This is a genomic window from Pseudoalteromonas luteoviolacea S2607 (genome assembly GCF_001625575.1).
Lineage (GTDB): Bacteria > Pseudomonadota > Gammaproteobacteria > Enterobacterales > Alteromonadaceae > Pseudoalteromonas > Pseudoalteromonas luteoviolacea_E.
Genome location: NZ_AUXV01000007.1, coordinates 1 through 57671, shown reverse-complemented (window position 1 = coordinate 57671; position 57671 = coordinate 1). Strand labels below are relative to the sequence as shown.

Here is a 57671-nt window from a genome sequence, read left to right as displayed (position 1 = left end):
TGAAAATTTTGCCATGGTGTGCCAAAGTAATGGATATCAAATGGGAACCATTTGATATCCATATACGCATGCGGGATAGACCTGCTTAGCGTTCAATAAAAACAGCAAGGGGTTTGCTGCTATGACAATGTCGTACGATCAACAATACGATTTTCTCGTATTTATTGGCCGTTTTCAGCCTTTTCATCAGGGTCATTTAGCCGTGGTAAAAGAAGGTCTAAAACGCGCTCAACACCTTATTATCTTGTGTGGTTCAGCTCACCAACCTAGAACCGTTAGAAACCCATGGACAAGCGCCGAACGCGAGTTAATGATCCGCGGAACACTAAATCAAGACGAAAATACTCGGGTACATATCGCACCACTCATGGACACTGTATACAATGACGATGCTTGGGTACGTAATGTTCAAACGACAGTGAAAGGGCTGGTCACTGCACACCACCGAGTACCACATAAACCTGCGAACATTGGGTTGATTGGGCATAGTAAAGATCAATCTTCATATTACTTAAATATGTTTCCCCAGTGGGGCTCCGTGCCCGTTGATAACTTTCAGCAAATTTCTGCAACACCGCTGAGACAAGAAATATTTTCAACCACAGGACAGGTATTTTTAGACGGGGAACAGAGTCAGCAATTGCCTGCATTTGTCAAAGACATGCTGCGCCAGTTCGTAAACACCGAGGACTATCAGGCAATCCAAAGTGAACATAATTTCATCGAAAAATATCGTTTAGCATGGCAAAATGCGCCGTATCCGCCGACGTTCGTAACCGTAGATGCCGTGGTAGTACAAAGTGGCCATGTACTTTTAATCGAGCGCAAAGCACGCCCTGGTAAAGGCCTATGGGCGCTGCCGGGTGGATTTGTTAATGGCAATGAGAAGCTCTTAGAAGCCTGTTTACGTGAGCTAAAAGAAGAAACCAAACTCAAGGTGCCCGCACCGGTTTTAAAAGGCTCGATTAAGCAACAGCAAGTATTTGATGAACCGCATCGCTCAGCACGTGGCAGAACCATTACCCATGCTTTTTATTTTGATTTAGAGCCCAATAAAGCGCTGCCAAAAGTGAAAGGATCTGACGATGCGAAGCATGCCATGTGGGTGCCGTTAGCTGAGCTGGAACCTAATAAGTTATTTGAAGACCACTATTTCATTATTCAAGAATTAACTGGTATGTAATATACCAAATATGTAACGGGATAGACCCGTTGCACAATTACGATAGGAGGAACTCCATCATGAACCATATTATCCTAAACGCAGATAGCTACAAAGCATCTCACTTTAAACAGTACCCAGAGGGTACGAGCCAAGTATCTAGCTATATTGAACCTCGCGGGGGCCACTATCAAAAGGCTGTGTTTTTTGGCTTGCAAATGTTCATTAAAACCTACCTGACCACACCTTTGACTCACGCTAATGTGGATGAAGCCAAAGAGATTTTAGAGTTACATGGCGTACCGTTTTATGAAGCTGGCTGGAGACACATTGTAGACAAACACGGCGGCTTACTACCGATTAAAATTCAAGCGCTACCCGAAGGCTCAGTGGTTCCAATTAGCAATGCCCTAGTACAAGTCATTAATACTGATCCAAAATGTGCGTGGCTGACCAGCTACGTAGAAACCGCACTGCTGCGTGCAATTTGGTACCCAACGACCGTTGCAACTGTCTCTTATCACTGTAAGCAAGTGATTCGAAAATATATGCAAGAAACAGCCGACTCACTGGCGGGGTTAGAGTTCAAGCTACATGACTTTGGTGCAAGAGGTGCGACCACTGAAGAAGCAGCTTCGATTGGCGGTGCTGCACACTTACTTAATTTCATGGGCACAGATACGCTCAGCGCGATTGTCGCGGCTAGACGCTACTATGGTGCAAGCATGCCTGGTTTTTCAATTCCAGCAGCAGAGCACAGCACGATTACCGCTTGGGGCAAAGACGGAGAAAAACAGGCTTATGAAAACATGCTGAAGCAGTTTTCGGGGCCTGGTAAGCTGGTTGCGGTCGTCAGCGATTCGTATGACCTGTGGCATGCAATTGATACGCTGTGGGGCGAAGAGCTCAAAGCGCAAGTCGAAAACAGCGGTGGCACCTTGGTTATACGCCCCGATAGTGGCGAGCCTGTGAAAGTTGTCACTACGACTATAGAAAAGTTAATGGCTAAATTTGGCTACAGAGTTAACAGCAAGGGATATCGTGTTTTACCCGATTGCGTCAGGGTCATCCAAGGTGATGGAATTGATGAAGTATCAATTGGTGAAATATTAAAGGCAATGCAAGGTAATCAGCTCAGCGCAGAAAACATTGCTTTTGGGATGGGCGGAGCACTGCTACAAAAACTGGACAGAGACACCATGCAATTTGCAATGAAAGCAAGTGCAGTGAAGGTAAAAGGCCTGTGGCGTGATGTGTTTAAAGATCCAATCACCGATCACGGTAAGCGCAGTAAGAAAGGCCGTTTAGCGGTGGTTGCCGATAAGCAAAAAGGCATAAAAACTGTTCGTGAAAGCGATTTAGGCTATCGCGAAAATTTGCTCCAAACCGTATTTAAAAACGGCCACTTGCTGATTGACCAAAGTTTTGATGATATCAGAGCAAACCTTTCATAACCGACTCTAGTAGCGACCAATGGTGGATAACCTTTCACTCTTTGGTCGCTTGCCATCTGGTGTTATTTCATAAATACTGTCTCAACAGCCAGTTCCGAATCTGGCTAGTCGACCAATTATCATTCGATATAATTAGTCTATTCATGTAGTAGGATTGACTGAAATGTTAGATAACCAAGTTTGTCAAAAAGCACGCCTATCAAGGGATGCAAGATTCGATGGTAAGTTTTTTATTGCAGTTAAAACCACCGGTATATACTGCCGCACCGTGTGCCCAGCACACCCCCCAAAAGAAGAAAATGTAGAATATTTCACCAGTGCATTGCTGGCTGCTCAGTCTGGTTATCGACCATGCCTTAGATGCCGGCCAGACAGTGCCCCAAACTCCCCTGCCTGGAAGGGAGTCGGCGCAACTTTAGAGAGGGCCATCAAACTGATTGACCAAGGCGCATTGCAACAAAGCTCATTGCCTGAGCTCGCGAGCAGGCTTGGGGTAAGTGACCGTTATTTACGCAAGCTCTTTAATCAGTATTTAGGGGTGTCGCCGAAAACCTATGCGCTATACCAGCAATGTTTGTTTGCCAAAAAATTACTCCATCAAACTAGCTTGCCCATCACCGAGGTGGCACTGGCAAGTGGTTTTGATAGCATACGGCGCTTCAATGACTGCTTTAAAGAACAACTCAAACTCACCCCGACACAAATGAGAAAGCAAACAAAGGCAGTAAGCTCTAAAGTCGTATTACAACTGTTTTATCGCCCACCATTTAACTGGCAAAAAATGCAACAATTCTTGTCAGCGAGACTGATTGAGGGGTTAGAGTGGATCACCCCAAACAGCTATGGGCGGACTATCACTTTGCAAGGTAAAACAGGCCAGTTTACCGCAACGCACCTCGAAGATAAGCATTGCTTTGAGGTCGAAATTCAATTGGATGAGCTAAAGGTCCTTAAGCCAGTCGTCAATAACATTCGTCGAGTCTTAGATTTAGATGCTGACTTAGTTCAAATCGAGCATGATTTATCTCAAGTTCTACCAAATACATTTGAATTAACAACTGGACTACGTTTGCCCGGCATTTGGGGATTATTTGAAGCGGGAATAAGGGCTATCTTAGGCCAGCAAGTATCTGTTCAAGCGGCAAAAAATTTAGTCTCACAACTGGTACTTACGCTGGGTGAAAAAACATCCAACGGGCGGTATTTCCCCACGCCGGAAGCCATTGCAAGTAGTGAGCTCGCGTTTCTAAAGATGCCAAACGCTCGTCGACAAACCCTGATCCGGTTTGCACAGTATTTCTGTGAAACCTCTGAATCAGAACCCCCCGACGAGTGGTTAAAACTCAAAGGGATTGGCCCATGGACGGTCGCTTATGCCAAAATGCGTGGCCAGAGCGATCCAGACATCTTTTTAGGGTCAGATTTGGGGGTCATTAAAGCACTCAAAGCACAAAGCGCTGCTGGCGAAGCCTCATCTGAAACCTCATCACAACCAATACATACATTATCACCTGATTTAGCGTCTCCGTGGCGCAGCTACCTTACTTTTCAGCTATGGAGTCAATTATGAAGCTATACACAGATTACTTTCAAAGCCCGCTTGGACTAATAGAAATAAAAGCCTCAGAAGTTGGTATACGACAACTCATTTTTTGTGGCGAACAGGTTTCTCAAACACGTTCATGTGCACTACTCACAGAGTGTAACAAGCAGCTCGATGCGTACTTTTCAGGGAACCTTATGCAATTTGATTTGGATTTAGACTGGCAAGGAACTCCTTTTCAGCAAAAGGTATGGCAAGCGCTTACTGAGATTCCATTCGGTAAAAGTATGACTTATCTAGAGCTCGCCGAACAATTGAATAACCCCAAAGCTGTGCGTGCCGTGGGTGGGGCAAATGGCCGAAATCCGATTACTTTGATTGTGCCTTGCCACCGCGTAATTGGTGCCAATGGCAAGATGACGGGTTATGCTGGCGGTGTGATCAGAAAGCAGTGGTTACTTGCTCATGAAGGCATTGTAGATTCAAAACCTAGCGCGCAACAACTGGCTGAGTTAGTTAAAACACGTCAAGCAAAAACAGAGTTTTTACAGTAGCACTATTAATTATGCTGACAACGCAGAGTGAGCCCATCAAGGTCTTTTTTCGAAGCCATTAAGATCCAAGTCTGTTGATTGTCAGCGTGTATGCTGGTGAGAAGTTTCTGCGCCTTCGCCATTTCCCGTTTAGTTGTTCCAATCGCAATATCTACACCATACCATGGCTTAGGGCCAGTATTTGGGCCTTGCATTTGTACCACTCGAACTATCGGAGTTAAGCACTTTGTCACAGCCAATAACTTTTGCCCTTGCTCCGACGCAAGTGCACGTTTAGTCTCGTCGGCCCACAGCTGTGCCTTTTCTTTATCTCGAACCCCAGACAATTTGAGTATGTAAGTACGTGCTAACAACTTAGGCATCTCAAGTGCATTAGACTCAGGTAGCGTTATTTGTGTAAAAGCGACCGCTTTCGAGTAAATACTAAAAAAAAGTATCAGTGCGCTCACGCAAATTACTTTTTCTTTGTACTTCACCATATTCTCTCCAAGTCTTTCTTATCAAAATAATTAAATCACATCCAAACTAGACACAAGGCTGATTTTGCCACTACTCCCTCACCTTAGGAACAATGCGTTATCAAATAATTAACACAAAAAACCTTTAATATAGGAATAAATTATATATATTTATACAATGAAAGAGATATAGTTTATGAATTGGATAGTATTACGTGTCTTTTTATGATGGCCCAAACGACCCCATACGGTTAAGTACGTACTTTGGCAAAAAAGGAAAAGTATTCCCAGCTGTCACTCTAATCATACTTGCGGTGTTTTCTCCCCTCGCAATTAAAAACTTCATTATTGGTGAATACCCATTAGCCACCGCAATTAGTTTATTTGTTATTACATTTAGTATTGATTCCTACGCCTTACTGAGAGGGAGAAAACTGCCAATAAATGAGCATATTGTCGCGACATTAGCTGTGCTTGCCGTCACTCTATCACTTTTTACTTTAGGTGATGGGACCATTTTCTGGGTGTTTCCCGTCAGTATCATTATGAGTTTTTTATTTCCACTAAGAACTGCTATCGTTTTCAATCTGCCATTACTCATAAGCGCAACCATTTATGTTTTACTTAACTATCAAGTTGCCGATGCGATGCGGTTATTTTTCGCTCTGTTGATGACTATTACGGTTGTCAATTTGCTGCTTAGGCACATTGACTCTCTTCATGAATTACTCAAAGAAGAGTCTAGTAAAGATGCTTTAACAGGTGCCCTAAATCGCCGCCAGTTAAACTTATTTTTAAAAGATGCATTGGCAAACAAACTACACTATCACAGCGACTCCACACTCATTATGATTGATGTAGATCACTTTAAAAAAATTAACGATTTGTACGGTCATGCCAAGGGGGATGAGGTACTGATACGCCTAGCTTCTGGTATCACCACTCAGATCCGCGAAAGCGACTTGCTCTTTAGAGTAGGCGGAGAGGAGTTTGTGATCTTACTCCCCAATACCACGGTTGAAACCGCAGAAAAAGTCGCAGAAAAGTTGAGGGCAGCTATCAGAGCATCGTCTCTTATCGAAAATCACCCAGTAACCGTTAGTTTAGGTATTTGTGCAACAGACAATAATCTGACTCAAACCAAGTGGATGAGCTGTGCTGACAAAGCGCTATACGCGGCAAAAGAAAGAGGCAGAGACCGAGCATGCTGGTACAACCTAAACTGTGACCGAGTTGAGGATGTTGCAGCCTAATCACAAAATATCTATCCGCCTTCCTACCGACCTTCTCACATGTTGCAGTGACAGAGCGAATAACACAGTACCCAATTAAACTTTTGTAGCAATTTCAAAGTCGCCAAATTACAATGTTAAAAAACATGTTAACTCATCATTTATTGGAGATAATTGTTGTATAAATTTGAAGGGGTTAAAACCACGTTTAGCAGCCTTTTGGGGCTCATTTTTTGCTTGCTAAGCGCTGTGCATCTTGAACATTATTGGCAGTCATATGCAACCACGATAAGTCATTTAACCCTTCCCGTTTTGCTTTTCTCGGCACTGTTTTCAGCCCAGTTTAATCGCAGTCGATTAGCGCTTACCTGTTTACTTTGGGCATTGCTTTTTACTTCCCAGAGCTATTCTGTTCCTTGGTCTGAATGGTTAGATAATAAAACCTCCTGGTTACTGTTAAGCGGTGCGCTAATTTTATTGTTTACCTCGTTAACACAAGATCGCGCACTCCTTTCTCGCCATTCATTTTCCCGCTTGATAATACTCAGTATCATAGGGCTATGCGTGTATTATTGGCTTGCCTATCAAGGAGAGCTCGATGCGTTATTGTCAGAGCACACATATACCACTCTGCTGTCACCATACATCACATACCATGTTCCACTATTTTTAATTGGCTGCCTTTTGTTCTGGCGCAGTGTCACACGAAAATGCCTCACCTTAGCAACCCTATTTAGCAGCTTTGTACTATGGCTCGCAATTCATATGAATTGGCTGATACTACCGCTGAATATTGTGGTAGCGATTGTTGCCTTGGTCTACTTATTTACCGTATCTATTGATTGCTACTTTTTAGCATTTAGAGATGACTTAACAGCTCTCCCTACTCGGCGCGCACTCAATCAACTCTCTCTCTCGCTCGGTCGAAAATACACAGTGGCCATGCTTGATATCGACCACTTTAAAAAGTTTAACGACACCTACGGCCATGATATTGGCGATCAAGTACTGAAGCTGGTTGCCTCAAAACTAAATAAGGTGAAAGGTGGTGGTAAAGTATTTCGTTATGGCGGCGAAGAGTTTACAGTCGTCTTTTCAGGTCGCTCACCTGACATAGCATTTAATGCGCTTGAACAGCTGCGAGAAGACATTGCCAATTATGATATGGTTATTCGACAACAACAACGCCAATCTAAAAAGTCTAGGCAGAGCAGCCCGCCTTCTGATAGAAAGACCGTTAACGTCACGGTTTCAATTGGCGTTGCCACAAGACAGGCAAAACAGACCTTCGAACAGGTCATTAAAAGCGCTGATGAAGCACTGTATCGCGCCAAGAAAAAAGGCCGTAATAACGTCAGTAATTAACCCACTTTATGTACGCTATTTTCACAGCAATAGATAGCAGACTGACTGTCTATTGCTATACTCAGGCCATGCTTAGCCCAGCAAAGGATACTTTATGAAGCATTTTTATTGCATGTTAATTCTATTCACTTTTAGCTTTTTCTCTATTGCAGAAGAAAAGAAAGAACTTCCACCTCTTAACCCTGCCTACCAAGGTGAACATGGTATGGTACTCATGAATCGCGGTTCAAAGATATACGCAACAAACTTTCCCTCATACAAATTGCCTGGTGATATTCAGGTCGTATATAAAATCGATAACCCTGACGTGGCGTTTTTAAATTTAGTTCGTGATTCGGAGCTCATAACAATTAAACCTAAAGCGTTTAACTTACAGCGTTTAGAGCGAGGTGAAGAGATTACTGTTGTGGCTGATGTCTATGAAGGCCATTATAAAAAAGACGGATTTAAAGTGTACTCAGAGCGCAGTATCGTGTTCAGCGATAAGCTCTATTCAAGAAAAATGAAAGACTTAAAACCTTCAGGCCAATGGCAAGAATACGACAGCATAGAAATCAACAAAACTGAGCGTATTTATGTCCACAAAATTACCCAAACACCGAGCTTTAATCACTTAATCTTCGTGGATTTAACCAGTGCTTGTATGCAAAGGTTCAAGACCTCTAAGAGGGTACCAAAAGTATCTGAGCTGATATATAAATTTGTAAATTGTGGCACTTTGAAACAGCTCTATTTTGATGCAGATGCCTACCAGTAACAGGCGCTTTTATCGTTTGCCTTGGTGAGTGCACCTAGGCAAACGATAATTGCTATCAGATTGCTCCTATTTAATGAAAGTTACGCGATTTATGGTTAAACCCTTGTAGTAAATCGCTTTCATCAATCAGACGCCCCGCAATCACATGGATCACTTCGCCTTCTTTTTCGACAATACCTTTTACTCGCAGTAATTTAGAGCTTAAATAAGCTTGCTTTTGTGCTCTTGCTGTACCTGCCCACACCACCACATTAATGTTGCCAGTATCGTCTTCGAGGGTAAAAAATGTGACGCCCCCTGCTGTACCTGGCGCTTGCCGACCTGTGACTACTCCCACAACAGTGACTAAGCTCTTATGCGCTTTACCTGCCAATTCATTCATCCGTGTAAATGGCCTCAACAAACCAGCTTCTTCCAATAAGGTGATCGGGTGTTTATTCAGTGTGACTCCTGTTGCCGTATAGTCCTCAATTAGGTCAGCAAACACATCAGGCGCGTGTACATGGTGTACTTTGTCTAACTGCTCAGTTTTAAACAGAGGTAAGCTAGCTTCACTATTCATTATCTGCCAACGCGCCGCATACCTATCTCCACTAAAACTTTGCAGAGCATTGGCTGAAGCCAGCCGCTCCAAGGTGCCCTTATCAATGCCAATATCACTTAAGCATTGAACACGGCGATAACCTTGCTGTGGCCGCTGTGCTACGATCTGTGCAGCCATATGTTGATTGAGCCCCTTAATAATTCGAAAACCCAACCGAATGCCCCACTGACCTTGTGATTGGCAAACCACATGGTCATATTCTGACTGGTTAACACACACAGGTAACACGACAACTTGATGGCGTCTCACATCCTGCAATAACTGTGAGGCACTATAAAACCCCATGGGTAAGCTATTGAGCAGTGCGGTAAAAAACATCGCGGGGTAGTAATATTTCAGCCACGATGATGCATAAGCAAGCACAGCAAAAGAAGCTGAGTGACTTTCTGGAAAGCCATATTCACCAAAACCACAGATCTGCTCAAAAATACGCTCAGCAAAGGCATTATCATATCCCCGCTCAGTCATTCCTTTTAGTAGCTTATCCTTAAATTGCATCAGCTCACCGGTTTTTTTCCAAGAAGCCATCGCACGTCTTAACTGATCCGCTTCCCCTCCAGAAAAGCCAGCAGCAACCATAGCAAGTTTGATCACTTGTTCCTGAAAGATGGGGACTCCCAAAGTGCGCTCAAGTACCGACTTAACGGCTTCAGAGGGGTACTCTATTCTTTCTTCACCATTGCGGCGCTTTAAAAATGGATGCACCATATCCCCCTGAATTGGGCCCGGGCGTACTATCGCGATTTGAATGACCAAATCGTAGTAACAAGCAGGTTTTAAACGGGGCAACATGCTCATCTGCGCCCGAGATTCAATTTGAAAAACGCCCACAGTATCGGCTTTTTGGATCATGTTATACACCGCAGGGTCATCTTGCATGCGCGTGAGCTCAGCAATGCTTAAGTGTCTATCAGTATGTTGTTTTACCAAATCAAACGCTTTACGGATGGCGGTTAACATGCCGAGAGCCAGCACATCGACTTTGAGTAACTTTAGGCTTTCTAAATCATCTTTATCCCATTGAATAACCGTTCGGTCTGCCATGGCGGCATTTTCTACGGGTACTAAATCATGTAATGGCCCTGCCGAAATGACAAAACCACCCACATGCTGAGAAAGGTGGCGAGGAAAACCCATAATTTCATTCACTAGCTCAATAAACTGCTGGCCTTTCATAGAGTCTGGCTCTAAACCCAGTTCAACAATTTGTGCCTGCCAATTTAAGCTGCGATCTCGTCGATTAACATTTTTAATGAAATACTCCAGCTGAGATTGGGCAATTCCCAGCGCTTTTCCAACATCACGCACTGCGCTTTTAAAACGATAAGTGATCACCGTCGCAGCCAGGGCTGCACGTTTTCGGCCATACTTCTGGTAGATATATTGAATGACTTCTTCGCGTCTTTGGTGCTCGAAATCTACATCTATATCGGGGGGCTCATTACGCTCTTTACTAATAAAACGTTCAAATAAAACGGCAACCTGTCGAGGGTCTACCGCTGTAATCTCTAAGCAATAACACACCACAGAATTAGCCGCAGAGCCCCGACCTTGATACAAAATACCACGACTTTTAGCAAACATGACAATGTCATAAATCGTCAAAAAAAAGTATGGATAGTCCAATTCCTCAATTAAATTCAGTTCTTTGCTTATGGTCTCGTCAATTTCAGTTGGCACCCCGTTAGGAAATCGCTGACGCTTTCCTTGTTCAACCAAAGTGCGAAGGTATTGCATGGCGGTTTGCTCTGCTGGCACCAATTCGCTGGGATATTGATAACGTAGATCATCCAAATCAAATGAACAACGTTTAGCAATGCGCTGTGACTCTTCAAGCCAGCTAGGTTGAAACAACTTAGTGAGTTTAGTTTTAGAGCGCATGGCACGTTCACTATTTGCCAGCAGCTGCGCTTTAATCTGATCAACGGCTTGATTATGCGCAATAGCAGTTAATGCATGCTGCAAGCGCAACCGAGTTGGAGAGTGCATAAGCACTCCACCTACTGCACATATCGGTATTTGAAATTGCTTCGCTAATGCCTCACAGTGAGCAACATAGCGTTTATCCTGATTATCTAGACGTCGCTGCACACCTATCCAAGTTCGAGTATAATGGTAACGAGCTAACCACTCCCCCCAGCTCTCATCAACAACATTACCAGCTGGTAACCAAATCATAAAACAATGACGTAGCGACATTAGATCCCACTTTTCAAGCGCGTAACCTCCTTTACTACTTCGCCGCCGCGCATTACTAATCACTCGGCATAGTTCACTGTAAGCAGCTTTATCTGGGCAAATCAAAACCACTTCTAGATTTTCAAAGCGTAATAAGCTGCCAATGATGAGCTTGATACTCAGTCGTTCATTTTTAATCAATGAATGAGCTCGTACCACCCCAGCTAATGAGCATTCATCTGTAATAGCCATTGCAGAATACCCTAAGAACTCTGCCTGTCTAACAAGCTCTTCAGGTCGAGAGGCTCCTTGTAAAAAAGAAAAATTGCTCTGACAAAATAACTCTGCGTATTGCATTAACTAAACACTCCATGCAAATACCAACGCTGTTGCCGATCTCTAAAAACCCAGAGCCAGCGCTTAGACTCGTCTTGTGCAATAAAATAGTCTCGCTCTACTTCGTGACCATCCCACCAGCCTGTACAAATGCGCTCCGGCCCCTGTATCAAGGTAACAGACTGTTGCAATGGGAGGATTTGTGGGAGTAGCAAATTAGGTCGCAGCATAGGCTCGCATTCTATCTCATTCAATCTTTGTGCTTGTGAGGTCAAAGGTACGCAATGCGTCGTTGCAAATTCGGGGCGGGCATCAGCGCTTGGTTTAATACCTTGTACAGCATCTTCTCCCAACTTGGCCTGCAACACCGCGAGTAATCCGGCTGCTGTCATAGTGCCGCAGCGCTCACTGAACAAATCGCTGCTGAGTTCATCAGGCTCGCAAAAGCCTGTTACCGATAAAGCAACTCCCTGTAAAGGAGCAACTAATTGTGTTCTTTCCAGTACTAACTGGCATAACCCCTGCCATTTATCAGCACGATACTCCCCTTCGGCACTGCCAATTTCGAGCCTCAAAGGCTCGCAATCCCGTTGTAATAGTGTAAATTGAATTGACTTAGTAAGTTTATTTCGAAGCTTTAAAAATTGTTCTAACTGAGTGAGTAGTTTGAATAAAGGCTTGGCAACCCAATCTAAATTTTCTAATTCATAGAGTAAAGTTAACTGGCGCTCAAATACCTCAGGAGGCTGATAAAACGAAACCGGGTGATGTAACTTACCGCGTAAACGCCCCACATAATGAACTAGCTCGGTATTAAAGCGCTTACCTAGCTCTAACATTGGAATCTCAAAAAGCGCTTGTACCGACTGGATACCTACACGCAGTAAGCCTTGATGTTGCTTTTCAGGTAATGCTAATGCACTCACAGGTAAGCGACCTAGGCGATGTTCTAACTGCTTGCGATCTTCACTGAGGGTATCAAATTTTGCTTCAGCCAATAGCTGTGCAGCCAAAGGGGAATAGCCCAAACTGAAATGATACCGCACATTTTGTGCTTGAAGTCGTGTCTGTATGGTATGCCAGTACTCAGAAATATCACGATACATCGTCAACATACCAGAGACCTTAAGTAGCAACCCCGTTGTACCAGATAAATGGATCTCAGCCGTATTTAAATACAACCACTGGGCCAACTCAGTCAAACGCTGCCTTGTTTGTTCTTCATCATATTCATGTACACACAAAGACGAACACGTTGCCGCAGCAGCACCAAGTCCCATACCTTGTCGAATACCCGCGGCATGTGCTGCTGAGTTTAATTGCACCGCACTGTGCCCTCGGCCAGCAACAATAATCGTTGGCTGCTGTTGAGCTTTATCGTGATACAAGCTATCCAGTTGCAATTGTGGAAAGTGTAGGTAAAGCCAAAGTGCCATAACTCACCTATTTACCTGCTGTAAGGCACGCTCAAATGTTACGATATCAGCACCTTGAGGAGATTTAATCTGTGCTGTCAGCTCAGGCCAACTTGAAGACATATCGAGTACAAAGTCAGGTTTAGCCCACCCTCCACGACGCTTTGTCACTTGCACCTTAAGGCCCAACGGATGAGGTAATAACTTTAAACTTAAACAGACTGGCAATGATGTTGACTGCATAATACAGCTGCGCATTAAACAAATAAGCCCTTGCCCTGTTTGCGCTGCAAGTTGTAAACGTTTAACTTGATGCACTTCTAAATCCCCATGCCACATCAAAACACTGCTACAGGCTCCGCTTTTTAAGCACTGCTCAGCTGCCCAAAGTGCCTCTTGTGACGAGTTAGGCCGGATCACTAAAAACTGCCCAGTGTCTACACCTTGGTGAAAAAGAGCATGGGCGTTAATCAGCGCAGGCGGGTGTATTACCGCGCACATGCGAGTTTGTTTGCGTAAGTAAGGCAATAATAACCTCAGCTCCCCAATCCCTATTTGGCTCTGAATATCCACAACGCCTTGACTTGGCAACCCACCATGCAGCAGCTTATCAAGATCATCAAACCCTGTACTGACGGTCTCATATACCTGACGAGAGACAGGTGCATTTTCAGTCCCCTGCCAAACAAGGTTCTGATGCTGTAAAAAATCAATTAAATTGGCCATAACACACACTTTACTGTATACATATACAGTATTATAGATCGAAATCAAAAGTGCAAGTGAGATCTACAGGGCATATCGCAAAGTCGCTTTAACTGGCTACAATAAATGCAGTAGCAGTAAAAGCTTAGGCTAAATGGGAGGCAAATATGTGTGGCAGATTGAATATTACTGATGACCCTTTCGTGATCCAAATACTGCTAGACCTAGGTATTGAAAACCCACGAGAACAAATGCATTTTGGCCGCTTTAAACGCGCAACCGATACGATAAGCATCGTCCACCAGCATAACGGTCAGCGCCACCTTAGCAGTGCCACTTGGTGGCTACTGCTAACGCAAACGCAATCTGGGTTTAAGCCTTCTAAATACACCTCATTTAACAGCCGGTATGATAAGTTACATGTGAAAAATAGCGCCGCTTATCAACCTTTTAGATATAACCGCTGTATTATTGTCACCAAAGGGTTTGGCGAAACACAGTACCAAGATGGCAAGCCTAAAGATTATCATGATTTTATCGCAAAAAATGGAGCACTGTGCTTGGCTGGATTGTACAAGTATTGGTGTCACCCAACCACAGGAGAACAGCAACTTTCTTGCTCGATTATCACGCTCCCCCCTCACTCTAAGCTGCGCCCCTATCACGATAAGGCAAGTCCGATGATGCTCCCACAACGCGCGGACTTATTGGATAAATGGTTAGACGACAAGCAGCATGATGTCACGGGATTTAATCATTTATTGGTCCCTCATTTATACCAATCCCTCACAGTGCAAAAGATTGACAAGCCAAGCAGTTACAGACCGATAGCATCGGCGCGCTCATTACAGCATGACTAACTCTGTGAGGCCATTTGGCACACATTGGATTCGCCACCAGCGGTCAAAAGTCACACCCGATAGTGTGTTAAAATACCATTTAACTTCACTGCAAGTTGCTCTAACTGTGTCGCCCGCTCATCAATTTCGCGCCCTCGAGCCAAGTTGTCGCTGGCCTCCTGACTGATAGCAGAAATAGACTGGCTTATCTGCTGAACCGTATCTGACTGCTGCTTAGATGCCGTAGCAACTTGTGTGTTCATCGCCGCGATTTGTGCTATCGCAGAAGTAACATCTCCCAATGACGCTTTCGCTTGCTCCGAAGTTTCTGCATTATTCACGCTTTGAGATTGGCTCTGCTGTACACGCCCTTGGGCCTTTTCAACACCTGATTGTAAACGCTTAATCATATCCTCAATTTCACCTGTCGCTTGCTGAGTACGGATTGCCAGACCCCGTACTTCATCTGCAACAACGGCAAACCCCCGCCCAGCATCACCCGCTCGCGCAGCTTCAATTGCAGCATTCAGCGCTAATAAATTGGTTTGCTCCGCAACAGATTGGATCACATCTAATACACTGCCGATTTTAGCACTTTGAGAGGACAAGATATCCATCATCTCACCCACTGAAGCCATCTCTGTGGCTAGTTGCTGAGATATCAATGCACACTGAGCGACCAAGTCATTGGTATTATCTGTGAGGCTATTCACTTGCTGTGTGTGTTCGGAAGTTTTAAGTGCGCTATTAGCCACTTCTTGTACTGCTTGTTGCATCTGTGAGCCAGCTGCCGCCGATTGTTCACAGTCTAACGACTGCTGGTTTACCGCATTGATCAATGCGCCCATTCGTTCAGACAATACAATCGACATCTCTTTCAACGTGTGAGCACTGCTCAACATATCGCTGAAATTTCCTTGCAGGCGTCCAACTAAACGGTTGACAGATTCACTCAGCTCACAGATCTCAGCATCCCCTTCAGCCGGTGCACGCAAGCGAAAATCATTGTTATCAGCAATATCTCTAATGGCATGACTTGCCGCTAATATAGGTTGCGTAACTCGCGTTGCAATAAAAATCCCGATTAAGGTTGCCAGTACACCCGCAATCAAAACAAATACCAATGCAGATTTAAAAATAGAGATCTGCAACGATGAAATCATTGCGAACGCCTCTGAATAATCAACCTCACTAACAATGGCCCAATTCAAGCCTTCAATATTAAGGGGGGCATATGCTGATGCCACAGCGACAGAACGGTAATCATCAAATATCGCAACACCGGACTTTCCATTAAGTGCTGCACGCGTGCCGGGAGAGTCCACCTCTAATATGCCGACAGTTGTATCTTGCTGTTCAATTTTAGTAATGATGTCTTGGGCTACATTATGCGCTTCCAGCACGGTCAAAAACTGAGACTTATCTTCAACAAAAAAGCGACTGTTGGTCAGTAATTTTTTTGCTTGATTTACCACATATATTTCGCCAGAGTCGCCCAACCCCTGCGCTTTCCATTGACCAGAGAAGGTCAGCATATTATTAATTTCGTCCACAGGTAATTGAAAAACTAATACGCCTACAAATTCGCCATCATCTATAATTGCGGCGCTAATAAATCCTGCTGCGGCATTATATGAGGGGAGATAAGGCGCGAAGTCAATAAAGTTGCCTTGCCTTGTGGTTTGTCCTCTGGCAGCCTGAAATGCGCGCGCTAGACCTGAGTCACTAAATGGCCCTGTAGTAAGAGACGTCGCAAAATCGACCTCTTTAAATACCGAGTACACGACGTCACCTTCAGGGCTGACAAGAAAGATGTCATAAAAACCAAATTGAGACTGAAAATCACGCAGTGCCTGATGGTATTTACGATGCACGGCATCATAACCATTATTATTAGGCCCTATTAACAGCTGATCTTTACTGCCTAGGGGATGAGGGTTGTCTGCAATATACTGTGTTTGCAACGCTTTGGCTTGTATAGAAAGCTGAGTAAATAAACGCGTAGCTTCCCCTTCTTGAAGTGGGCTTTTATCTACCAAAACGGGTCTAAACTGACTCAAATAGTAGTTTTCCAGTGCTTGAAAGGTACTTTCGCTCTTTGGTTCAATATCATTGAATGCAGCCTTGAAAGCTTTGGCTGCATCTATCACCATGGTCGAATGCGCCAATGTAGTAGCCTGCGATTGCATAGTTGCAAAGTAGCGCTCTACTTGGTTTTGCATCGCGTTTCTTCTAGATATTAGGTTGTTCTCAACTTCTTTAGAGACTGCAGCCTTACCTTCTTGATAGGCAATAAAGCCAATTGCGAAGCACGCTATTAATAACGGTACGACAGCAAGTAAGACAGAAACAATACTTAAACGTGTTTTTAATCGCACCTTAATACCCCACTACCTGTTTATTTTTCACAGCGGCGAATGACTGAAACCGCCTAGTCATATCCTAAAAGCTTCTCGATGCACTTTTATGACTTTTAATTATTTATCCATAAGAGAACAAAAAACAACCTCAAAAACCCATACAAAACTATTAATTAATTAAATTCATAAAAATAAAGCTAAATATATTATTCAAACAACCGACAAACAGAGGGAAAACTACAACTAAATAAGGAAAGGAATATGAAAATTAAGTCTTTGGCATTAATATTGTCGAGTATTTTTACCACACAGGGACACGCGCAAGTTCTCGAAAAGCTAGACTTTGAACATTCAACTGAGCAGGTAGAGATCAATTACGGTGATGTCACAGCTATTGAGCAAACCAATGTACACCCTATCTCGGGTAGCTATAGCTTAAAAGTTAGTGCCCAAAGCCATTTTGAGATAATGCGTGTTTTTGAAATCAACCAAACCCTGACTAACCCTACACAGTTTCGAGTCAGCTTTGATGTCCAACTACCAGAAATCCAAAATTCAAAGTATCAAGGAAATACGACCCTTTATACCTCTTTAATCGTCGAATTCGATGACGGCAGTCAAATGCAAGTATATACCTCAGAAGCGGATAATATTAGCCAAGAACCTGATAGTATTCATTCATTTGACGTCGCTACAACATTACCTGACGGCAAACATATTAAACATGTCACAGCATACTGGAGCACGCATTTGTTAGATGAGATGCCTGTCGTTTTCGACAACATCAAAGCGCAACTTACTGACAACAGGGAACATAGTAATACAGTTATCCAGCACTTCTTAATGGATAACACCACGACAACAACTATCGAGCAATTACAAAGACATTTTAGCGGTAATATCGCGCTCACACACGTACACACAAACCCAAATGCCCCAAGCTTACAAATAAACGCAGACAATGAAGGCAGATATAGAACCAAGTTCGAGTTAAGCAATTTGTTTATTGTGCATTCAACGCCCAACTACCTTGCCACCACTCTCACACTCAACAACCCTAGCAGCGAAACGATTGAAGTAAAGCTTGCAGGCCAAGCTTTCTTTACTCGCGAACTTGCCGGAGCAGCGAATACTATTAGCCAATACGATAGATTAACGCTTGCACCTAATGAACGTAAAACAATCCCTTTAATACTTGATTTTAGTGATGATTACTATACTTCAAGTATTTCATCGATGAACTTTGAAATTGAAGCTGAGCGCTCAATATTCATTGACAGCGCACGTGTCCACACTGCAGAAGTTAGCTCCGATGGCGCTTTCTATCAGGTTTTTAATGACTATGAATCTGGCAATATTGACTTCACGACGCGATACCCAGAAGAGGTTGCAATAAGCCTTGAAGACAATAACCAATTCAACAACACCAAAAACCTGAGGCTCGCACTTTCTCCCTGGCGACAAGCAAGTTACTCTTACTTTTTCCCCTGGAGTGAAACACGCTTTGCCACACAAATACACACCCAATTAGACGTTAATATTACTGAGGCAACCTTAGGGCAACCCGTGCAAGTGTGTACTGATGTCTATTATAAAACAGGCAAAAAAGATTCTTTTTGTGAGGTGCGCACATTTGGTAAAGGTAGCTACCAAGTCAATGAGGTGTATACACTTGATCCGACTCAGTCGCTGCGTCGCTTCCTCATTCGCGTACGCTCGTTTAGTAATTCACCAGCTACAGTCAATATCGACAACTTCTCGTTGAAGTACTGGCAACCGGCTTTCAATTAAACCGAGGTGACTCGATAAAATTCGAGTGTAATAAAACAGACAGAAAAGCGGAGCTATCAAGCTCCGCTTTTTTCTTGCAAATTTCAAAGATGCAGCAAGTGATACGCAATCCTGTGTAACACGATGCCACGACTATCAAAACAAATATCACCTTCTCAGGACATACAATAAGTCACCAATACGAACTTAAGCCTAACCGCCAATATTTAAATAAATTTAACGATTGCTCGTATTAAGCTCTGCCAACCTCACATTGGTTAGATAGCCTGTAAATGTATGCGGAAAATACTTTTACGCACCAAAAATAGCCAACTTAAGGTACAAATTCAAGCAAACAAGATGTAATTCCACAAAAAATATGCAGATATAAATATAATAATAAAAATCAATCCTATCATAAGGTTAAGTTCATACACTTTTAAAGAACAGTGGCGTTTAAAAGACACTAGACATATTTATGCCATCGTTTTGACAACGGAGTTTCATTTTTGGGGAATACACTCCTCGCGTTCAATTCGGAAGAACACAAACAGTAGATGTAGGCTGTTCGTTTGCTCACAAGGAGGGAGAAAAGACAATAAACTCACAGGAATCACGATGACATATACTACAGTTGCGCTCACAACATTTGCCGTACTCAGCATAATACCCAATGTACACGCCGCTCCCGAAGTACATTACGACCAATGCCAGCCAGTATTTAACTATCAAACAGCCAGCTACCAAGGCACCACCGACAAAAACAACAGTGGCAATCAATGGTGTTATTTGAAACAAGCCATTAATGGTAGCTCTTGGGGTAATGTACGAACAGAAACCATTCCCGTATTTACAACCATTACAGGTAACCGATGTAACACCCCTTCCCAATATCAAGGTGAAGCTTTTTACGGGTGCTCAACGGCAAATCATACAGCACCTTGGTGTTACATTGACGAGCAAGGGAACTGGGAAGAGTGTGCGACGGTTGAGGAGGAGCCTCTACCAAAGCATACCCACCCACAGGCGAGTAAACGCTTAGACCGCATTGCACTTGGCTCCTGCTTTAAAACAAAAGGCGATATGCCACAAGCACTTGCCAAGCTCATTTCTCATCAACCAGACCTATTTTTATGGCTTGGTGATAATATCTATGCTGATACCACAGACATGGCGACCATGCGCCAAAAATATGATGACAAGAAGCGTAATATTGATTATCAAAAGTTTCTCGCTGCGAATATTCCAGTTATGGCCACTTGGGATGACCATGATTACGGGGCCAATAATGATGGCAAACACTACCCCCAGCGCGTCAATAGCCAAAAGGAATATTTGCGCCACTTTGATGCACCTGCGGATGATCCAAGGCTCAACGGCCAAGCGGGTATTTATGAAGCCAAATTACTAGGACCTGCCAATGAGCGCACTCATGTTATTACACTGGATGCACGTTACTTTCGCTCACCAACATTTAATAATTACGGCACGTGTGAAGGTGATAAAACTACAATTTTAGGTGCGCAGCAATGGCAGTGGCTTGAACAACAACTGAATACCCCTTCTGAAATAAAGCTAATCGCAAGCGGTATTCAAGTGCTTCCACCACTTTACCAAGGTCGAAGTAAAAGCAAGTACTGCGCATATGGAGATGGTAAGCAGTTTGAACAAGCCATTGCTGACATGGCAGAGTCTGACATGTCGGGCACGAGCTACGAGTCATGGGCAGAAGTCCCCTTAGAGCGAGCTAAGCTGCTGCGTTTAGTGCAAAAGTCAGTTAATAGTGGTAAAACCAAAGCGGTGATTTTCTTATCTGGTGATCAGCACTGGGGGGAGCTGCTGAAAAAAGAAATCCCAGCAAGTGCACAATATGGTAAGGCCGTGACCGTGTATGAAGTCACTGCATCTGGGTTTGGTCAAAATTGGCCGTATCATATCGAAAACCCTCTTCGACTGCCTGTCTATGCTGATACCAAAGGCGACGGTCAGTACAATCAACAATGTAAATTCCCTTTCACTTATGGTCTAACTACGTACCACGGCTGCACAACGAAAGACAATGATAAACCATGGTGCTATACCAAAGTTGACGACAAAGGAAAGGGCATCAGCGGAGAGTGGGGAAATTGTGCGCCTAGTGGTGCTATTACCCCTGATGGACAAGTGGGCACTGTTAGCAGCAATATTACAAATTTAACCACCAGCGATAGACACCTGATCAATAAGTCGGGGAGTAACTATGGCATGGTTGATATTGATTGGGCAAAACACACAATTAAACTTTCTATTCAAACAACCGAAGAAGAAGCCGTATCTACGGTCGTTAAATTTTAACTGATATAAAAAAGAGTAGCGCCCTAATCGAGGCGCTACTTTATCCCTATCCTTCATACACTTTAGCGTTTGCTTCTGACTTTTCAGATATGATGTACAGCCAGTTTGCAATCAAACAAGCGACCGTCATTGTGATAAATAACCATGTACCACTTGCTAAGTCGAGGAGCACGCCACCAACTAAAGGCGCGAAGGCAAAGCCAAGTGAGCAAAGTCCCGCGGCGCCAAAATAACTTGCTTTCAAATGTTGAGGAGCCATTCTGTCTATATGAATATTGATGTTTGAAAACAGAATTGCTTCGCTCAAGCTCAATACAGCGATACATACAATCCATGCCCAAAAACTATCAACATCTGCTAGCACCATCATTATTTGAGACACAGCTAACACCCCACCTCCAACTAGTAATCGAGATTGAATAGACCAATCCTTCATCATGTGTAAAAGCGGAAATTGAAACAGCACAATAATCAGAGAATTGGTTACAATCAGGCTAGAAATCAACAATGCCAGCTCTGGGACTTCCGCCCTTGTCAGGTATTGCACTAAGCTTGAATCACCCTGGCCAAAAACGAGATACACCAAGAAAGTGGCAACCAATACCCATAAAAACCGTTTATCATCACGTAATAACGTCAACCACTCTCGAAAACGTGGGACATTTGTCGGCAGGTTCGATGTGTTGCACACACGCGCTTGGTGTTGCTTTAGTAGCAAAGCACAAAACAAAGCCAAATAAGCAAAGGCGGTATAAATAAAACTAAATTGCTCACCATTGAGGCCTGCCCACAGCCCGAAAAGAGGCCCCAACGCGGCGCCTACATTGACTAAAAAATACAATAGATGGAGTGCTAATTCTCTATCAGAATCTTGAGCGAGCTCATCACTTAACAACGCTTTACTTGGTGCATCCCACAGTGTTCTTGGCATACATGCAAAAAATACAGCCAAGCAAAATGCCCAAAGTTCCTCAACTAAAGCAAGTGCGGTAAATGCTAACACGCCCACTATCACCGCAGCATAAAGTATCTTAAAGCGACCAAATCGATCTGCTAAGTTCCCTGTATAAAACCCGAGTAAAACAGCAAATGTCGCACTGCCAGTCAGTAAGACTCCCACCTCAGTCGCACTCAAAGAAAATTTGGTATACAGAATCACAGCAAGAAATGGCCACACCATATAATAACTTGCTCGAACAAAAAAATTGCCTATTAGCATGGTCCAAACCAGTGGTGTGAAGCGAGTGATCTGTGAAGAGAATTGTGTTAGTTCCATCTTAAAATCCTGTTTTTATTATCTTTGCACTAACAATAAAACCTCAACCTAACCTGAGGTAAAGTATTTTTTACGCCGTTCTAAAAAATCACCATGTGCGCTGTATTGTCTTATTACATACGGCTTTTCACTTTATTCGTCGCCTGTGCTGTTGCGGGGTCATCTGGCCAAAAATGTTTCGGATAACGACCTTTCATTTCTTTTTGCACTTCTCGGTAACTCGTTTGCCAAAAATGCGCTAAGTCTTGAGTCAATTGCAAAGGCCTTTGCGCCGGCGATAATAACTCCATCAAGATTGGTAAGCGACCTTCACATAATACGGGGCTTTGACTCATTCCGTATACTTCTTGCATCTTCACCGCCAGTCGAGCTGGGCCGTCCAATTGATAGTGAATGCGTAAATTTGAGCCGCTCGGCACAGCGATTCGCTCCGGTAATAATTCATTTAGGCGCTGTTGTTTTTGCCAATCTACTCGAGCTATCAGTGCCGCTTTAAGATCCAGCTTCTTAAGTTGGTTAAACTGTTTGATGTCATTTAAGTAGGGCGCTAGCCAAGCATTAACACTCGCCAGCAGGTCCGCTTCATTACAAAGTTCAAACTCTTCAGGGTAAAGCTGTCCTGCGAGCTGTAAGCGCACTAACAAAGGCGCACACTCTTGAAATTGGCTAAACAAGCTTAAGCCTTGTTGCTGAACTATATTAAGCCATGCTGCCGTTCGAGCCGCTTGGTCGAGCGGCATACTGCTGGGCTTTGCAGAGATAACACACTGACCTAAATACACCCGATCTTGATGGATAAACTGTGACGATTTTTGGTCAAACTCGCACACCATTCTTGTCGTGAATAAATGAGGCAATACGTCTTCTAGTTCACTAGGTGAAAAAGTTGTTGCGCTAAATATTGACTGTCCTTTGTGGCCGCCCAATTGTGCAATCGCCAAAAATGGCGCATCTAACCAATAGTCACCGTGTGCTTGTACGCCTGCACCATTCGCTAATACAAAGCCATTGCCTCTGCGCTTGGCCAATCGGTCTGGGTACGCTAACGCCACCACAACAGCGATGTGTTCTATGGCCAGTTCAGTAGCATTGCATTCAATTTGTGCACGCTTGCACCAGTATTGCAATTGCTTTGTAAACTGTAGCGGGGCTTTTTGTTGCAATTGTTGTAGCGCCAAGCTTAACTCTGGCGCACATTTCACCTTGCTGTCTTGTAAAGCCATAAAATAGCAAGCTAAACGGGTGATACCAGGGAGGCGCTCTTCCAATTGTTGCACTTTGAGTAGCATGTGCGCATACCTTGGTTCACCACCGAGGGAATGCATTTTTGAACCTAGCCCCTGTAACTTCCCCTGTTCATCTAGCGCTTCCAATTCAATGAGTAACTGTTCTGCCTGGCTGATTTGCGCGTCACTAGGCCTATCTAGCAAAGGCAATTCTGCAATGCTTGTTCCCCACACCTTAGCTTCCAAAATGAGCCCGCTTATATCCGAGCTTAGTATATCCGGCTTATCATGCGCATCACGTCTCTCAAACATCGCTTTACTACCGAGCCGGTATACAACCCCTGGCTCAATTCGCCCAGCCCGTCCCGCACGTTGTATCGCTGACGCCCTAGAAATAGACAGTGTGGTTAGTTCTGTCACGCCCGTGCGTAAATTAAATACACCTGCACGTCGTTTACCTGAATCTATTACGACTCGGATCCCTTCTATTGTCAGTGATGTTTCTGCTACATTTGTTGTTAACACAACCTTTCTTTGTCCTGACGGCGCAGGAGCTATCGCTGCCTGCTGGCTAGCTTTACTCTGGTCGCCGTATAATGTTGCCAGTTGCACCTGCGGGTTCTGCTCTAGTTCATCCAACAACGCGTTGGCAACAAAACGAATTTCTTTTTGACCCGGTAAAAACACCAAAATACTGCCACTTTGCTCGCTTAATGCTTGACGCACCATTGGCGCGATCTGCGCCAGCCATTGGCTTTCATCTTTGAGCGTGATGTAGCGCTCCTCAATGGGGTAACTACGACCCTCAGACTGAACGACTGGGCAGGCTAAAAATGACTGATAACGTTCGCTATCCAGAGTCGCTGACATGACCAAGATTTTTAAATCTTCACGCAATGCGGCTTGCGATTCTATGGCAAATGCCAGTGCGGTATCTGCCGCCAATGAGCGCTCGTGAAACTCGTCAAAAATTAGAAGGTCAATACCAGACAGCTCTGGATCTTGCTGGATCATGCGCGTAAGCATCCCTTCAGTGACAATCTCTAACCGCGTACGCGCTGAAATTTTCACTTCTTGACGTATTCTCAAGCCAACCTGTTCTCCCACTGGCTCATTCAATTGAGAAGCCAAAAACTGGGCAATATTTCTCGCAGCCAATCGTCTGGGCTCAAGCATAACAATGCGTTTGAAGTGTCTATCTTTCATCAATTGTAAAGGCAGCCAAGTCGATTTACCCGCCCCTGGAGGTGCCTGCAGGAGTACTGTTTGTTGGGAGGAAAGTTGTTCGACTAGTTGCGAGTATACTTCTTCAATAGGTAGCACAGTGACATGATTCTAGTTTGCGTAGACATGGCAATATTCTACCACTATTGAACCGAATGACAGTAACTTACTTTACGAATGGTAACTAGTAGAAGCCAATAAGTGACCACTGTTAATCAGATTTTTATAATTGCTAATAAGTTGCTCAGCCGGTGCATTAAATGGAGGACTCAATCCGCGCAGCCCAACCCATGCATTTCTACTTTCTTCTTTGGCCATGTACAGGCCATTATCCGCCAGCTCGAGTACCTGCTCCCAAGTCAATGATTTTCCACCTTGATTACTAAGCGGGTATGGTGCAAAACCAATAGAACAGGTTACTTGGATTGCTTGTTCATTAACCACAAACGGGAAACACTCAACCTGCCGCCTCACTCGTTCCACAGCTTCTGCAGCCTCGCCATGGGTCATATTTGGCATCACGATTAAAAACTCTTCTCCCCCCCAACGGATCACCAAATCACTGTCTCTAGTGCACTGCTTTAAAATGTCCGCCACTGACTGAAGCACGGTATCTCCAGCTGCATGACCATATGTATCATTCACCTTTTTAAAGTGATCTATATCTAACAAGCAAAAAATCATTTCATGCTTTTCACCTGTACTTGTTTGTGTCGTCGTATTTTTATTTACTTGTGCATCAATAATACTAAAAAAGTAATGTCGATTATTCAGGCCCGTCAAACTATCGGTAAAACTGAGCGCCTGCAAACGCTTATTCCGCTCTGCTAGCTCAGCTGTTCGCTCGGCCACTTGCCGCTTTAATACCGTCAAATAGCGCTTGTTTTGCCATCTCCAATAACCAAATCCAAACACCAAAACCACGAGTAACATGCCCAGCACACCCCGCTGTTGCGCCAAATGTGCATTATCAATTTTTTGTTGGTGTTGGATTAATTGCTGTGCCTGAAGGGCATTGTCTTTTTCTAAAACACTGAGTTGCTGCTTTTGTGCGGCTAATGTGTATTGCGCCTCTAGTTGCAAGAGCTTGTTATTTCGTTTTTGTAGATTTAATGCCTGCTCCGTCATTGCAAAGCGCTTCAAATACAAATGCGCTTGTTCAAAATCTCCCAATTGCGCATATGCACCCGCCAAGATCTTTTGCAGCATTGACTGTTCATTCAAAAACCTCGTGCCGAAGGTTTCACCCAACGCCTTGTTGGCTTGAGTTATTGCACTTGTAAACTGACCAGCTTGTAAATGTGCCATAGCACTCATTAATTTATAACGCACTCTCAGCCGTAAATTCTCTTTCAAAGCCGCTTGTTCCTGCGACACTAACTTAAGAAGAGCGCTTGCATTGAGATACTCCCCAATACTTAAGTAAGCCCAAGCTCGCGTTAGCGCTAACTGACTCGAAAGCTCCTGCTGTGCTTCTGAGTCAACACTTTCTAGAATCATCAGAGCTTGGCGATAACTGCCACGCATAATATGCAACGTGCCCTGCCAAAGGGCATACTCTGCTAGCAGACCGCTAACATGTTCATTAGAAACATTTTTTGTAATTAAAGAATAGGCACGTTCCAATAATTGCTGCGCAAAACGAAAACGCTCCAAGCTCATTTCGAGCTGAGCAAGGGCTAAATAAATTCCAGCCTCCAACTCTGGTAAATTCATACCAGTAACAATATCCAGCGCATCATTGTGTAAAACAAGGCTATTTTTATAGTCGCCGTAATGCTGCCGTATTAGTCCTTCAAGTAATAACGACTTCGCGTGTAAACGCTTCTCTCCAAGCTGCCTTGACTGCTCTCTTAAGACTCGTATCTGTGGTAGCAAATTAAGATCATAATCTTCTTTTAGCTGTGAAGTTAATTGACCCAGCATTTTATTAAGGTCTTCTTTTTGAGAAGAGCTATTGCTACTGCTCAAATTAGCCCACACCTCAAAGCTCAACAACCATATAAATGGCAAAGCACACCAATGTAACTTCATTGCACCACCCCTGTCGTTGCCATCATATCTTCATTGATAAATTGCCAATCACTCACCAAGTGGTTAATAAATCCAGATTGTATCAAAGCTCTGCGCAGTACCCCTTTCCTCTTGAGTATTTTCAGGCCACGATTAAGCGCAGCAAAGATCTGCTCCCCCTGCGGATGGCGCTTACTAACAATGAAATGACGTGAATCAGGGAGCATCATTTTGAGATTTTGAATCGGTACGTACTCTCTGCCTTCAAAGTTGAGAAGTAAGTCTTCACTCACACTAAAATTCACTAACATAGCATCAACAATACCTGTTTCCACCATATTAAGCATGGTTTCCCATGGTCCGATAAAACTAACAATATTAATTGGGGTGTTATTCAGTGCTCGCCAATCTACACGCCACCTAGGGTTTGCAACCACAGTCAGCTGCTCAAGCTGCTCTTTGGGTAAGTTTTGCAGTGCAATGTTGCGCTTTGTCACATACAACCCAGCTTCATAATCCCCAAATTCAACGACCGCATCACTCACATATAATGAACCACGGTAATTAAGAATATCTTCATGCCATACGGAGCGTGCTAAAATGAGGCTATCGCCAGAGATCATGTCTGAGAATTCGATGATATTGACGGAGGGCTTAGGGTTGAAGACAACTTCTCTTGTTTCCCCCCCTAAAAATAGAGCTTGCTGCAACAAGACCATTTCAATTATTTCAATATGAGAACCTTTAGTGGTTGGATGAAAGTCTTGTACATCCAAGGGAGAACGACCGTTAAGGAACTCATTGTAGCGCTGACTAAAATTTTCACTACTCATAATATCGACAACAAGTTGATTGTGTGCGAAAGCAGGGCTAATACAAGATACCAGCAAAACCAAAACCAACCACCTCATGACAGCTCCCAAATCACACCTTCACTACTCATATCAAAGTATACTAAAAAAACAGTGCGAATGTTAACCAAAAAATAACAGTAAAGTAAGCTTTTATAACTAATATTTTAGGTATGAATTTATTTATTGCTGAGCAAAAATCATGAATATTTGCAACATATTGATAGTTATCAAAAATATTACACACACAAAATTAAACTTAAATAAGTGTTGAAAATAACGGTACAAACATTGTTGAAGTAGACACCACAACAGCACATTGTAGTGTCTAGTAATAGAGGGAAGAATTATGCAGAACGCGTTGCAGAAGCCGGAGAAATGTTAGCAGCACCAAGCGCAGGTGGGATAACAGCAAATTGACCAGCTACTAAGACAGCAACAGCCCCAAACAAAAAGTATTCACTAGGCACAGATAATAGTTCAAAAAAGTCCATAAGCTTTACATTGAGTAGCACAGCAAAAATAGCGCCAAATAGAATACCTATTGAGGTAATCACAATATTCTCTAACATATAATACCGAACTATTTGCCACTTCGTTGCCCCTAACGCTCTTCTAGTACCGATCTGACGTTTGCGCCTTAAAATTGCGAAACGCGCCTGCCCAAAAGTGCCAAGCATAGTAATAACAACTAATCCAATTGTCACAGCGCATAAAATAATGAGCGATGAAGCCATTGGTTTGTATCCGCTATCTCTGGTGTGCGAAAAGGCGTGAAACTTGTCTATGATCCTTCCCGGATGACGCATTAATACTGCATGTACTTCTTCCATTGCTTGTTTAAGCTGACCTTCACGCGCTTTCACCATAAACTTGCTTTCTTTGGTCAATGAATATGCTGGGAAAATGATACTCCGCTCATTTCGCAGCCAATTAGGCCAAGTTGCAATGAGCTCGTCAACCACTCCAACTATTTGATATGGGCGACCATGGATATAGATAGTTTTGCCCACCGTTTGTGTCCAATCCTCGGGGGATATTTTTTCAGCTATTGCTTTAGTGACCATCAGCGTACTAGATTGTACGGTATAATCAGCGCTAGAAAGCACCATTTCAGCCTGCTCAAATTGTCGACCCAAAATGACATCTAGGCCCAAAGTGTCCACAAAGTTTGCTGTCATGCTATATATACCAGCATAGGTAATATAACTCTCATCACTTTCGGTCCTATTAAGGGCTAAACCTAGCCCCCAATTAGTTAAAGGAATTGAATTGGTTGCCATGACATTCTCAACGCTGCTAAGCTCTAATATGTCGGCAAAATCTTGCTCAAGCCTTGCTTTATAACCCGCAGGCTCAACTGGTAAGTTAGCTGTAAATGTAAAAATATTTGCTTCGTCTAGTCCACTGGGCTTATGAATCTCTTGCCACTTATTAACGGCCATATGGCTTACATTAATTAATATCGTGAAGGCAACGGCTATTTGAATCACTAGCAGAATGGGACTGGTTTTATTTTTCCATAAGGTCTTTAAAATAGGTTTAAAATCCTTCATGTCACGCTCCTACAAACTCTTTAACTGACTAGATGGCTGTATTAAGCTTGCGCGATAGACTGGCCACAGACCAAAAGCAACAGACGAGCTCATAGCCAAGCCAATCGTGCCAACCATGAGATAAACATCCATGGTCATCACATTCTTGTGTAAGTTCGAAAACATCTCGGCTAATATTGATAACCCTACTTGAGCCAACAAAAGGCCAATTACACCGCCAACAAATCCAATAAATACTGATTCAAACCCAAATTGAATAATAATGTCTTTTTTACTTGCACCAACTGCTCTGCGCAGGCCAATCTCGCCCCCTTTACCATGAAACTTAGTCATCATTAAGCTCATTACATTACATAAACATGCCAACAAAAACGCCAACGCAAACCAAATGCCCATAATGTTTTCTTTGCTTACTGCGCCTTCTTTTTCTAAGTATTCAGTTACTGACATTAGCCTATTAGGCTCTGGACGCGTGAATCGACCAACTTGCCTTTGTTCTTCTGAATAGTCGGATAAGAAGTCAAAGTAATCATCTTTTTTATCTGCAGAGTCAAACTCAACCCACATATAAAGCCATACGCATTCAGAAAGTAGCAATTGCGCCAATGTGGAACTAGGCGCATCCCCCCAACATGACCAACCCATTGATGTCGGTGAAAAAAGCTCATTACGAATTTGCGATTCAAGTGGCACAAAATAGTTAAGAGTAGACTGGAACATTAAATATCTGTGTGTGTAAAAGCGTGGTGTTGGCTGCCAGTCATCGATAACCCCGACGACTCGATAGAGTAGTGTGCCGACCAGTACTTCCTGGCCAACAGAATTTACGCCGTCAAACAAGCGTTCATTCTCCTGCTTAGACAATACGATAACTTGTTCACCAGTTTGATCAGCCTCCTTACCCCATGTGCTGCCATGGATAAACGACGCACCAAACACATCAAAAAAGTCGCGAGTAGTAGAACGTACTGGGTGAAACTGAGCATCACGAACATCCATCGACTTAGCTCTGATCATCTCCGAAAACTGAGCAAATAACGCATGTTTATCTGCTTTATCCGCCTGTAGCAGCGCCATTGCATCTTGATAGGTCAACGTACTGGGAATATCATTTTTCCCGTTGCGTCGATAACCGTAGGGCTGAGTGGGATCCCATGAATTCAAATGCACCATAGCAACCCGCTCACTTTTGTGTGGCAGAGGGTTCTGAGCCATCATATAACCGACGGTAATTGTTATCATCGCAGCTGCGATACCAATAGCAATCGTACCTATCATAAGAAAACTCAACAACGGTGTTTTTCTCAAACTCAGCCATGCCAATTTGATGTAATAACTAACCATATTAATCCTTATGCAGTTAGTGCAATGTGATGCTCGGCTAGATAGCCATCACGTATTTCAACAATGCGACTAGCCTGTTTCGCTTGTTCCATGTCATGAGTCACCATCAAAATACTGGTTCCTTGTTTATTTATATCTTTCAATAAAGACATAATTCCTCCAGCCATTTTTGAATCTAGATTGCCCGTTGGTTCATCTGCCAACAAGAATGATGGGCTACCAGCTAATGCTCTGGCAATAGCAACACGCTGCTGCTGTCCGCCAGACAACTGTTGTGGGTAGTGCGATTTCCTTCCAGCGAGCCCTACTTTTTCCAAGGCTTCATGAACTCGTTGTTTTCGCTCTTTTGAGTTGAAATGCCGGTAACGCAAAGGCATCTCTACATTGTCATAGAGGTTGAGTTCTGGTATGAGATTAAAACTCTGAAACACAAACCCTATCTTTTGATTTCTCAACGACGATTTATGACTGTCTGATAAGCCTGTCACATCTCGACCATCCAAATAATACTGACCTTCAGAGTAATCTTCTAACAATCCGGCAATATTTAAGAATGTGGTTTTGCCAGACCCAGAAGGACCTACAACAGAAACAAAATCACCCTGTTCAATATCTAAATTGAATGGTTGAAGAGCTTGAGTTTTTACAGTGTTTGTAATAAATGACTTTGCGACTCCTCGCATTTTTAACATTTTACATCCTTTAATTTATTCACTCGTCGCTGTGAACAGCACCTCACTATATCTTTATGAATTCGCAGGCAGTGAAAAAGAGTATAGCTGTCAGTTTGTTTTGACATGTGTGACTGTCACCACTTATTTGCCTAACTTAAGTACCCAAAAAAAATCCGGGTTATTGTAATTGAAAAGCATTGACTAGAACACAAATTTAATTAAAAATTTACTTTTAATTAAAAGTTTAATTATTCGTAAAACGAGTAGCGAACAGAGAAAGTTATTGAGGCTTTTGACACCAGAAAGATCAAAGGAAAATGTTAGATGAATAAGGCCCTGATAAACTGGGCCTTATTCACATTACACTGAGCGCGTCGCTTCTGCTGGTGAAACACTAGCCGCACGAATTGCTGGTTGTAGCACCGCAAGCATACCAGCACTAAAAATAATGAAGCTTCCATACACCAAATAAATACCAGGTACTGGCGATAAGTGAAAATGCGACACTAATAAGTTGTTCGCTAAAATCGCAAATACAACCCCTAACGCAATACCTAACAGATTAATTACCGTATTTTCGAGAATATAATAGCGCACAATTGCCACTCTACTCGCGCCTAACGCTCTGCGAGTACCTATTTGCTTACGCCTTTTTAAGATGGTAAACCGGGTCTGTCCAAATACGCCTAACATTGTAATTAGCGATAATCCAATTACGACGGCTTTCAAAGTGCTATATGCCGCGACTTGGGAACGATATGCTCTTTCTCTCGACTCAGTTAACATTTCTAGGTGATCGACAGTGCGGTTAGGCTCTTGCATTATTACCTGCATCACATCTTGTATACTTTTGTCTATATTTGAGCCCTGCACTCGAACCAGTAATGACACTTCAGATGAAATAAGCGATGTTGAAAATAAGACGTTATGACTTCTATTTTTCCAATAACTCCATGGGCCAATTAGATGTTCAACGACACCTTGTACGATCTGTGCCTCATTTTTAAGGTAAATGGTCTTACCTAACACGGCTTCCCAATCATTTGGGAACAGCTGTTCAGCCAGTGCTTTACTTACTACCACACCTGAAGGGACATCCAGTCCAAAATGAAATAAACTTCTCTCATCCTCAGCTTGGAACCCTTGCCCTGCGATTAGTTTTAGGCCCATAGTTTCTAGTGCATCGTAACTACCTGTATAAAATGCAGCCTTAGTTACAAACCCTTCAGCATTGCGATCTAGCCTAATTTCATGCCCAAAACCCCGTTCAGAAAATGGGATAGAGTTTAATGTTACTGCACTTTTAACGCTGCTCAATGATTTAATCGCCTCAAGATCCCGAAACAAATTTGCTTTCATTTCCTCAGATGTGCCATGTAAGGACATTTGAAACCAAAACAGCTCACTTTCAGCCAAACCACTGGGCACGTTTATTTCTTCATGCTTTTGCAATAGCATAAAAACTGCGTTAACTAATATTGTAAATGTCACAGCAATTTGCAGTAAAAGGAGCAATGGACCTGTTTTTGCCCGCAGTAAAGACTTGATTATTGGTTTTAAATCTTTCATCTCATTGCTCCCTACAAGCTTTTCAGATGGCTTGAAGGTTGAATTTGGCAAGCTCTATAGATGGGATAAAGGCCAAAAATTGAACTTGAAAGCACCGACAATACAACTGTAAGTATCATGAGTTCAAAGTTCATTTCCATAAGCTCTGCATGTAAATGACTATATACCTGAGCAGTAATGTGTAGTCCTAACTGCGCTAACATCAAACCGATAATGCCTCCACACAGACCGACAATGACAGTTTCACAGCTAAATTGGCAAGCTATATTGATCTTGCTCGCACCTACCGCGCGCCTTAGACCAACTTCAGAACCTTTTCCATGAAACTTAGTCATCATTAAACTCATACTATTTAGCAAACAAGCAATTAAAAATGCAACAGCAAGCCAAACTGCAATATTACCATCTTCTTTAATGACCTCGTTATATTCAATGTATTCAGATACATCCATCAACCGATTCATTTGCTCACGCTGAAATCGCCCCATTGATCGTTGCTCTTGAGCGTAGTTATTAATGTACGCTAGGTAATCATCACGCTTCTTCGGAGAGCTCAATTCAATCCAGTAAAACAACCATACACATTCGGAAGATTTTACAGACTCCAGATCAACAAAATTGACTTCACCCCAGCAATACACACTGCCATCCGTCCCTGATAACCAATTATTATTGACGCTGGATTGAAAAGGGATAAATACGCCTCTGGGTTCAGTATAGGCTTCACTTCGAGTAGTATAGAAACGAGGTAGAGGTGTCCAGTCATCTAATACACCAACAACTCGATATATTAATCCACCTATGAGAACCTCTTTGCCAAGCGAGTTCTCTCCTCTGAACAGTTGCTGATTTTTCTTTTTCGACAGTACGACAACTGGATTACCTCCACTGTCATCTTCAATACCCCAAGGGGAACCATACAAAAAAGGCACCTCGAGCATACTAAAAAATTCATGCGTCGTTGGCCTAAGATATGTCATTGTTGCCATACCGGAAGGTTGCTCCCCAGCTCTCACCATCGCTTTATGAAAACTAATAATTGTTTGCTTATCAGCTTTTTTATCTGCGTATAAGTTTGTCGCATCCTGATAGGTCAGATAAATGGGAATATCCTCTTTGCCATCTTTTAACTTATAGGACATATTGGGATCCCAACTACTCAGGTGTACGGTGAAAAGGCGGTCACTTTTACTGGGGACAGGGTCTTGAGTCATCATATAATTGACTGTATAGGTAACCATAGTGGCAGCAATACCGATTGCGATTGTCGCAATCATTAAAAAACTCAACAGAGGTGTTTTTTTGATGCTAAGAAGTGCAAGCTTAAAATAATAACGCAACATGTCTAATCTTACGCCACCACTTTTTGCGAGGCTAAACTTTCAGTAAGTACGCCATCTTTGATCTCTATAATACGCTCCGCTTGATCGGCTTGTTCTAAGTCGTGTGTGACCATCAAGATGCTGGTACCTGACGCATTTATATCCTTTAACAAAGACATAATGCCATCAGCCATATTTGAATCTAGATTACCCGTAGGCTCATCCGCAAGTAAGAATGAAGGAGAGCCAGCTAATGCTCTCGCGATAGCGACGCGTTGCTGTTGACCACCGGAAAGTTGTTGAGGGTAATGAGCTTGCCTGTTCGCCAAGCCGACCTTCGTTAAGGCATCAATCACTCTCTGCTTGCGCTCCTTTGCAGAAAACGAGCGATAACGTAACGGCATTTCGACGTTGTCGAATAGGTTCAATTCTGGAATCAAGTTAAAGCTCTGAAATATAAAGCCAATTTTTTCATTCCGTAAGCGTGATTTTTGAGTATCACTTAAATGAGTGACGTCTTGATTATTAAGGTAATAATTTCCTTCCGTATAATCTTCTAATAAGCCGGCGATATTCAGGAAAGTCGTTTTCCCAGAGCCTGACGGGCCTACAACTGATACAAACTCCCCTGCTTTAATCTCTAAATTAAACGGTTGTAAGGCTTGTGTTTTAACCGTATCAGTTACGTATATTTTGGCAACGTTTGACATTTTTAACATTATTATTCCTTGTAGCTATTGCTTACTAATTGAGGACTTTCCATCGTCCAAATGTTCTAAATTGCTAATTTCTAAGCTAAGTAATAGTAATATCTACCTAGCAACCTTAAAAGCGTATGACACCTCATAACTAAAAGATATCACGGTCTGAAAGATACATAAATAAAACCTCAAAGTCACCAAAATAAAACATTAATTTAATATAGTTATACGCTTTTTTTGTTAATATACATAATTATAGCCGCTAAAGACCCCAAAAGAGGTACTGTAATTTTTCCTACTCAGCATAATGACAGCTTTGAAGGCTTGAATTTCATCTCGATATTACTTTATATGAACTGGATGTTTGCCAATTCATACTCACAGACATCTTCAGCCTATCGCTTCTGTGCGCCAACGCGCTGCATAATGCTTGCCGCTGCGTTCTTTCAAAATACCATCCCTGATCTCAATCGTACGCTTTGCTCTCATCGCTAAATTTGGATCATGCGTTACCATCAACACAGTTGTTCCCTGATTATTAAAACTTTCCAGCAGGTTCATGATTTCTTGGGCTTTGCTTGAGTCTAAGTTGCCAGTCGGCTCGTCAGCCAACACAATAGCTGGCTCGCCCACTAGCGCACGTGCGATTGCAGCGCGCTGTTGTTGGCCACCTGAAAGTTGATGTGGTTTGTGGTGTGCACGGCTCGTAAGGCCCACTTTTTCCAACATATCCATAACTCGACTTTTTCGCTCCTTTGCACGGAGCGCTCTATACCGCAAAGGTACTTCAACATTATCGTAAACTGACAGTTCAGGGATCAAATTAAAACTCTGAAATATAAAGCCTATTTTGGCATTTCTTAAGCGCGACTTTTGCCTGTCACTAAGAGATAAAATTGATTTTCCGTCCAATTGGTATTGCCCCTTGCAAGGAGGCTCTAGTAGACCTAGTATATTTAAGAATGTCGTCTTTCCAGAGCCTGATGGGCCAACAATAGAAATAAATTCACCTTGTTCAATTTCAAGGTTGAACGATTGTAAAGCCTGAGTTTGAATCGTATCCGTCGTATAAGTTTTTGCCACCCCAAACATTTTAAGCATATACATTACTTCCTAGCCTAATATATTTTAAAAGAAATGATTTTGACAGGTGTATACATATACACTCGGATTCAAAACTTAATTAGTGCCGATTATTCTTTGACTTAACTGATTTTTATTGGCAATTAATAGATTGAAGTTTGTGATTAAGTTTCAGTTTATATCTAACTATTGCTTTCCAAAAGATACACAAAGGACTAACGTAAGTCACGATAAAACATTAAGAAAAGTAATCATATATAAATGAGTTGGGGATATTTCAAATACTCGATTAATTAACAAACAACGCGCTAGAACCTCAAACAGCAGTCACTCTAATTGACTATACCAATTCGCCATCATCTATGCGAAACAACATCCATTCACAGCAGGGCAATGGCAATACAAGACGCCAGCCCTGCATTACCGCTACTCAATATTGTTATGCGTCATACCCCAAATTAGGAGAAAGCCAACGCTCAGCTTCTTCTAAAGACATATTGCTGCGTTTTGCGTAATCTTCAACTTGATCTTTTTGAATTGTGGCAACGGCAAAGTATTTTGAGTCTGGATGTGAGAAATACCAACCAGAAACAGCCGCTCCGGGCCACATTGCATATGAACTAGTGAGCTTCATACCGATGCGGCTTTCGACATCTAGTAACTCCCAGATTTTATGCTTCTCGGTATGCTCAGGACAGGCAGGATACCCAGGTGCTGGTCGAATACCTTGGTAATTTTCTCGGATCAGCTCTTCGTTACTCAGTGCTTCATCAGCCGCAAACCCCCAGTATTCTTTACGCACTTGCTCATGCAAGTACTCAGCAAAAGCTTCTGCTAATCTGTCCGCTACCGCCTTGACCATGATCTTGTTGTAATCGTCCTGCTGTGCATCAAATGCATCAGCGAGATCGTCTTCTTCAAGTCCACCAGTCACAGCGAAGGCACCAAAGTAGTCTTCAACCCCTTTAGGCGCGATATAATCGGCAAGACAGTAATTAGGAAAATCTGTTTTTTCAGTTTGTTGACGAAGCTGACAAGAGCGTAACACTACTTCTGAGCGCGACTCATCTTTATAGATTTCGATGTCGTCTTCCACACGGTTAGCAGGGAATAATCCAATGACACCAAGAGGTTGGAGCGCACCGCTGCGCTCTAGGTCGTCTAGCATCGCATTCGCGTCTGCAAATAACTTTTTAGCCTCTTCCCCGACAATTTCATCCTCAAGAATACGCGGATATTTACCCGCCAGCGACCACGTCATAAAGTATGGCGTCCAGTCAATATACTTGCGTAAAGTCTGGATGCTCACATCTTTAAATTCGGTAATACCCAGTTTTTTCGGCTTAGGGGGCGTATAATTGTCCCAATCGAGTTTAGCTGCATTGTCTCGTGCACGTGCCAAAGTTACAGGCTTTGAGCGTGGCTTTTTACGCGCTTGCTGTTCACGCACTTTGACATACTCATTGGCGGTTTTTTCTAAAAATGCAGGTTTTTGCGTTGCACTAAGTAAGCTTGAAACCACGCCAACTGCTCGGCTCGCATTGTTGACGTAAATCACGCCTTTATCATATTGCGGTTCGATCTTAACTGCAGTATGCGCCTTAGATGTTGTTGCTCCGCCGATCAACAATGGAATTTCAAAGCCGCGACGCGTCATTTCTTTTGCAACATGCACCATCTCATCCAGTGATGGCGTGATAAGGCCTGATAGCCCTATCGCATCTGCATTTTCATCAATCGCTGTTTGTAATATTTTTTCAGCAGGTACCATTACACCAAGGTCGACTACTTCGTAGTTATTACACTGAAGTACTACGCCCACAATATTTTTGCCAATATCATGCACGTCCCCTTTCACGGTCGCCATGATGATTTTACCATTACTGGTACCTTCTTCTTTTTCCGCTTCAATAAATGGATCAAGATAAGCAACCGCACGCTTCATCACGCGAGCCGACTTTACAACCTGAGGTAAGAACATCTTGCCGGCACCAAATAAATCACCGACTACGTTCATACCATCCATGAGAGGCCCTTCGATCACCTGAATCGGTTTATCAAAACCCTGTCGGCACGCTTCGGTATCTTCTTCTATATATTCGGTGATGCCTTTTACCAATGCATGTTCAAGTCGCTTAGTAACAGGCCAAGTGCGCCACTCTAGATCTTCTTTCTTCTCAGCTTGTGCCATTCCTGAATATTTAGGGGCAATATCAACAAGGCGCTCTCCCGCCCCAGGGTCGGTATTGAGAATGACATCTTCAACAGCATTTCGAAGCTCAAGAGGAATATCATCATATACAGCTAACTGGCTGGCGTTTACGATTCCCATGTCCATACCGGCTTTTATTGCATGGTATAAAAACACAGAGTGAATGGCTTCACGAACTGGGTTATTACCCCGAAATGAGAATGATACATTGGACACACCGCCTGACACTTTACAGTGTGGCAAGTTTTGCTTAATTCGACGCGTCCCTTCAATAAATTCGACGGCGTAGTTATCATGCTCCTCAATACCTGTTGCAACCGCGAAAATATTAGGATCAAAGATAATATCCTCTGGTGGAAAACCCAGCTCATCCACGAGGATTTTATAAGAGCGTTCGCAAATTTCATACTTGCGGTCCGCAGTTTCTGCTTGACCGACTTCATCGAACGCCATTACCACAACCGCTGCACCAAAGCGCTTTAGAACTTTTGCTTGTTTTACAAAAGGCTCTCGACCTTCTTTAAGAGAGATAGAGTTTACAATTGCCTTACCCTGAATGCACTTCAAGCCCGCTACGATGACATCCCACTTTGACGAGTCAACCATGATTGGGACCTTAGAGATCTCCGGCTCAGATGCTATCAAGTTGAGAAATTTTACCATGGCCATTTTAGAGTCCAACATGGCTTCATCCATGTTAATATCGATGACCTGTGCGCCACCTTCAACCTGCTCTCTGGCAACTTCTAGCGCCGTCTCATAGTCTTCCTCTAAAATTAAGCGCTTGAATCGCGCCGAACCTGTAACATTGGTTCTCTCGCCAACATTTGTAAAAATGGCTGTAGATTGCGTCATAGTGATACTTCCTAATTCAGGTTACAGGCTTCTAAACCTGATAAGCGCATGCGAACTTCGAGCTCAGGCAGTTGGCGAGGCGTAACCTCCGCAAGTCTACTTGCAAAGGCTTTGATATGTTCAGGTGTGGTCCCACAACATCCACCGACAATGTTGATAAAGCCTTCTTTACCCCAGTCAACTATCTCTACGCTCATTTCATCTGCTTCTAAATCATATTCACCAAATTCATTAGGCAAACCGGCATTTGGGTGAACTGAAGTAAAGGTTTCGCATACACGCGAAAGCTCTTCTACATAAGGACGCAATAGGTCTGGCCCTAAAGCGCAATTAAGGCCAATTGAAATCGGTTTGATATGACGGATAGAGTTATAAAAAGCTTCTGTTGTTTGACCCGACAGTGTACGACCTGAAGCATCGGTAATTGTACCTGAAATCATAACAGGCAATCGAACACCCGCTTGTTCAAACGCTTCTTCCACGCCATAAGCCGCTGCTTTAGCATTAAGAGTATCAAAGATAGTTTCAATGAGAATTAAATGCGCTCCCCCTTCTATTAAGGCGAGCGTTGATTCTATATACGCCTCCACCAGCGCATCAAACGTCACGTTACGATAGCCTGGATCATTTACATCTGGTGAAATCGAGCAAGTTTTTGATGTTGGGCCCAGCACACCACCTACATAGCGTGGTTTACTTGGATCTTTGGCGGTAAACTCGTCACATACCTCACGTGCTAACTTTGCCGACTCAAAGTTTATTTCACGGCTTAAGCTCGCCATGTCATAATCTTCCATAGAGATGGTCGTCGCATTGAAGGTGTTTGTTTCTATGATATCTGCGCCCGCCTCTAGATACTCTCTGTGAATTTGACTGATCACATCAGGCTGCGTCAAACTCAACAAATCATTGTTGCCTTTTATCAGCACATGCCAATCTTTAAAGCGTTCACCGCGATAGTCTTCTTCTTCAAATTTATGCTTTTGAATCATAGTTCCCATCGCGCCATCTAAAATGACGATGCGCTCTTGCATGGTTTTTTTCAGGGCGTCAGATACTGCTTGGCCATCAATTGGCGCAAATGGCACACTGTTATTCGGCATAATTGTTAGTCCTCACGTCTTGGCTAACGAGATTAATATCGTAGGGCGTTGTTTGATACACATAATAGTTTAACCAATTTGAGAATAATAAAAAGGCGTGACTCTGCCAGGTTTTAGATGGCTTAGCACTGTGATCATTATTTGGAAAATAGTTTTCAGGTTTAGGTGCATCGACATCGTTGATTATGTCTCTCTGGTATTCCTTTTGTAATGTGTCCGCATCATACTCGGGGTGGCCTGTGATATACACTTGGCTACCTGTTTTGTTTTTCAGAAGGTAGGCACCTACCTTTTGTGAGCCAGCTAATACGACTAAGTCTTTGCAGCTATTGATCTTCTCTATATCAATATGCCCATAGCGGGAATGTGGCACTAAAAACTCATCGTCAAATCCACGTGTAAGCGCACCATGATCGAAATAAACCTTATGTTTAAACACACCACATAATTTGTTTTCTTTCAAAGCTCTTTTTAATCCATGATGATGGAATAAACCTGCATGTGCGGCCCAACAAGAAAATAAAGTTGAGGTAACATGATGCTCCGCCCAATCAAAAAATTCTTGTAATTCTTCCCAGTAGATAACATCACTGTATTCAAGATGTGCTAACGGTGCGCCAGTAACAATTAGGGCATCGTAATTCTGGTCTTTCACCTCTGAAAAATAACGATAAAACATGTTTAAATGCTGCTCTGAGTTTTCAGAGCTCCTATGCGTATCCAAACGCAATAAGTCAACATGCACTTGCAGCGGCGTATTGGCCAACAATCGAATAAACTGCACTTCAGTTTCTACTTTATTGGGCATCAGATTCAATATCGCTAACCGCATAGGACGGATTTCTTGAGACATTGCTCGACTTTTAGGCATTACGAATACATTTTCATGTCGCAGCTGCGCAATGGCAGGCAATTCGTCTTTTACGGTAATTGGCATGAGGCTCTTCCCCAATAAAGCATAAATTAGCTAAAACTATATAACTTGCCATTATGAACGAAAGCCAAAAAAATTCAACTTCTAGATGTTCAGACGTCCAAATGAACGAGTAAGTATATTTTCCTAAATGAGAAACAGCGTATCTAGCCAAAATAGAAAAGTGAAAGGAGCTGAGTTAGGTGTGTAGAGCAAAAGGTGGGAGGCGCAGATTAAAGGCGTATACAGAGGAAAGTCATAAAGGGTGCCCTGTGAGTAGCACCCTGTTTTTATGCAAGTAGAGGATCAACCAACATAGCCATAAGCTAACACCATCGCTAAGATAAGACCTGTTGAAGAAAAGATACCATATTCAATACTCGCCTTCAGGCGATCAGCCCCTTCTTGATTTGACTCAGAAAATGCCATGATCAAACAAGAAACGAACATACAAAAGCTGAAGAGAATTAAATTTACTTGAATTGCATCGAAAATCATTTTGTTCTCCAATGGGTGGCAAAGCAACCACGTTAAGCTGACGACTATGTCTACAAAACAAAGTGTAGCAAGAAACCTTTTAAACTTTCAATAAAAACTGAAAGTTTAATTTCACGTCGTTTATTGTTGCATCCATAAGCAAAAAGATTACAGTACGACCAATTAAAAAGAACAATAAGATAAATATGGGTATTGGAGAGGTAGCTGCTTTCACGGCAGCAGCGGTATGGGCGTTTTCAACACTGCTTTATAAACGCTTTAGTCACCATTTAAATCCGCTTGAATTAAATGTGGCTAAGGGGGTTATTGCATCCACGTTAATGGCAACGGTATTGCTCTTAACTTGGGATACGCAGCTACCCACAACTCAATTCAGTTGGGGATGGCTGATTGCCAGTGGCATTGTCGGCATAGCAATTGGAGATAGTGCTTACTTTGGTGCACTGCGCAATATAGGTCCTGCGCGTACTTTAGTCATTGAATCACTCGCGCCCGCAATTGCTGGATTACTCAATATTGCCCTGTTGGGCGTCTTTTTATCATTCACGGCTTGGTTTGGCATTATGCTTACTACCTTAGGTGTGATCATAGCTGTAAAGCCCAATCAAGCCCTACCAACAGTAGAGCGAAACACATACCAAAAAGGTGTTGTTTTCGCACTCATTGCTGCCACCTGCCAAGCGGCTGGAATGGTGTTATCTAAGGGAGCATTGAATGAGCAACAAGTGAGTAGCCTATGGGCTGCAACCATACGCTTGGTGTCTGGCACATTGGCAGTCGCGGTTATCGTTGCAGCATTTAAGCATAGCTCATTACAACGTGCGATCACACTAAAGGGAATCGATAGTAAAGGTTGGTTATTTGCCGCGGTGTTTTTTGGCACATTCATCGGCTTATGGTTGCAATTGATTTCAGTAAACAACACTGATCCAGCAATTGCACAAACCATCTTTTCTGCCGCACCACTGATGGTGATGACAATGAGCCTAATACGTAAAGAACATATTACTCGCAATATGATATTTGGTGGGTTATTGGCGTTTGGTGGGATAGTATTACTATTAAGTGGGTAGGAATTTAGGAAAGAGGCCATCACAGTTAGCCTATGCATAGAGCAATGCACGTGAGCAGACTAACTGGATGACCTTGGAGGTAGGAGGTGTGGAAGGATAAGCATCGCAAGAAGAGCAATGCGATATGAAATAATTCATTAGCAAACAACGCAATCAGCGTTTATTCAGCTAAAGCTTCGCAGTTCACATAAGAGTAATACCCTTGGCCATTGATGACGTGTTCAACTTCATTGACATACCAACGACCATTGATTTCATCAGCAACATCTTCGATTTCAACCACGCCACCAGCAACAATGTCTGGTTTGCCAAAGGTATGCAGCTGAACTGACTTATGACTGCGTTTAAATTGCGCAAGCTTGCTTTGCGCCGCTACTTGCGCGCTTGCTTCATCTGCAAAAACATAAGGCAAGATATGGCTTGGGGAGGCGGATCCCGCATTCACCACTTTTAACTCGGCGATATCAAAGTCATAAAACTTTGCTTTGACTTCACCAACAGACTTATAGTGTTGCGCATTGAGCACCCAACTGGTCAACCACTTTGGTCCTAATACCACTTCAGGTAAAGGCTGCCCAGACAATGAACGTCCAGTTCCTTTATTCATGAAAATCAGTTTGTCGTTAACAATTTTCATGAATGCATCGTATTGCTCAGCCAGTTTTGATAGTAACTGCATGTCACTTTCGCTTTGTTCAATCTGCGGTAACTGGATCTGTTGGTAACTATCTGCAATACAAGGTGATAAACCATACTGACCAGCAATTTCTGAAATCACATCAGTTAGCATCAATGGGGCATCATCTGAATTTGGCCAAGATTTAAACTTTAATGTTTTTAGTTCTTGGTCCCAAAGCACTTTGTTGCCATGCAGCTCAAGTGCCCTAACCGGACCAATTAATTGATATTCACCGACACTGTATTTACCCATTTCGACAATTGGTGCGCTGTTATCGTCAGTGCCCTGCTTGTAACCCATGCCTATTTCAAGATCTTCAGCACCTTGTGGTGCCGTGATTGGCAGGTTTCCTAGGTTGTCAAACTTTACATAACACGTATCACTTAACAGCCCAGTACGCAGAGTGACTCGTACTTCAGCGATTCGATCACGAAGTTGAGCTGCGACCTCCTTGCCATTTGCTTTAACCGAGTAGTGCGCTTGTAATTCCATGACTATTTACTCCCAAATATTGATCTCTTTGCGCACCTTAGGTTTTGGTAAATCAGGTAGAAAAATCTCAATGTTTTCTGGATATATGGGGCCTAGCTCAGCGAGTCCGTAGTTTGACTCTAAAACACGCTCAACCATGCCCGAACTGCGACCATAATGGCGGAAACAGATTAAATCTAAGCAGTCTCCATCTCGCGTGACGTACGTTACACCACTCATTATTTGGCTCCTTCGTTTCCGTCATAACGGGAAAGCTTCATCGTAAATTGAATTTCTCTAGGAATACCGTCGTTTAAAAATAGGGTGCGGGTTTCATTAATATCGGTGATGACCCACTTGTCTAATACACGCCCCACACTTGGACTAGATTTACCACTTTCCTCTACATATGTAAGTGTTAATGGCTCACCTTTTGCAGCTTCAGCACGCATCTTATCTAATTGCTTTAAGCCATCTTTAACCAACTGTGGAAAGATAGTCCCTTCGATTTCAAGCTCCTGCTTCCCCACCCCAACAAATTGCTGTACAGGTGTCGCTTGATCTGTTTGCGTATCGAGCGTTTTCCAGCGGTACTGTGTATTAAACTGGATTTTTTGATATGCAGCCGTACTTACAGAAAACTTGTATTTACCTAGCTGCATCATGTAATTGGCATGATTTATCTTTGCCATTGAAAGCCCTCTTTAAAAAGCTTAAGGGAAAACCCCTTAAGCTACATCGTTGTAATACCGCGCACGATAATCTCGCACAGCTTGCTGTTGCTGCTGCTCCAGTATTTGTTTAACCTGGATAGCAATGTCCTGTGCTTTCTCATCGCCGTTCGCATTTACCGTAATATTGGCATTAACGGTTACACTTCCAGCAAATTCCTTAGATTGCACATCACTGGTGACTTGAGATTGCACACTGCTTTGTTGCGCTAAAGACTCAGGCTTACTCACAGGCAAAGCTTTTGCAGCTCCCTGCTGAGTCGGCTTTTCGGCTTCATCGTCGCCAAATAAGCTCGCGAAGAAATTACCGCCGACTTGTGACATCGCCGCATTTGTTAAATAACCAGCAATAGGACCCAAAAACTTCCCATACTTCGGAATTTTTCCAACTAAGTGCTCTACGCCTTCTGCGCTTAGCGCACCTGTTAAAGTGCCACCGATGGTACGTGCTTTTTCTTGGGCTGATAGGTCATCATTGGCTGCCGCTTGATAAATGGTATGGCCATTCAAAGCATGACCCAGCAATTGCGTTTGTTTAGACAATTGCGCTGATTTACCCGCGGGTTTGCCAGATGCGGCATCGACTGCGGCCATCGTGCCAAGCACCATGTTTGCTTCATTGATGACATTGTCTTTGACAAACTGCAGTGGTGATCCTGGTTGGGTATTTGCGGCCGTCTCTTGAGCAAATTGCGTTTGGGCTTGTCCATCAGCCAAAACCGCGACACTCGAAGTATTAGATTCACCCGCAGCTGACTGATTGCCCTCTTTTGATTCATCATCAAAAAACCAACCGCCAAGCGTATCGCCTAACCAACTGCCAGCGGACTCTCCACCGAATGCACCAATCGCACCGCCGACGATCCCGCCAAGCGCAGTGCCTATTACTGGCACTACAGAGCCTATGGCTGCACCTGCAGCAGCGCCTGCTAACGCACCACCCATACCACCAACAGCACCGCCGACACGGCTGGACTTTTCTTGTTTGCTTAAGGAGTCATCACTCAATGCGGAGTAGGCATCCATAGCGCCCATTGCAACAGTCAAAGGAGCGTTTAACTTACCTAAATACTTTGCAGGCCCTTTGGCCAAGCTTGACAACACGCCACCTTTTTTACCGGCAAATTTACCCAGTTTTGAAAACACTGAATCATTCGCCGCCTTAGGCGCTTTATATGATCTAGCTGCTTTCGCTTTAGGTTGCGCTGTAGACTTACCACCTTTACTTTTGGCTGTTTGCTCTCCTGCTGATTTAGCTTTTCCGCCATCGAGCACTTTAAATGCTGGCTTCGCAGGCTTTTTACGCTTTGGTTTGCCTGATTTCGATGATTGATTTAATTTAGCAGCCTTTCGCTGGCCGGCATCATCACTGTCATTTTGTGATCGCTTCGCACCTTGCTTCGACTTATTACGCTTATTGGATTTTTTACGGCCCTTTTTAGATTTTTTCTTAGACTTTTCTTCTTGTTCATCACCACCGTCAAACAGTGATTCTAAACCTAAGTCACCTAAGCCAAACTCAGCCAATAAATCAGGCACCGCTCCCGTTAATGAAGACAGGTCTCCATTTAAGATTCCTTTAAAATCGAGCTTCTCAATCAATGCAGAGTGCTTCGAGAAAAGGCTTGCAGCGTCTTGCAAACCGAATGCATTGAGCAATTCAGGGGCTTGCTGCATCAAGGAGCTGAGATCTCCTTCTAAAATGGCTTTGGTATCTAGCTTTTGCAGAGCCGGTAACGCTGCATCAAGGGTTGCGCCAACTTCATCTAACCCGGCTGCTTTAAGCAGGCCAGGGGCTGCTGACATCAGGCTCGATACATCACCACTGGCAATGCCTTTCAAATCTAGCTGCTGCAAAGCGGGTAATGCTGCTCCTAGCGTTTCAGAAGCTTCATCCAATCCCGCCGCTTTGAGTAAACCTGGTGCAGCTGCCATTAAGCTAGACACGTCACCACTGGCGATGCCTTTCAGATCCAGCTGCTGTAGTGCCGGCAAGGCAGCTCCGAGTGTTTCAGATGCTTCATCCAAGCCTACTGAAGCCAGTAAATCTGGCGCGGCTGTCATTAAACTAGACACGTCTCCACTGGCAATACCTTTCAAGTCCAGCTGCTGGAGCGCAGGTAAAGCAGCTCCAAGTGTCTCGGACGCTTCATCCAAGCCTACTGAAGCCAGTAAATCTGGCGCGGCTGTCATTAAACTAGACACATCTCCACTGGCAATGCCTTTTAAATCGAGCTGCTTCAATGCCGGTAAAGCAGCATTCAACGTCGTTGATACTTGCTCAAACCCAGCTGATTTAAGTAGCTCAGGTGCAATGTCAACGACTTGACTTAAGTCACCATCAATCACTCCAGCAAGGTCAAGCTGCGAAAGCGCGGGGATATGCTGTGCTAAAGTTTCCGTAACGGCAGAGAGATCAACCGCTTTAAGTAGCTCAGGTGCTGCCTCTTGTAGACTGCTCAAATCTCCTGCCATTACCGCAGAAATATCGACTTGCTGAAGTGTAGGCAGTGCATTTTCAAGTGTTTGCGCAGCACTAGACATATCGAGCGCGTTGAGCACTTCAGGTGCTGCATCTACTAAGCTTGATAAGTCACCGCTAAAAATTTCTTTAACATTGAGTGCCTCAACTACTGGGAGTGCACCTTCTAGCGTTTTTGCCGCATCAGACAAATCAAATGCATTCAAAATTTTCGGTGCTGCACTGACTAAACTCGTCAAATCCCCTTCTAGCACATCTTTCACATTAACGGAGGAGATAGCAGGAAGAGTTTGTTCAACTATCGCACTCGCGTCGTGCATACCCAATGAGTCGAGTACTTTTGGCGCACTTTGAACAAACGTGTTTAAATCTTGACTAAATGCCGCAGTATTGCTGCTCTGTGATAAGCTTTTAGTCGCACTATCGAGGTATTCATTAAACTGTGACATACCCAGCGCATCGACCAATACAGGCGCGGCTTGTTGAATACTGTCTAACTGCAAAGCCAGTGTGCTCTGCGCATTTGAGCCCGATACCTCGGCTGTGGCAGTCGCCAAAGATTCACTCAAAGCATTGAGTGGCAAATTGTCGAATAATTTAGGGATAGCAACTTGTAACTCCGCTAAGTCGCTACTCGCTGCTGTTTGCAACTGTTGAAAATCCAAGGCGGAAACTTGCTGAGCCAACGCTTTAATAGCGCCACTTAGGCCAGTACCGTCACCAATTTTGGCATCTACTTGTGCTTTTAAAGTTTCTGATTCTTGCTCAGTTTGCGCCGCAGCTAGTATCTGCGCGCTCTGTGTCACGGCATGATTAGACTTCGCCTGTGCAGTCGCAAACTGCGTCAAATGCGTTGAAATTACCTGGCTGGTATTGCCAAGCAACTGGTTTACATTAACATTCGCCAATTGCGAAATTACAGCCTGTAATGCGTTAGTATCTAAAGGCTTTTGCGCTTTGACTAAATTAGCCAGCATACTGCCTAATTGAACATTCGGATCAACCTGATCCTGCTTAGGAAGGCGGTACTTTACTTTGTTCTTTGAACGGTCTTTAACAGACGATTCGTGATGTTTCATAATAATACCTAGGAAGAGAAATAAGCGGGAATTTATTGATTGCGCACTACCACAGGTGGCAGCACGCCAAGGTTGATAGCTCAAGACCCTAAAACTGCGCTTAAGTCCTTGAGCTATCAAACTTGCGCTGGTGAAAAAAGGCGGGTTACCCCGCCTCAGTTGCTTCTTTATAATCAATCGCTGCCTCGAACCACTCGATGAGTTCATCTTCGGTCAGCGCATTGAGTTCTTGCAAGCCCCACCCTGTGTACTTAGCCAGGGCAATCACCATTGCTTTTAGACGCTTGGGCGGGATACGAGAAAAGCCTGGAGCGCCTCACGCAACTTTACGAAGTCGCTCCAGTCTAGTTCTTCGATGATATCGGGAGACACTTCACACAGGTGTGAGAAGTAACGGATTTCGCTTTCTGATTCACTGATATCCGCTTTATCAACCATTAACCGATCGCGCACTTTAGGTCGTCTCATATTTAGTTCTGCATACTCATGCCCATCGACCGTAACAGGGAAAGTCAGTTTAATGATTTCAGTCATAGATTAAGCTCCGATTGTCTTGCGTAGGTTCGCCATATGATCAACGCCCGCGATTTCGCGGATATCGTTGTATAGGTCGATGTTGTAGATAACTTCGTTGTTAACTTCTAGCTTGTACTTTTGAACAGCATATTGAAGCGTCATTTTCGCTTCTTCGCCGTCTTTCCAGCTACCCATATCAACTTCTTTGAAGAAGCCGTGCAGAGTAACAACGACAGGCTCTGGCGCAGCACCTTGCTTCTGGATAGCGCCACGTGCAGTTAGGTTGATAGTTCTACCTGTACCACCCCAATCGCCAAGAAGCTTAAGTACATCAGCGTTGTATTCAAGTAACGTAATTGAACCCTCTAGCTTCTCTAGTTGACCAACATCTAACTCGATTGGCGCTTGGAAGCCTGAAGTTACTTCACGAGTTTTTACCGTCACTTTTGGTAGTGAAATTTCGTCTGCAACGCCAAGGTAACCCTTACCATCTACAAACAGCTTTGATTTCTTTAGGATTTTTGGAGACATTGCCATTATACGATTTCCTCTAGGTAGTTGTTAGTTAGAATGCTCTTGAATGTGATGTGCTCAGCTGGTGTTGGTGGAGTGAAATCAAAGCTGAAGTACACTTTACCCGCTTGAATGTTTTCAGGCGTATTTAGGTCTTCATCAGCCCAAATTTGACCACCTAAAATGGCACCTTGTGCTTTCAAGCTATCTAGATAAGCTTGAACACTTTCAGTTACATCTTTGATGTAAGTTGAAGTGATGTTGCGGTCAACAGCCCACATATGCGCACGAAGTAGCGAGTCATTGATCATGTCAGCTGTACGTACCACAGATAGGAAAGCCCATTTAGGATCCGTAGAGCATGTACGGTTACCCCATAGCTTGAAGCCATTTTGACGAATGATTGTTGACACTTCTTTTTCGTTTAGTAAGTTAGCACGTGCGTTTTTATCACCAAGCTGGAAGTCAACTGGACGAGCTGTACCTACAATGCCATTCATCGCAGTGTTACTTGGGCTCCACCAGAAACCACGGTCGTTATCTGACTTAGCAATCATACCCGCAACGCGAGCAGATGCTGGTTCGTTAACCAGTGCACCCTCTTTGAATACTTTTACGTGCGGGTCAACAACGAAGATACGACGTGATGAGCAGTCACCACGGTAAGTGATAGCGTCTGCATCGTTCGTATTTGGACCATCTGCAATGATAACTGCACGTAAACGCTCAGCAATGCCTACTAGTTCTGCAACAACAGGGTTTGCAGCACCAGAAGGACGTTGATGAGTATAGCCAGGAGCCACTAGGATACGCGGCGTAACACCTAATACAGACTCTGCGCCCAAGAATGCATATGCACCTTCGTAACCACCGTCAGCAGCAACGCCACCTTGGATGTTAGTCATAACTGCATTTTCATCAGCACCATCAACACGAACAACAACAACTACTGCGCCCGCTTGGTCAAAAATACCGTCAATTGCAGCAGGTAGTGTGCCCTCTGTTCCCAACAACGCAGCTTCAGCGCGTTTACCAGCAATTAAAACCGGTGTGTTAAGTGGAAATTTATCAGCATCTGCTGCCGGAGCAGTACCAATCAGACCGATTACTGAGCTTTTTACTGTTTTAATAGGGCGCGTGCCAGATTGCGCCTCGATGACTTCTACACCGTGTAGAAATTGCGACATAGATATCTCCTTTAAAGGTATGTCAATTAGCTAATAAAAAAGCCATGTAACGCATCCTGTTTTTACAAGTGCGTTAACATGGCTTAAGTTGAATTTATGTCTGCTTTATCAGAGCAGAGATAAGGATTTGAGAAGAGTTGAACAAAAAGTCAACTGTGATGCTTTAGAGCTTGATCCCCTCTATGGTGACAGGCTCATTATTTATGAGGTAAAGACCCTCAATCGTAATATCTAATTTGCCCTCGCCAGCTGGGTGTACAGATACACCCTCCAAGCGAAAGCGTGGTTCCCATTTATCTAATGCATTTGCAATAGACATGGTAATATCACCCACTAAATTGTGAGAAAATGGACTATCTAATAGTTCAAATAGGCCACAACCATAGTCACGTCGCATGACACGACTGCCCAGAGGTGTCGTGACAATATCGCGAATGCTTTGTTTCAGGTGCTCAACGCCACCTAAAGGTTTGCCTGTTTCGGCATTCATGCCAATCATTATTTATCCTCCGACGGTAAAACTCCCTACCCCAATAGCGATTTTAGCGCCACAATTGGTAGGGTCTCCAAGTCTTGCAACTGCTTTGCCCCCAATGGTAAATGAAGATGCACCCGCTGCAACAACCATCCCTGAATGCTTCACCTTAGGGTCAGGTATATAAACATGTTCACTCACACTGTCACCCACCCGTAATACTGGCACACCACCCACGGTAAACTTAGGTCCAGAAGCGGAAATAGTGCCAGGTGCAAACCCTGCGTGAACATCTGTAATCGCGCCATCGACTGAAATTGCAGGCATAACTCACCCCTCTTGTGCGCTAATATTCGCGCCATTTAGTTTGAGCGTTGCTGACGCACGAACATCGACATTACTGCCTGTTGCAGTTACAGCGACCGAGTCGCCTTTAAGATTCAGAGCGCCCGCGGCCACAATATCAATGTTGGCACTGCCGTTTACTGACACATTGTCACCGACGGTGACATCAGCAGTCCCCGTCACATCGACTTGTGCCGCACCACCGATGGTGACTGCTGCGTTGTTCACTACCTCAACATTCGCATCATTGCCCACTTTGATATTCGTATCGTTATGACACTCAACATTGATATCCCCACCGCTGTAAATATTGATTTTCGCTAGCGGGTCAGATTGAGGTATAAAAATATCATAGGCATGATTCTCTCGGTCATACTGAACTATGGCACCGTCTTGATAACGAGTACGCTGTACATGCTCTCTAGATTCAGGAGCCACAGCTTGCAACGCCTGAACTAAGCTTCCGCCAGCACTCGTTGCATCGGTAACATGGGTCATCTTATGATGAGGTTGTTGATGCGCATTCGCATATAAGCTTCCAAGTACAACACCTTGCGCAGTATCACCACATGGCGAGAGCACCATGACTTGCTCGCCCACTTCTGGTGCCTGCCATGTCATATCTTGGGCTGCCTGACTAGTGAGCCATGGCAGTTTCGCTGTCAGCCACTCCCCTATTCTCACTGTCACCCTAGCTAATTCGTAGTCCACCTCTTCCACCGTGCCCACGGAGATAAGCTTGGCAAAGCGATGCTGTAAATCAGATACAGCCAGTTCAGACTGCTGTCGATTAACTAACATATTTTCTCCTAAGCTGGTGTTGTGGTCTTGCTTATTAGCTTGTATTCGCCCCCTTTCGGGCCTAGATACACTTCTTTAACTTCTGGCCCGGCCGGATCGTCAGGGTATTCCACTTGGTAGTAAAATGCCCAATCCAACTGAGCTTTCGCAAGTGTTGTGCTAACCTGGTGACTGAATGTAAAATCACTTTTCTCAGCGATAAAGTGCTGCCAATAGGTGGGCATTTCGTCCACCATCACAAGTGCCTCACACTGACTTATCAATTGATCAAGTCTTTGCAACAGCTGTGCGTTATCGGCATCTTCCAACTCAATTTCTAGCTGCAGCTGCAACACTCTTCTATCGAGTGAATTTGGACTGAGGTTTTTGTTATACGACGGTCCATACGTCACGCCTTTGTCGGCGCCTTTTGCCTGCAGTTCACTGGCTTGACGTTCGCCTAGCAGCTTGACTGTCAGTTGGGCTTGCTGCGTCAGATCTGGGTAGGGCTGTGTGGCTTTTAACAGCCCCACTTGTGCCACCCCTTGAAGTCCAGATGATAAGCATTCAAGCACCTTATTAATTAAGGTACATCTTTGCATGAGGTTAATTACTCTTTAAAGTTAAAACTTGTGATGGTTGTGACTCGTGGGAAGCAAGTGAGTCGAGAAGGACGAAATGCCCGAACAGGTTACCCAGGAAATGGAAAACGCGCTTTTATCTCCGCAACTTTTTCCAGCCAAGCTTGTTTCGTTGAGTCTGTTTGGTCATACTGCCACTCCATGAATAGCGGATCAGACTCTAAGATATAAGCCATTCGACGCGCTTCCAACGCCTCTCCTTGAGAGTATTCAAAAGTCAGCTCATCCACAGGAATGTCAATTTCGTTCACTGCGAGAAACTGTGCAACTTGCGCAGAGTTCAAAGCTTCACCGATTGATGCAATCAAGGTGTCATTATGTTTAATTTGCATAGCATTAATTCCTTATTACATCACTTGATTAAGGCGTCAACTCAGCACGCAATTGCGAAATAGCGGACGATACATCAGCTGGACGAGCAAATTCTGGATAAACGCCCCAACCCGCCTTTTCGAAATCGACATAACCACTGACCGTTCCGAATAAACAAATCAGCGCTTCACCTTCTTCCAGTAATGAGGTAGACAAAGCAAGCTTCGTATGCGGTGCATAAAAAGGCTTAGCTGTATTGTCTGCTTTTTGGCGATAACCCAGTAATTGCCAGCCATTATTGAAACTCTTCACCGGTTGCATGGAACCTTCAACCGTGCCTGATAACAACTTAAAATAGCACCCACTGGTTATTGCCCCCTGCTGATACCGAGTATTCCAGTTGTTATCGAGCCTCGCCGGATGATTAACGTTACTTCGCTTCCATTTAATTCTTAAGATATGAAAGCCACCGTTTACATAGCCATTGTAAACATTGCTGCGAAAATCTCGTGCAATGCCATTGCCAGTGTGATCCGTATCATTCGCAGCCGCCGCATAAATAGTGGCCTCTTTGATAACTTCGAATCTTTCTAAACCAATAGTGGTGAACCCTTTGATTGCAGTGCCGCTATCATTAGGCTCCATTTGCTGGTTTTTGCTCATCAAAATATGAGATAGCTCAGCGCGGGCACCACCCATATAATTATCGAATTTAGTTTCTGCAGACTGAATAGCTGCGTTAAGTACACCTAAATGTGCGTTAACCGTTTCACTCATCGCATTTGCTCGCGCCGCGACGTGGGTGAGCCTTTCAGTTATGCTCATATTGTCTTCAGACATGATAATTCCTGCCGTTTATTGGCTTTACAAAATAGTAAAGCCACATCATGATTCGTGTTTACTCAGCTAAAATTGGCCAAGTCACCTCTTGGGGGCTTGCAAAACGCTCAGGTAAATCACGTAGAGCTTGGCGATAAGTTGCCAATTCCGTAGGTACAGCTTGCGATGCTTCTAAGGCTCTAAGTACCTTTAAGTCCGATGCTGCCAACAAATTATCTCGTTGCGAGCGCACAGTTACCCAAGTGATGTCCTGACCGTGCTGCTCAGTTTCGATATTATTACTCATAGGTTATTGCTCCCAAGTTGGCGCAGTTTGAGTAACCCTGTCAGCACAAGGTCGACCGTTTACTGAGCTGTATTCACATTTAGCCATGAATGCGCGACCTGAGCCACAATGAGGACGCGTGTCTACCTTCAGAGTCACTCGCGCACGGCCTTTACCATAGCCCTTGTTGATCTGTCTAAAGAACACAGTTAGGGTTTTTCCTACATCCGCAGAAGTAATTGGTATTTCACGAGGCTCTTCACCAGGTTCTGAGATATATATTGAAATGGCTGTTTCGTGCATGATTTTCTTCACTTCAATTTGTGCAGAAACGCAATCATGTGAAGACGTACCATTGATGACGATGTGGTCAACATACGAAGCCATACCTCTATGTGACATGACAAAGTCACAGTTAAAAGTGTCTCCATCCGAACCAAAGTGATCTCCAATATTTTGGGCATCAAATTCGACTAGATTGACGTAATAAGGAGGCTGTGGATTAGCACAGGTGCGGTAACTAGAGTCAGGACCATCCGACGCTGCAGTATATCCTCCAGAGTTCAAGCTTGATTTGAAGGAAAAGCGCTTTGTTAGTCCTTCCTTGTAGACATCAACACCATTGATTGTCTCCACAATGCCATTTTTTAGGTTTGTAAAATGCGTATTCAAGTCACTTTTTGCTTGTATGACTTTAGTATCTACTTCTGTAGATTTGGCGTTTAACGTAGAGTTAATATTGTCAATTTGACCTTGAACTGTGTTGCAAAGCGCATTTGAGCGTGTAACTACAGCAGCTAATTGTTCCGTAATTGTTGTATGTTCGTTTGACATGGTTTCTCTCTAATTTATGACTGTGCGTTTTCTAAAGCGAGCAATCTAAGCTCTTGGTTTAATTGACGGTGCATTGTGTCTAGTTGCACTAAAGTAATATCTGCAAGCTCGTTATCTAACAGCATGTTGAAGTTATCTACACCAGGTTTTACTTCAACGCTGTTAGAAGGTAATTGCGCAAGACTCAATGTGACACTTTGTAAAATCTTTACGTCCGGAGTTCTATAACCTAACGTGCGGTTTGGCTCAGAATACACACCCAATAAAATTAAGTTGTTATCACTGCCCACTGGCTCGTCGATTTGAATAAAAACGCCAACTTCTCTAATTGCATATTCAGGGGCTGAAATCTTTTTATCGAACAGGGCCACAACCGTAACTTGATGGTTTTCATCCGTCTCATAGTTATCATCACGAATGGGCTGAAGTTCTTTAAGATTATGCAAGCTCGTTTGCGTTTGAGTTGGTGTATAGCTTGCGTCACCAAACGCCATATGGCTTATTTGCGCTTTTTTACCATTGGCTTTTGCCGCCAATAAAGCATCTAAGCCTACCTGGGTAAACTGCAGCGTTAATGCAGACATTAAGCAGCTCCTTGTAAGTTAAAATGTTGATAAATTATTTGCCGCGTAACGTTCACTAAATACTCATTCCCAGTGCCGTTACTCGGTAAAATCCCTTGTCCTGCAACACTGATATGTGTTGCTTGTGCGCTATGCACAGCGCCACTCACACAATAAACTTTGTGCACTCCCTCTGGTTTCACACCATTGGCCGCAACGGTGTAATGACCGGATTGATGTGAATTTGTCGCACCACAAACCGAACTAACGCCTGTGGGCTTTGGGGGTAGAACGCCCTTGCCTGATATGGCTAAAGAACCTGATTGGAAAGTTTCTGCGGCTCCGATTGGTACCGTATGTTGCTTTAACTTAGGTGGTTTAACACCAACTCCATTAGGCGCATCAATACGTTTAAAAACAGCGGAGGATACTGCGCCCACAACACCAACTTGCTCTGTAAATGCCAGCCCCAGTTGTACGTCAATGTGAATCGAGCCACGCTTTACTGACTCAACAATACGGCGGACACGTTTTAACATTTGGGGGGTCAGCATTCCTTGCTGATACTCATCCAAATTACTATTTATAAGCGCCCAAACTTGTACCGTGCCACGAGGTAATTCGTCGGGGTTTTCTCCCTGCCACCACTCTCTAATTTCCGTTTTAATATTGAGACTATCGAGCGCTTTTTGTAGAGCGAATGGTGTGCCTTTGACTTGGTGAACAGCAAATGCATCACTTATCACCTGTCGCTTAAGTTCTTCATTCCAACTTTCATCCCACTCATCAACGGATACCGACCATGCCAACCAGGGCAATAGTGGTGTAGGACAAAGAAACGGGTCCCAAAGACTTGAAATCAGTAGCCGAGCATCATTGAGCACGCAAGCAGATTTTAGCTGAGCCCTTTTTTGAGTATCTGATGCATTCGGCTCCCAATTTTCGATGGCAAGCTTCTCTGCTATTTCATTTAATTGTGCGTCATCACAAAACTCTGGGAAATCGATTAACGCAAGTAGATGCTTAGTTTGACTCTGTAATAACAGTTCAGGATTAATTAGTACCTCTGATGGAGACATGTAACATAACTTTGCCAACCAAACCAGTTGTGCATCGCTGCGAGAAGATAACCTCAGTAGTGAGATCAATAACTGGCGAACCGAATTATTTGGTACCAACACATCACTTAATGCTTTCGTCAGTATGGAGGCATTTGAAGGCAGTAACTTATTCATAGACATTTTCCATCGTTACTGTCACAGACTCACAATATGGTGCTTCTGTTGGTAAAACGAGGACATCGCTCGCAGGGCTTATCAGCGTCACATCTTCAACACCAGATTGATGCAGTGCCGCATAAATACCTGCTCGAGTAACTTTTTTACCAAGATATTGTCTAGATTTACAATATTCCAACACAGCTTGCTTAGCTGTCGTTACTAGCGTCTCACCTGAAGGACCATATAAAATTGACAACTCTGCCTGTACCGAAAACGGTTTAATATGCGCCTTGTTGACGACTACCCGGTCACCTAAAGGCCTTACTTTAGAGGCTACTTCGTCGACTTTGGGTTGCGCTCTTCCTTGAGCCGCAAAATACTTCTGAACAGATTCAATTAATGCATCGCTCGCATAACCATTGCCAACATGGCTTAATATGGTTAGTACAATGTCACACGGCTCTGGACTATGTACTGCCACATCTTTAATCTCAGCGTCACAAGACATCGTGTGATAGATATATGACTCACTACTTCCCGCCGTATTCAACCCATCAAAGGCCAATTGAATGCGTTGCTTAAATGCAGTATCGGATTCATTTGGCTGCGTTTTTCGCGTTATATTGTATCTAGCAGCGATCGCGTCTAAATCATGCCCTTGCGCTGAAGCTAGCATGTTTCCTTTCACAGCATCATTGACATTCTGCGCTTGTAAAATTTGTTGATAAGCTAAAGTCTGCAGTAGCATTGCCACCGGATCACTTTCCAGTGAAAGTGCAGCTTCATATTGCGGATTGTCTTGCAAAAACTGCGCTTTTAATTGCTCATATAAAACTTCAAAATCGAGCGATTTAATTAAATCAGGAACAGGTACTTGAGATAAGTCCAATTTAGTGAAACCACTCATAATTCTTCTTCCTTAAATAAAAAACCCACACTGTAATTAGTGTGGGCTTTGATTCACGGGATAACTGTGTAAGCTTTTACAAGCTTAGGCATATATTACTGATTTTAAGGGTTTAAAACAGGTCATTATTGACCGCCTTTAAGCTGTGATAAAAGCCCCAAATAAAAAAGCCACACTCGCTTATTTTTTAACAAGCTATGTGGCTTTTAAATTAACTTTGATTGGGTATTAAGCTTTTCTCAAGCTTAGGTGTATTTTACTGATTTTAAGGC

Annotated in this window: 51 protein-coding genes (1 of these 51 running past the window's edge); 12 read left to right on the top strand and 39 right to left on the bottom strand. The window is 43.5% G+C overall.

All coding sequences use genetic code 11. The annotated features are described in order from the left end of the window. From N480_RS05785 to N480_RS05765, 5 genes are all read left to right on the top strand, one after another. Positions 1 to 3: the 3' end of a hypothetical protein gene (locus tag N480_RS05785; protein ID WP_063371782.1), read on the top strand. Its footprint begins 444 nt before the window's first position; the window shows 3 of its 447 coding nt (coding positions 445–447); its start codon lies beyond the left edge, outside the window; it ends in the stop codon at positions 1 to 3. Positions 4 to 121: 118 nt separating this feature from the next. Next, positions 122 to 1183 (top strand): bifunctional nicotinamide-nucleotide adenylyltransferase/Nudix hydroxylase, encoded by a 1062-nt coding sequence (locus N480_RS05780; RefSeq protein ID WP_231102229.1) that lies wholly within the window; start codon positions 122 to 124, stop codon positions 1181 to 1183. Between the two features lie 59 nt (positions 1184 to 1242). Beyond that, positions 1243 to 2616, top strand: a complete 1374-nt coding sequence (locus tag N480_RS05775; RefSeq protein ID WP_063371580.1) for a nicotinate phosphoribosyltransferase — start codon at positions 1243 to 1245, stop codon at positions 2614 to 2616. A gap of 163 nt (positions 2617 to 2779) precedes the next feature. Beyond that, positions 2780 to 4186: a DNA-3-methyladenine glycosylase 2 family protein gene (locus N480_RS05770; RefSeq protein ID WP_063371579.1), complete on the top strand. Its 1407-nt coding sequence runs from the start codon at positions 2780 to 2782 to the stop codon at positions 4184 to 4186. Next, entirely contained in the window at positions 4183 to 4713 is a 531-nt protein-coding gene (locus tag N480_RS05765) for a methylated-DNA--[protein]-cysteine S-methyltransferase (protein WP_063371578.1), read from the top strand. The genes N480_RS05770 and N480_RS05765 overlap by 4 nt, the downstream gene beginning before the upstream one ends. 5 nt (positions 4714 to 4718) lie before the next feature. Here the strand turns inward: N480_RS05765 and N480_RS05760 are convergent, their stop codons facing one another. Then, positions 4719 to 5192 carry a hypothetical protein gene (locus tag N480_RS05760; protein WP_063371577.1) on the bottom strand — a complete coding sequence of 158 codons (474 nt, stop codon included), beginning with the start codon at positions 5190 to 5192 and terminating at the stop codon, positions 4719 to 4721. 194 nt (positions 5193 to 5386) lie between these two features. Between N480_RS05760 and N480_RS05755 the strand changes: the two genes are divergently transcribed. The 3 genes from N480_RS05755 (at position 5387) to N480_RS05745 (ending at position 8525) form a co-directional block, all read left to right on the top strand. Next, positions 5387 to 6424, top strand: a complete 1038-nt coding sequence (locus tag N480_RS05755) for a GGDEF domain-containing protein (RefSeq protein ID WP_063371576.1) — start codon at positions 5387 to 5389, stop codon at positions 6422 to 6424. A gap of 156 nt (positions 6425 to 6580) precedes the next feature. Further along, positions 6581 to 7768: a sensor domain-containing diguanylate cyclase gene (locus N480_RS05750; protein ID WP_063371575.1), complete on the top strand. Its 1188-nt coding sequence runs from the start codon at positions 6581 to 6583 to the stop codon at positions 7766 to 7768. 94 nt (positions 7769 to 7862) lie between these two features. Then, positions 7863 to 8525, top strand: a complete 663-nt coding sequence (locus tag N480_RS05745) for a hypothetical protein (RefSeq protein ID WP_063371574.1) — start codon at positions 7863 to 7865, stop codon at positions 8523 to 8525. Between the two features lie 70 nt (positions 8526 to 8595). Here the strand turns inward: N480_RS05745 and N480_RS05740 are convergent, their stop codons facing one another. From N480_RS05740 to imuA, 3 genes are read right to left on the bottom strand one after another with little or no spacing between them, the layout of a single operon-like run. Next, a complete protein-coding gene (locus N480_RS05740) occupies positions 8596 to 11664 on the bottom strand; it encodes an error-prone DNA polymerase (protein ID WP_063371573.1) in 3069 nt (1022 codons plus the stop codon). Beyond that, positions 11664 to 13079 carry a Y-family DNA polymerase gene (locus N480_RS05735; protein ID WP_063371572.1) on the bottom strand — a complete coding sequence of 472 codons (1416 nt, stop codon included), beginning with the start codon at positions 13077 to 13079 and terminating at the stop codon, positions 11664 to 11666. Before N480_RS05735 ends, N480_RS05740 begins: the two co-directional genes overlap by 1 nt. Positions 13080 to 13082: 3 nt before the next feature. Continuing rightward, on the bottom strand, positions 13083 to 13784 hold the full coding sequence (imuA, locus tag N480_RS05730; protein ID WP_063371571.1) for a translesion DNA synthesis-associated protein ImuA: 702 nt from the start codon (positions 13782 to 13784) through the stop codon (positions 13083 to 13085). 146 nt (positions 13785 to 13930) lie between these two features. Here imuA and N480_RS05725 point away from each other — a divergent pair, with 146 nt between their 5' ends. Next, positions 13931 to 14623: an SOS response-associated peptidase family protein gene (locus N480_RS05725; protein ID WP_063371570.1), complete on the top strand. Its 693-nt coding sequence runs from the start codon at positions 13931 to 13933 to the stop codon at positions 14621 to 14623. A gap of 50 nt (positions 14624 to 14673) precedes the next feature. Here N480_RS05725 and N480_RS05720 read toward each other — a convergent pair whose 3' ends face one another. Further along, complete coding sequence (locus N480_RS05720; protein ID WP_063371569.1) at positions 14674 to 16980, bottom strand: methyl-accepting chemotaxis protein; 2307 nt, start codon at positions 16978 to 16980, stop codon at positions 14674 to 14676. A 243-nt stretch (positions 16981 to 17223) separates the two neighbouring features. Here N480_RS05720 and N480_RS05715 point away from each other — a divergent pair, with 243 nt between their 5' ends. Both N480_RS05715 and N480_RS05710 read left to right on the top strand, forming a co-directional pair. Next, positions 17224 to 18753, top strand: a complete 1530-nt coding sequence (locus N480_RS05715) for a hypothetical protein (protein WP_063371568.1) — start codon at positions 17224 to 17226, stop codon at positions 18751 to 18753. A 597-nt stretch (positions 18754 to 19350) separates the two neighbouring features. After that, positions 19351 to 21066, top strand: coding sequence for an alkaline phosphatase D family protein (locus tag N480_RS05710; protein ID WP_063371567.1), 1716 nt, complete (start codon positions 19351 to 19353; stop codon positions 21064 to 21066). A 46-nt stretch (positions 21067 to 21112) separates the two neighbouring features. Here the strand turns inward: N480_RS05710 and N480_RS05705 are convergent, their stop codons facing one another. From N480_RS05705 to N480_RS05635, 15 genes are all read right to left on the bottom strand, one after another. Further along, the gene (locus tag N480_RS05705) at positions 21113 to 22342 is read right to left on the bottom strand and encodes an MFS transporter (protein WP_063371566.1); all 1230 of its coding nucleotides are present in this window, start codon (positions 22340 to 22342) and stop codon (positions 21113 to 21115) included. Between the two features lie 113 nt (positions 22343 to 22455). Further along, a complete protein-coding gene (gene hrpB, locus N480_RS05700) occupies positions 22456 to 24891 on the bottom strand; it encodes an ATP-dependent helicase HrpB (protein ID WP_063371565.1) in 2436 nt (811 codons plus the stop codon). Positions 24892 to 24963: 72 nt separating this feature from the next. Next, positions 24964 to 26826, bottom strand: a complete 1863-nt coding sequence (locus tag N480_RS05695) for a sensor domain-containing diguanylate cyclase (RefSeq protein ID WP_063371564.1) — start codon at positions 26824 to 26826, stop codon at positions 24964 to 24966. Beyond that, entirely contained in the window at positions 26823 to 27716 is an 894-nt protein-coding gene (locus tag N480_RS05690) for a hypothetical protein (protein WP_063371563.1), read from the bottom strand. Before N480_RS05690 ends, N480_RS05695 begins: the two co-directional genes overlap by 4 nt. Positions 27717 to 28003: 287 nt before the next feature. Next, positions 28004 to 29212, bottom strand: coding sequence for an ABC transporter permease (locus tag N480_RS05685; protein WP_063371562.1), 1209 nt, complete (start codon positions 29210 to 29212; stop codon positions 28004 to 28006). 9 nt (positions 29213 to 29221) lie between these two features. Further along, positions 29222 to 30556: an ABC transporter permease gene (locus N480_RS05680; RefSeq protein ID WP_063371561.1), complete on the bottom strand. Its 1335-nt coding sequence runs from the start codon at positions 30554 to 30556 to the stop codon at positions 29222 to 29224. 8 nt (positions 30557 to 30564) lie between these two features. Beyond that, on the bottom strand, positions 30565 to 31248 hold the full coding sequence (locus tag N480_RS05675) for an ABC transporter ATP-binding protein (RefSeq protein ID WP_063371560.1): 684 nt from the start codon (positions 31246 to 31248) through the stop codon (positions 30565 to 30567). A gap of 342 nt (positions 31249 to 31590) precedes the next feature. Continuing rightward, entirely contained in the window at positions 31591 to 32799 is a 1209-nt protein-coding gene (locus N480_RS05670; RefSeq protein ID WP_063371559.1) for an ABC transporter permease, read from the bottom strand. Between the two features lie 11 nt (positions 32800 to 32810). Beyond that, positions 32811 to 34076: an ABC transporter permease gene (locus tag N480_RS05665; protein WP_231102228.1), complete on the bottom strand. Its 1266-nt coding sequence runs from the start codon at positions 34074 to 34076 to the stop codon at positions 32811 to 32813. Positions 34077 to 34150: 74 nt separating this feature from the next. Next, positions 34151 to 34840 (bottom strand): ABC transporter ATP-binding protein, encoded by a 690-nt coding sequence (locus N480_RS05660; protein ID WP_063371557.1) that lies wholly within the window; start codon positions 34838 to 34840, stop codon positions 34151 to 34153. 372 nt (positions 34841 to 35212) lie between these two features. Next, positions 35213 to 35923, bottom strand: coding sequence for an ABC transporter ATP-binding protein (locus N480_RS05655; protein ID WP_063371556.1), 711 nt, complete (start codon positions 35921 to 35923; stop codon positions 35213 to 35215). A 421-nt stretch (positions 35924 to 36344) separates the two neighbouring features. Further along, positions 36345 to 38972, bottom strand: coding sequence for a methionine synthase (metH, locus tag N480_RS05650; protein ID WP_063371555.1), 2628 nt, complete (start codon positions 38970 to 38972; stop codon positions 36345 to 36347). A gap of 11 nt (positions 38973 to 38983) precedes the next feature. Next, positions 38984 to 40075: a homocysteine S-methyltransferase family protein gene (locus N480_RS05645; RefSeq protein ID WP_063371554.1), complete on the bottom strand. Its 1092-nt coding sequence runs from the start codon at positions 40073 to 40075 to the stop codon at positions 38984 to 38986. Beyond that, positions 40065 to 41012 carry a homoserine O-succinyltransferase gene (locus N480_RS05640; RefSeq protein ID WP_063371553.1) on the bottom strand — a complete coding sequence of 316 codons (948 nt, stop codon included), beginning with the start codon at positions 41010 to 41012 and terminating at the stop codon, positions 40065 to 40067. The genes N480_RS05645 and N480_RS05640 overlap by 11 nt, the downstream gene beginning before the upstream one ends. A gap of 282 nt (positions 41013 to 41294) precedes the next feature. Beyond that, entirely contained in the window at positions 41295 to 41486 is a 192-nt protein-coding gene (locus N480_RS05635) for a hypothetical protein (RefSeq protein ID WP_063371552.1), read from the bottom strand. 185 nt (positions 41487 to 41671) lie between these two features. On the opposite strand from N480_RS05635, the gene N480_RS05630 reads away from it, so the two are divergent. Further along, a complete protein-coding gene (locus tag N480_RS05630) occupies positions 41672 to 42559 on the top strand; it encodes a DMT family transporter (protein WP_063371551.1) in 888 nt (295 codons plus the stop codon). Positions 42560 to 42719: 160 nt separating this feature from the next. Here N480_RS05630 and N480_RS24945 read toward each other — a convergent pair whose 3' ends face one another. The 19 genes from N480_RS24945 to N480_RS05540 all read right to left on the bottom strand — a co-directional run bounded on the left by N480_RS24945 (position 42720) and on the right by N480_RS05540 (position 57399). Beyond that, positions 42720 to 43730 (bottom strand): phage late control D family protein, encoded by a 1011-nt coding sequence (locus N480_RS24945; RefSeq protein ID WP_081225467.1) that lies wholly within the window; start codon positions 43728 to 43730, stop codon positions 42720 to 42722. A gap of 6 nt (positions 43731 to 43736) precedes the next feature. Further along, positions 43737 to 43949: a tail protein X gene (locus N480_RS05620; RefSeq protein WP_063371550.1), complete on the bottom strand. Its 213-nt coding sequence runs from the start codon at positions 43947 to 43949 to the stop codon at positions 43737 to 43739. After that, a complete protein-coding gene (locus N480_RS05615) occupies positions 43949 to 44401 on the bottom strand; it encodes a phage tail protein (protein ID WP_063371549.1) in 453 nt (150 codons plus the stop codon). The genes N480_RS05620 and N480_RS05615 overlap by 1 nt, the downstream gene beginning before the upstream one ends. Positions 44402 to 44437: 36 nt before the next feature. Further along, positions 44438 to 48001, bottom strand: a complete 3564-nt coding sequence (locus N480_RS05610; protein ID WP_063371548.1) for a hypothetical protein — start codon at positions 47999 to 48001, stop codon at positions 44438 to 44440. Positions 48002 to 48146: 145 nt separating this feature from the next. Beyond that, positions 48147 to 48272: a hypothetical protein gene (locus N480_RS25890; protein WP_268831934.1), complete on the bottom strand. Its 126-nt coding sequence runs from the start codon at positions 48270 to 48272 to the stop codon at positions 48147 to 48149. 5 nt (positions 48273 to 48277) lie between these two features. Continuing rightward, a complete protein-coding gene (locus N480_RS05605) occupies positions 48278 to 48535 on the bottom strand; it encodes a phage tail assembly protein (protein WP_063359625.1) in 258 nt (85 codons plus the stop codon). Between the two features lie 3 nt (positions 48536 to 48538). Then, positions 48539 to 49054, bottom strand: a complete 516-nt coding sequence (locus N480_RS05600; RefSeq protein ID WP_081227770.1) for a phage major tail tube protein — start codon at positions 49052 to 49054, stop codon at positions 48539 to 48541. Next, the gene (locus tag N480_RS05595; protein ID WP_063371547.1) at positions 49054 to 50217 is read right to left on the bottom strand and encodes a phage tail sheath subtilisin-like domain-containing protein; all 1164 of its coding nucleotides are present in this window, start codon (positions 50215 to 50217) and stop codon (positions 49054 to 49056) included. Before N480_RS05595 ends, N480_RS05600 begins: the two co-directional genes overlap by 1 nt. A gap of 163 nt (positions 50218 to 50380) precedes the next feature. Next, entirely contained in the window at positions 50381 to 50716 is a 336-nt protein-coding gene (locus tag N480_RS05590) for a GPW/gp25 family protein (protein ID WP_063371546.1), read from the bottom strand. Between the two features lie 3 nt (positions 50717 to 50719). Further along, positions 50720 to 51019 carry a PAAR domain-containing protein gene (locus N480_RS05585; RefSeq protein ID WP_063371545.1) on the bottom strand — a complete coding sequence of 100 codons (300 nt, stop codon included), beginning with the start codon at positions 51017 to 51019 and terminating at the stop codon, positions 50720 to 50722. A gap of 3 nt (positions 51020 to 51022) precedes the next feature. After that, entirely contained in the window at positions 51023 to 51838 is an 816-nt protein-coding gene (locus N480_RS05580; protein ID WP_063371544.1) for a phage baseplate assembly protein V, read from the bottom strand. An 8-nt stretch (positions 51839 to 51846) separates the two neighbouring features. Beyond that, on the bottom strand, positions 51847 to 52419 hold the full coding sequence (locus N480_RS05575; RefSeq protein ID WP_063371543.1) for a hypothetical protein: 573 nt from the start codon (positions 52417 to 52419) through the stop codon (positions 51847 to 51849). An 89-nt stretch (positions 52420 to 52508) separates the two neighbouring features. Next, positions 52509 to 52790 (bottom strand): hypothetical protein, encoded by a 282-nt coding sequence (locus N480_RS05570; protein WP_063371542.1) that lies wholly within the window; start codon positions 52788 to 52790, stop codon positions 52509 to 52511. Between the two features lie 28 nt (positions 52791 to 52818). Next, entirely contained in the window at positions 52819 to 53610 is a 792-nt protein-coding gene (locus N480_RS05565) for a hypothetical protein (protein WP_231101472.1), read from the bottom strand. A 58-nt stretch (positions 53611 to 53668) separates the two neighbouring features. After that, positions 53669 to 53896 carry a phage tail assembly chaperone gene (locus N480_RS05560; RefSeq protein ID WP_063371541.1) on the bottom strand — a complete coding sequence of 76 codons (228 nt, stop codon included), beginning with the start codon at positions 53894 to 53896 and terminating at the stop codon, positions 53669 to 53671. Between the two features lie 3 nt (positions 53897 to 53899). Next, the gene (locus tag N480_RS05555) at positions 53900 to 54709 is read right to left on the bottom strand and encodes a hypothetical protein (RefSeq protein WP_063371540.1); all 810 of its coding nucleotides are present in this window, start codon (positions 54707 to 54709) and stop codon (positions 53900 to 53902) included. 14 nt (positions 54710 to 54723) lie between these two features. Continuing rightward, a complete protein-coding gene (locus N480_RS05550; RefSeq protein ID WP_063371539.1) occupies positions 54724 to 55293 on the bottom strand; it encodes a phage tail protein in 570 nt (189 codons plus the stop codon). Next, positions 55293 to 56507: a phage tail protein I gene (locus tag N480_RS05545; RefSeq protein ID WP_063371538.1), complete on the bottom strand. Its 1215-nt coding sequence runs from the start codon at positions 56505 to 56507 to the stop codon at positions 55293 to 55295. The genes N480_RS05550 and N480_RS05545 overlap by 1 nt, the downstream gene beginning before the upstream one ends. Then, positions 56500 to 57399 carry a baseplate assembly protein gene (locus N480_RS05540; protein ID WP_063371537.1) on the bottom strand — a complete coding sequence of 300 codons (900 nt, stop codon included), beginning with the start codon at positions 57397 to 57399 and terminating at the stop codon, positions 56500 to 56502. Before N480_RS05540 ends, N480_RS05545 begins: the two co-directional genes overlap by 8 nt. Between the last annotated feature and the right edge of the window lie 272 nt (positions 57400 to 57671).

What these genes read in the sequence shown, in the direction of transcription:
- N480_RS05780 (WP_231102229.1), top strand. Translation starts at nt 122, where the DNA reads ATGACAATGTCGTACGATCAACAATACGATTTTCTCGTATTTATTGGC.
- N480_RS05775 (WP_063371580.1), top strand. Translation starts at nt 1,243, where the DNA reads ATGAACCATATTATCCTAAACGCAGATAGCTACAAAGCATCTCACTTT.
- N480_RS05770 (WP_063371579.1), top strand. Translation starts at nt 2,780, where the DNA reads ATGTTAGATAACCAAGTTTGTCAAAAAGCACGCCTATCAAGGGATGCA.
- N480_RS05765 (WP_063371578.1), top strand. Translation starts at nt 4,183, where the DNA reads ATGAAGCTATACACAGATTACTTTCAAAGCCCGCTTGGACTAATAGAA.
- N480_RS05760 (WP_063371577.1), bottom strand. Translation starts at nt 5,192, where the DNA reads ATGGTGAAGTACAAAGAAAAAGTAATTTGCGTGAGCGCACTGATACTT.
- N480_RS05745 (WP_063371574.1), top strand. Translation starts at nt 7,863, where the DNA reads ATGAAGCATTTTTATTGCATGTTAATTCTATTCACTTTTAGCTTTTTC.
- N480_RS05740 (WP_063371573.1), bottom strand. Translation starts at nt 11,664, where the DNA reads ATGCAATACGCAGAGTTATTTTGTCAGAGCAATTTTTCTTTTTTACAA.
- N480_RS05735 (WP_063371572.1), bottom strand. Translation starts at nt 13,079, where the DNA reads ATGGCACTTTGGCTTTACCTACACTTTCCACAATTGCAACTGGATAGC.
- imuA (WP_063371571.1), bottom strand. Translation starts at nt 13,784, where the DNA reads ATGGCCAATTTAATTGATTTTTTACAGCATCAGAACCTTGTTTGGCAG.
- N480_RS05725 (WP_063371570.1), top strand. Translation starts at nt 13,931, where the DNA reads ATGTGTGGCAGATTGAATATTACTGATGACCCTTTCGTGATCCAAATA.
- N480_RS05715 (WP_063371568.1), top strand. Translation starts at nt 17,224, where the DNA reads ATGAAAATTAAGTCTTTGGCATTAATATTGTCGAGTATTTTTACCACA.
- N480_RS05710 (WP_063371567.1), top strand. Translation starts at nt 19,351, where the DNA reads ATGACATATACTACAGTTGCGCTCACAACATTTGCCGTACTCAGCATA.
- N480_RS05705 (WP_063371566.1), bottom strand. Translation starts at nt 22,342, where the DNA reads ATGGAACTAACACAATTCTCTTCACAGATCACTCGCTTCACACCACTG.
- N480_RS05695 (WP_063371564.1), bottom strand. Translation starts at nt 26,826, where the DNA reads ATGAAGTTACATTGGTGTGCTTTGCCATTTATATGGTTGTTGAGCTTT.
- N480_RS05690 (WP_063371563.1), bottom strand. Translation starts at nt 27,716, where the DNA reads ATGAGGTGGTTGGTTTTGGTTTTGCTGGTATCTTGTATTAGCCCTGCT.
- N480_RS05685 (WP_063371562.1), bottom strand. Translation starts at nt 29,212, where the DNA reads ATGAAGGATTTTAAACCTATTTTAAAGACCTTATGGAAAAATAAAACC.
- N480_RS05680 (WP_063371561.1), bottom strand. Translation starts at nt 30,556, where the DNA reads ATGGTTAGTTATTACATCAAATTGGCATGGCTGAGTTTGAGAAAAACA.
- N480_RS05675 (WP_063371560.1), bottom strand. Translation starts at nt 31,248, where the DNA reads ATGTTAAAAATGCGAGGAGTCGCAAAGTCATTTATTACAAACACTGTA.
- N480_RS05670 (WP_063371559.1), bottom strand. Translation starts at nt 32,799, where the DNA reads ATGAAAGATTTAAAACCAATAATCAAGTCTTTACTGCGGGCAAAAACA.
- N480_RS05665 (WP_231102228.1), bottom strand. Translation starts at nt 34,076, where the DNA reads ATGATTGCGACAATCGCAATCGGTATTGCTGCCACTATGGTTACCTAT.
- N480_RS05660 (WP_063371557.1), bottom strand. Translation starts at nt 34,840, where the DNA reads ATGTTAAAAATGTCAAACGTTGCCAAAATATACGTAACTGATACGGTT.
- N480_RS05655 (WP_063371556.1), bottom strand. Translation starts at nt 35,923, where the DNA reads ATGCTTAAAATGTTTGGGGTGGCAAAAACTTATACGACGGATACGATT.
- metH (WP_063371555.1), bottom strand. Translation starts at nt 38,972, where the DNA reads ATGACGCAATCTACAGCCATTTTTACAAATGTTGGCGAGAGAACCAAT.
- N480_RS05645 (WP_063371554.1), bottom strand. Translation starts at nt 40,075, where the DNA reads ATGCCGAATAACAGTGTGCCATTTGCGCCAATTGATGGCCAAGCAGTA.
- N480_RS05640 (WP_063371553.1), bottom strand. Translation starts at nt 41,012, where the DNA reads ATGCCAATTACCGTAAAAGACGAATTGCCTGCCATTGCGCAGCTGCGA.
- N480_RS05635 (WP_063371552.1), bottom strand. Translation starts at nt 41,486, where the DNA reads ATGATTTTCGATGCAATTCAAGTAAATTTAATTCTCTTCAGCTTTTGT.
- N480_RS05630 (WP_063371551.1), top strand. Translation starts at nt 41,672, where the DNA reads ATGGGTATTGGAGAGGTAGCTGCTTTCACGGCAGCAGCGGTATGGGCG.
- N480_RS24945 (WP_081225467.1), bottom strand. Translation starts at nt 43,730, where the DNA reads ATGGAATTACAAGCGCACTACTCGGTTAAAGCAAATGGCAAGGAGGTC.
- N480_RS05620 (WP_063371550.1), bottom strand. Translation starts at nt 43,949, where the DNA reads ATGAGTGGTGTAACGTACGTCACGCGAGATGGAGACTGCTTAGATTTA.
- N480_RS05615 (WP_063371549.1), bottom strand. Translation starts at nt 44,401, where the DNA reads ATGGCAAAGATAAATCATGCCAATTACATGATGCAGCTAGGTAAATAC.
- N480_RS05610 (WP_063371548.1), bottom strand. Translation starts at nt 48,001, where the DNA reads ATGAAACATCACGAATCGTCTGTTAAAGACCGTTCAAAGAACAAAGTA.
- N480_RS25890 (WP_268831934.1), bottom strand. Translation starts at nt 48,272, where the DNA reads ATGGTGATTGCCCTGGCTAAGTACACAGGGTGGGGCTTGCAAGAACTC.
- N480_RS05605 (WP_063359625.1), bottom strand. Translation starts at nt 48,535, where the DNA reads ATGACTGAAATCATTAAACTGACTTTCCCTGTTACGGTCGATGGGCAT.
- N480_RS05600 (WP_081227770.1), bottom strand. Translation starts at nt 49,054, where the DNA reads ATGGCAATGTCTCCAAAAATCCTAAAGAAATCAAAGCTGTTTGTAGAT.
- N480_RS05595 (WP_063371547.1), bottom strand. Translation starts at nt 50,217, where the DNA reads ATGTCGCAATTTCTACACGGTGTAGAAGTCATCGAGGCGCAATCTGGC.
- N480_RS05590 (WP_063371546.1), bottom strand. Translation starts at nt 50,716, where the DNA reads ATGATTGGCATGAATGCCGAAACAGGCAAACCTTTAGGTGGCGTTGAG.
- N480_RS05585 (WP_063371545.1), bottom strand. Translation starts at nt 51,019, where the DNA reads ATGCCTGCAATTTCAGTCGATGGCGCGATTACAGATGTTCACGCAGGG.
- N480_RS05580 (WP_063371544.1), bottom strand. Translation starts at nt 51,838, where the DNA reads ATGTTAGTTAATCGACAGCAGTCTGAACTGGCTGTATCTGATTTACAG.
- N480_RS05575 (WP_063371543.1), bottom strand. Translation starts at nt 52,419, where the DNA reads ATGCAAAGATGTACCTTAATTAATAAGGTGCTTGAATGCTTATCATCT.
- N480_RS05570 (WP_063371542.1), bottom strand. Translation starts at nt 52,790, where the DNA reads ATGCAAATTAAACATAATGACACCTTGATTGCATCAATCGGTGAAGCT.
- N480_RS05565 (WP_231101472.1), bottom strand. Translation starts at nt 53,610, where the DNA reads ATGTCTGAAGACAATATGAGCATAACTGAAAGGCTCACCCACGTCGCG.
- N480_RS05560 (WP_063371541.1), bottom strand. Translation starts at nt 53,896, where the DNA reads ATGAGTAATAATATCGAAACTGAGCAGCACGGTCAGGACATCACTTGG.
- N480_RS05555 (WP_063371540.1), bottom strand. Translation starts at nt 54,709, where the DNA reads ATGTCAAACGAACATACAACAATTACGGAACAATTAGCTGCTGTAGTT.
- N480_RS05550 (WP_063371539.1), bottom strand. Translation starts at nt 55,293, where the DNA reads ATGTCTGCATTAACGCTGCAGTTTACCCAGGTAGGCTTAGATGCTTTA.
- N480_RS05545 (WP_063371538.1), bottom strand. Translation starts at nt 56,507, where the DNA reads ATGAATAAGTTACTGCCTTCAAATGCCTCCATACTGACGAAAGCATTA.
- N480_RS05540 (WP_063371537.1), bottom strand. Translation starts at nt 57,399, where the DNA reads ATGAGTGGTTTCACTAAATTGGACTTATCTCAAGTACCTGTTCCTGAT.